The sequence below is a fragment of the Streptomyces sp. NPDC058008 genome (assembly GCF_042886395.1).
Taxonomy (GTDB): Bacteria; Actinomycetota; Actinomycetes; order Streptomycetales; family Streptomycetaceae; genus Streptomyces.
In genome coordinates, this window is the sequence record NZ_JBHVQX010000014.1 from 115,343 (window position 1) to 172,095 (window position 56,753).

General features: G+C 72.7%; 50 protein-coding genes (2 of these 50 running past the window's edge). 21 read left to right on the top strand and 29 right to left on the bottom strand.

What is annotated here, in order from left to right; all coding sequences use genetic code 11:
* From meaB to ACFVS9_RS16340, 5 genes are all read right to left on the bottom strand, one after another.
* Positions 1-343, bottom strand: partial view of a methylmalonyl Co-A mutase-associated GTPase MeaB gene (gene meaB / locus ACFVS9_RS16320; RefSeq protein ID WP_389932803.1) — the beginning only. 647 nt of this gene lie to the left of the window's left edge; 343 of the gene's 990 nt are visible here — the first part of the coding sequence; it begins with the start codon at positions 341-343; the stop codon falls past the left edge of the window.
* An 11-nt stretch (positions 344-354) separates the two neighbouring features.
* Entirely contained in the window at positions 355-2,589 is a 2,235-nt protein-coding gene (gene scpA / locus ACFVS9_RS16325; protein ID WP_389932806.1) for a methylmalonyl-CoA mutase, read from the bottom strand.
* Positions 2,589-4,445: a methylmalonyl-CoA mutase small subunit gene (gene mutA, locus ACFVS9_RS16330; RefSeq protein ID WP_389932809.1), complete on the bottom strand. Its 1,857-nt coding sequence runs from the start codon at positions 4,443-4,445 to the stop codon at positions 2,589-2,591. Before mutA ends, scpA begins: the two co-directional genes overlap by 1 nt.
* 167 nt (positions 4,446-4,612) lie before the next feature.
* Positions 4,613-6,997 (bottom strand): ATP-binding cassette domain-containing protein, encoded by a 2,385-nt coding sequence (locus ACFVS9_RS16335; RefSeq protein ID WP_389932811.1) that lies wholly within the window; start codon positions 6,995-6,997, stop codon positions 4,613-4,615.
* Between the two features lie 99 nt (positions 6,998-7,096).
* A complete protein-coding gene (locus tag ACFVS9_RS16340) occupies positions 7,097-7,510 on the bottom strand; it encodes a VOC family protein (RefSeq protein ID WP_383113039.1) in 414 nt (137 codons plus the stop codon).
* Positions 7,511-8,105: 595 nt separating this feature from the next.
* Between ACFVS9_RS16340 and ACFVS9_RS16345 the strand changes: the two genes are divergently transcribed.
* Positions 8,106-8,600 carry a DUF6325 family protein gene (locus ACFVS9_RS16345; protein ID WP_383113040.1) on the top strand — a complete coding sequence of 165 codons (495 nt, stop codon included), beginning with the start codon at positions 8,106-8,108 and terminating at the stop codon, positions 8,598-8,600.
* A gap of 106 nt (positions 8,601-8,706) precedes the next feature.
* Complete coding sequence (locus ACFVS9_RS16350) at positions 8,707-9,504, top strand: tyrosine-protein phosphatase (protein ID WP_383113041.1); 798 nt, start codon at positions 8,707-8,709, stop codon at positions 9,502-9,504.
* A gap of 75 nt (positions 9,505-9,579) precedes the next feature.
* Here ACFVS9_RS16350 and ACFVS9_RS16355 read toward each other — a convergent pair whose 3' ends face one another.
* Positions 9,580-10,122, bottom strand: coding sequence for a hypothetical protein (locus ACFVS9_RS16355; protein WP_389932816.1), 543 nt, complete (start codon positions 10,120-10,122; stop codon positions 9,580-9,582).
* Positions 10,119-10,694 (bottom strand): hypothetical protein, encoded by a 576-nt coding sequence (locus ACFVS9_RS16360; RefSeq protein ID WP_383113043.1) that lies wholly within the window; start codon positions 10,692-10,694, stop codon positions 10,119-10,121. The genes ACFVS9_RS16355 and ACFVS9_RS16360 overlap by 4 nt, the downstream gene beginning before the upstream one ends.
* A gap of 230 nt (positions 10,695-10,924) precedes the next feature.
* Here ACFVS9_RS16360 and ACFVS9_RS16365 point away from each other — a divergent pair, with 230 nt between their 5' ends.
* Positions 10,925-11,329, top strand: a complete 405-nt coding sequence (locus ACFVS9_RS16365; RefSeq protein WP_383113044.1) for a DUF1992 domain-containing protein — start codon at positions 10,925-10,927, stop codon at positions 11,327-11,329.
* A 69-nt stretch (positions 11,330-11,398) separates the two neighbouring features.
* Positions 11,399-11,881 (top strand): GNAT family N-acetyltransferase, encoded by a 483-nt coding sequence (locus ACFVS9_RS16370; RefSeq protein WP_389932820.1) that lies wholly within the window; start codon positions 11,399-11,401, stop codon positions 11,879-11,881.
* A 63-nt stretch (positions 11,882-11,944) separates the two neighbouring features.
* Here the strand turns inward: ACFVS9_RS16370 and ACFVS9_RS16375 are convergent, their stop codons facing one another.
* Positions 11,945-12,331, bottom strand: coding sequence for a VOC family protein (locus ACFVS9_RS16375; protein ID WP_383113046.1), 387 nt, complete (start codon positions 12,329-12,331; stop codon positions 11,945-11,947).
* A gap of 311 nt (positions 12,332-12,642) precedes the next feature.
* Here ACFVS9_RS16375 and ACFVS9_RS16380 point away from each other — a divergent pair, with 311 nt between their 5' ends.
* Entirely contained in the window at positions 12,643-13,224 is a 582-nt protein-coding gene (locus ACFVS9_RS16380) for a DUF6328 family protein (protein WP_389932824.1), read from the top strand.
* A 5-nt stretch (positions 13,225-13,229) separates the two neighbouring features.
* On the opposite strand, the gene ACFVS9_RS16385 is transcribed toward ACFVS9_RS16380, so the two are convergent.
* Positions 13,230-14,057, bottom strand: coding sequence for a VOC family protein (locus ACFVS9_RS16385; RefSeq protein WP_383113048.1), 828 nt, complete (start codon positions 14,055-14,057; stop codon positions 13,230-13,232).
* Between the two features lie 204 nt (positions 14,058-14,261).
* Complete coding sequence (locus ACFVS9_RS16390; protein ID WP_383113049.1) at positions 14,262-14,594, bottom strand: DUF6479 family protein; 333 nt, start codon at positions 14,592-14,594, stop codon at positions 14,262-14,264.
* An 88-nt stretch (positions 14,595-14,682) separates the two neighbouring features.
* On the opposite strand from ACFVS9_RS16390, the gene ACFVS9_RS16395 reads away from it, so the two are divergent.
* The 8 genes from ACFVS9_RS16395 (at position 14,683) to ACFVS9_RS16430 (ending at position 24,785) form a co-directional block, all read left to right on the top strand.
* A complete protein-coding gene (locus tag ACFVS9_RS16395) occupies positions 14,683-15,648 on the top strand; it encodes an LLM class F420-dependent oxidoreductase (protein WP_389932828.1) in 966 nt (321 codons plus the stop codon).
* A 323-nt stretch (positions 15,649-15,971) separates the two neighbouring features.
* Positions 15,972-16,367, top strand: coding sequence for a hypothetical protein (locus tag ACFVS9_RS16400; protein WP_383113051.1), 396 nt, complete (start codon positions 15,972-15,974; stop codon positions 16,365-16,367).
* 34 nt (positions 16,368-16,401) lie between these two features.
* A complete protein-coding gene (locus tag ACFVS9_RS16405) occupies positions 16,402-16,974 on the top strand; it encodes a 2Fe-2S iron-sulfur cluster-binding protein (RefSeq protein WP_383113052.1) in 573 nt (190 codons plus the stop codon).
* Positions 16,971-17,966, top strand: a complete 996-nt coding sequence (locus ACFVS9_RS16410) for an FAD binding domain-containing protein (RefSeq protein ID WP_383113053.1) — start codon at positions 16,971-16,973, stop codon at positions 17,964-17,966. The genes ACFVS9_RS16405 and ACFVS9_RS16410 overlap by 4 nt, the downstream gene beginning before the upstream one ends.
* A 40-nt stretch (positions 17,967-18,006) precedes the next feature.
* Positions 18,007-20,103, top strand: coding sequence for a xanthine dehydrogenase family protein molybdopterin-binding subunit (locus ACFVS9_RS16415; protein WP_389932832.1), 2,097 nt, complete (start codon positions 18,007-18,009; stop codon positions 20,101-20,103).
* Between the two features lie 154 nt (positions 20,104-20,257).
* A complete protein-coding gene (locus ACFVS9_RS16420; RefSeq protein WP_383113055.1) occupies positions 20,258-20,737 on the top strand; it encodes an ATP-binding protein in 480 nt (159 codons plus the stop codon).
* Between the two features lie 147 nt (positions 20,738-20,884).
* Complete coding sequence (locus tag ACFVS9_RS16425; protein WP_389932835.1) at positions 20,885-22,291, top strand: NADP-dependent succinic semialdehyde dehydrogenase; 1,407 nt, start codon at positions 20,885-20,887, stop codon at positions 22,289-22,291.
* A 106-nt stretch (positions 22,292-22,397) separates the two neighbouring features.
* On the top strand, positions 22,398-24,785 hold the full coding sequence (locus ACFVS9_RS16430) for a phosphoketolase (protein WP_389932838.1): 2,388 nt from the start codon (positions 22,398-22,400) through the stop codon (positions 24,783-24,785).
* Between the two features lie 67 nt (positions 24,786-24,852).
* On the opposite strand, the gene ACFVS9_RS16435 is transcribed toward ACFVS9_RS16430, so the two are convergent.
* Both ACFVS9_RS16435 and ACFVS9_RS16440 read right to left on the bottom strand, forming a co-directional pair.
* Positions 24,853-25,260, bottom strand: coding sequence for a hypothetical protein (locus tag ACFVS9_RS16435; RefSeq protein WP_389932841.1), 408 nt, complete (start codon positions 25,258-25,260; stop codon positions 24,853-24,855).
* Between the two features lie 111 nt (positions 25,261-25,371).
* Positions 25,372-26,487 (bottom strand): chemotaxis protein, encoded by a 1,116-nt coding sequence (locus tag ACFVS9_RS16440; protein ID WP_389932844.1) that lies wholly within the window; start codon positions 26,485-26,487, stop codon positions 25,372-25,374.
* Between the two features lie 135 nt (positions 26,488-26,622).
* Here ACFVS9_RS16440 and ACFVS9_RS16445 point away from each other — a divergent pair, with 135 nt between their 5' ends.
* Together ACFVS9_RS16445 and glsA are read left to right on the top strand one after the other, a co-directional pair.
* Positions 26,623-26,775, top strand: a complete 153-nt coding sequence (locus ACFVS9_RS16445; protein ID WP_383116283.1) for a hypothetical protein — start codon at positions 26,623-26,625, stop codon at positions 26,773-26,775.
* Between the two features lie 64 nt (positions 26,776-26,839).
* Positions 26,840-28,189 carry a glutaminase A gene (glsA, locus tag ACFVS9_RS16450; RefSeq protein WP_389932847.1) on the top strand — a complete coding sequence of 450 codons (1,350 nt, stop codon included), beginning with the start codon at positions 26,840-26,842 and terminating at the stop codon, positions 28,187-28,189.
* A gap of 24 nt (positions 28,190-28,213) precedes the next feature.
* Here glsA and ACFVS9_RS16455 read toward each other — a convergent pair whose 3' ends face one another.
* Positions 28,214-29,047: an endonuclease I family protein gene (locus tag ACFVS9_RS16455; protein ID WP_389932850.1), complete on the bottom strand. Its 834-nt coding sequence runs from the start codon at positions 29,045-29,047 to the stop codon at positions 28,214-28,216.
* A gap of 212 nt (positions 29,048-29,259) precedes the next feature.
* Here ACFVS9_RS16455 and ACFVS9_RS16460 point away from each other — a divergent pair, with 212 nt between their 5' ends.
* Positions 29,260-29,472: a hypothetical protein gene (locus ACFVS9_RS16460; RefSeq protein WP_383116286.1), complete on the top strand. Its 213-nt coding sequence runs from the start codon at positions 29,260-29,262 to the stop codon at positions 29,470-29,472.
* A gap of 70 nt (positions 29,473-29,542) precedes the next feature.
* Positions 29,543-30,700 carry a methyltransferase gene (locus ACFVS9_RS16465; RefSeq protein WP_383116287.1) on the top strand — a complete coding sequence of 386 codons (1,158 nt, stop codon included), beginning with the start codon at positions 29,543-29,545 and terminating at the stop codon, positions 30,698-30,700.
* 6 nt (positions 30,701-30,706) lie between these two features.
* Here ACFVS9_RS16465 and ACFVS9_RS16470 read toward each other — a convergent pair whose 3' ends face one another.
* Positions 30,707-31,141 carry a hypothetical protein gene (locus ACFVS9_RS16470; protein WP_383116288.1) on the bottom strand — a complete coding sequence of 145 codons (435 nt, stop codon included), beginning with the start codon at positions 31,139-31,141 and terminating at the stop codon, positions 30,707-30,709.
* A gap of 136 nt (positions 31,142-31,277) precedes the next feature.
* Here ACFVS9_RS16470 and ACFVS9_RS16475 point away from each other — a divergent pair, with 136 nt between their 5' ends.
* Together ACFVS9_RS16475 and ACFVS9_RS16480 are read left to right on the top strand one after the other, a co-directional pair.
* A complete protein-coding gene (locus ACFVS9_RS16475) occupies positions 31,278-32,165 on the top strand; it encodes an oxygenase MpaB family protein (protein ID WP_389932854.1) in 888 nt (295 codons plus the stop codon).
* Between the two features lie 22 nt (positions 32,166-32,187).
* Positions 32,188-34,434: a tetratricopeptide repeat protein gene (locus ACFVS9_RS16480; RefSeq protein WP_389932856.1), complete on the top strand. Its 2,247-nt coding sequence runs from the start codon at positions 32,188-32,190 to the stop codon at positions 34,432-34,434.
* A gap of 3 nt (positions 34,435-34,437) precedes the next feature.
* Here ACFVS9_RS16480 and ACFVS9_RS16485 read toward each other — a convergent pair whose 3' ends face one another.
* Positions 34,438-35,064, bottom strand: a complete 627-nt coding sequence (locus ACFVS9_RS16485) for a DinB family protein (protein WP_389932859.1) — start codon at positions 35,062-35,064, stop codon at positions 34,438-34,440.
* Positions 35,065-35,216: 152 nt separating this feature from the next.
* On the opposite strand from ACFVS9_RS16485, the gene ACFVS9_RS16490 reads away from it, so the two are divergent.
* Positions 35,217-36,791 carry a phytoene desaturase family protein gene (locus tag ACFVS9_RS16490; RefSeq protein ID WP_389932862.1) on the top strand — a complete coding sequence of 525 codons (1,575 nt, stop codon included), beginning with the start codon at positions 35,217-35,219 and terminating at the stop codon, positions 36,789-36,791.
* Positions 36,792-36,800: 9 nt separating this feature from the next.
* On the opposite strand, the gene ACFVS9_RS16495 is transcribed toward ACFVS9_RS16490, so the two are convergent.
* The 11 genes from ACFVS9_RS16495 to ACFVS9_RS16545 all read right to left on the bottom strand — a co-directional run bounded on the left by ACFVS9_RS16495 (position 36,801) and on the right by ACFVS9_RS16545 (position 50,778).
* Entirely contained in the window at positions 36,801-37,775 is a 975-nt protein-coding gene (locus ACFVS9_RS16495; protein ID WP_383116293.1) for an acetylxylan esterase, read from the bottom strand.
* Positions 37,776-37,779: 4 nt separating this feature from the next.
* Complete coding sequence (locus ACFVS9_RS16500) at positions 37,780-40,182, bottom strand: polysaccharide lyase 8 family protein (RefSeq protein ID WP_389932865.1); 2,403 nt, start codon at positions 40,180-40,182, stop codon at positions 37,780-37,782.
* A 10-nt stretch (positions 40,183-40,192) separates the two neighbouring features.
* Positions 40,193-41,353: an SGNH/GDSL hydrolase family protein gene (locus ACFVS9_RS16505; protein ID WP_389932868.1), complete on the bottom strand. Its 1,161-nt coding sequence runs from the start codon at positions 41,351-41,353 to the stop codon at positions 40,193-40,195.
* A complete protein-coding gene (locus ACFVS9_RS16510) occupies positions 41,350-42,429 on the bottom strand; it encodes a DUF1565 domain-containing protein (RefSeq protein ID WP_389932871.1) in 1,080 nt (359 codons plus the stop codon). The genes ACFVS9_RS16505 and ACFVS9_RS16510 overlap by 4 nt, the downstream gene beginning before the upstream one ends.
* The gene (locus tag ACFVS9_RS16515; RefSeq protein WP_389932874.1) at positions 42,426-43,028 is read right to left on the bottom strand and encodes a hypothetical protein; all 603 of its coding nucleotides are present in this window, start codon (positions 43,026-43,028) and stop codon (positions 42,426-42,428) included. The genes ACFVS9_RS16510 and ACFVS9_RS16515 overlap by 4 nt, the downstream gene beginning before the upstream one ends.
* A gap of 2 nt (positions 43,029-43,030) precedes the next feature.
* Complete coding sequence (locus tag ACFVS9_RS16520; RefSeq protein ID WP_389932877.1) at positions 43,031-45,019, bottom strand: hypothetical protein; 1,989 nt, start codon at positions 45,017-45,019, stop codon at positions 43,031-43,033.
* A gap of 3 nt (positions 45,020-45,022) precedes the next feature.
* Positions 45,023-46,810 carry a heparinase II/III family protein gene (locus ACFVS9_RS16525; protein ID WP_389932880.1) on the bottom strand — a complete coding sequence of 596 codons (1,788 nt, stop codon included), beginning with the start codon at positions 46,808-46,810 and terminating at the stop codon, positions 45,023-45,025.
* Positions 46,798-47,562, bottom strand: a complete 765-nt coding sequence (locus ACFVS9_RS16530; RefSeq protein WP_383116300.1) for an SDR family NAD(P)-dependent oxidoreductase — start codon at positions 47,560-47,562, stop codon at positions 46,798-46,800. The genes ACFVS9_RS16525 and ACFVS9_RS16530 overlap by 13 nt, the downstream gene beginning before the upstream one ends.
* A 45-nt stretch (positions 47,563-47,607) precedes the next feature.
* Positions 47,608-48,546: a carbohydrate ABC transporter permease gene (locus tag ACFVS9_RS16535; RefSeq protein ID WP_383116301.1), complete on the bottom strand. Its 939-nt coding sequence runs from the start codon at positions 48,544-48,546 to the stop codon at positions 47,608-47,610.
* Positions 48,533-49,375 carry a carbohydrate ABC transporter permease gene (locus ACFVS9_RS16540; protein WP_389932884.1) on the bottom strand — a complete coding sequence of 281 codons (843 nt, stop codon included), beginning with the start codon at positions 49,373-49,375 and terminating at the stop codon, positions 48,533-48,535. Before ACFVS9_RS16540 ends, ACFVS9_RS16535 begins: the two co-directional genes overlap by 14 nt.
* A 134-nt stretch (positions 49,376-49,509) precedes the next feature.
* The gene (locus tag ACFVS9_RS16545; RefSeq protein ID WP_389932887.1) at positions 49,510-50,778 is read right to left on the bottom strand and encodes an ABC transporter substrate-binding protein; all 1,269 of its coding nucleotides are present in this window, start codon (positions 50,776-50,778) and stop codon (positions 49,510-49,512) included.
* 223 nt (positions 50,779-51,001) lie between these two features.
* Here ACFVS9_RS16545 and ACFVS9_RS16550 point away from each other — a divergent pair, with 223 nt between their 5' ends.
* Positions 51,002-52,174, top strand: coding sequence for a LacI family DNA-binding transcriptional regulator (locus tag ACFVS9_RS16550; protein ID WP_389932890.1), 1,173 nt, complete (start codon positions 51,002-51,004; stop codon positions 52,172-52,174).
* 168 nt (positions 52,175-52,342) lie between these two features.
* On the opposite strand, the gene ACFVS9_RS16555 is transcribed toward ACFVS9_RS16550, so the two are convergent.
* From ACFVS9_RS16555 to ACFVS9_RS16565, 3 genes are all read right to left on the bottom strand, one after another.
* Positions 52,343-53,725, bottom strand: coding sequence for an endo-1,4-beta-xylanase (locus ACFVS9_RS16555; RefSeq protein WP_389932892.1), 1,383 nt, complete (start codon positions 53,723-53,725; stop codon positions 52,343-52,345).
* A gap of 507 nt (positions 53,726-54,232) precedes the next feature.
* Positions 54,233-54,877, bottom strand: a complete 645-nt coding sequence (locus tag ACFVS9_RS16560) for an SIMPL domain-containing protein (protein ID WP_383116306.1) — start codon at positions 54,875-54,877, stop codon at positions 54,233-54,235.
* Between the two features lie 28 nt (positions 54,878-54,905).
* Positions 54,906-56,753, bottom strand: the 3' portion of a protein-coding gene (locus tag ACFVS9_RS16565) for a serine hydrolase (RefSeq protein ID WP_389932895.1). The gene runs 27 nt beyond the window's last position; the window shows 1,848 of its 1,875 coding nt (coding positions 28-1,875); the start codon falls outside the window, past its right edge — the gene reads right to left on this strand; its stop codon occupies positions 54,906-54,908.

Here is a 56,753-nt window from a genome sequence, read left to right on the forward strand (position 1 = left end):
CGTCCACCGCCAGGCGTTCCATCCGGGTCTTGTCGCCCAGGATCGACCCGCCCGTACGGCTGGACGACGGGTCCACGGCCAGCACCGCGACCCGGTGGCCGAGGCCCGTCAACAGGGTGCCGAGCGCGTCGATGAACGTCGACTTCCCCACGCCCGGTACCCCGCTGACGCCGATGCGCCGGGCCCGCCCCGAGTGGGGCAGCAGCTCGCTCAGCAGCCGCTGCGCCAGCACCCGGTGATCGGGGCGGGCGGACTCGACGAGAGTGACGGCACGGGCCACGAAGGCCCGCTTCCCGTCGAGGACACCCTTGACGTACGCGTCGATGTCGATGTGCGGTGGCATCCGTCAGCGGCTCACAGCTCGTGGCCGAGCACGGCACCGAGCCGCGTGACCAGGTCGTGGGCGGCGTCCGGGATCACGGTGCCGGGCGGGAAGACCGCGGCGGCACCCGCCTCGTGCAGCGCGTCGACGTCCTGCGGCGGGATCACCCCGCCCACCACGATCATGATGTCCTCCCGGCCCTCCGCGGCCAGTTCCGCGCGCAGGGCGGGCACGAGCGTCAGATGCCCGGCGGCGAGCGAGGAGACACCCACGATGTGCACGTCCGCCTCGACCGCCTGCCGCGCGACCTCGCCCGGCGTCTGGAACAGCGGGCCGACATCGACGTCGAAGCCCAGGTCGGCGAAGGCCGTCGCGATCACCTTCTGGCCCCGGTCGTGTCCGTCCTGGCCCATCTTGGCGACCAGGATGCGCGGACGCCGTCCCTCCGCCGTCTCGAAGTCGTCGACCAGTGCGCGGGTGCGGTCCACGGACGCGGACTCTCCTGCCTCTTTGCGGTACACCCCGGAGATGGTACGGATCTGTCCCGCGTGCCTGCCGTACACCTTCTCCAGCGCGTCCGAGATCTCCCCGACCGTGGCCATCGCCCGCGCGGCGTCGACCGCCAGCGCCAGCAGATTGCCCTCCAGGCCGGGCCCGGGGTCCCTTCCCGCCGCGGCGGTCAGGGCCGCCAGCGCGGCCTGGCAGGCCGCCTCGTCGCGTTCCTCGCGCAGTCGGCGCAGCTTCTCGATCTGCTGGGCGCGCACCGACGAGTTGTCGACCTTGAGCACATCGATCTTCTCGTCGGTCTCCACCCGGTACTTGTTCACGCCGATGACCGGCTGGCGTCCGGCGTCGATCCGGGCCTGCGTACGGGCCGCGGCCTCCTCGATGCGGAGCTTCGGGATGCCCGCGTCGATGGCCGCGGCCATCCCGCCGGCCGCCTCGACCTCCTCGATGTGCTGCCAGGCCCGCGCCGCCAGGTCGTGGGTCAGCCGCTCCACGTACGCGCTGCCGCCCCACGGGTCGATGACCCGGCAGGTGCCGGACTCCTGCTGGAGCAGCAGCTGGGTGTTGCGGGCGATCCGCGCCGAGAAGTCCGTCGGGAGCGCGAGCGCCTCGTCGAGCGCGTTGGTGTGCAGCGACTGGGTGTGCCCCTGCGTCGCCGCCATCGCCTCCACACAGGTGCGCGTCACGTTGTTGAACACGTCCTGCGCGGTCAGGGACCAGCCGGACGTCTGCGAATGGGTGCGCAGCGAGAGGGACTTGGGGTTCTCCGGGCCGAACTCCCGCACCAGCTTCGCCCACAGCAGGCGGGCCGCCCGCAGCTTCGCGATCTCCATGAAGAAGTTCATGCCGATCGCCCAGAAGAACGAGAGACGCGGTGCGAACGCGTCCACGTCCAGTCCCGCGGCCTGCCCGGCCCGCAGGTACTCCACCCCGTCGGCCAGCGTGTACGCCAGCTCCAGGTCCGCCGTCGCGCCCGCCTCCTGGATGTGGTAGCCGGAGATCGAGATCGAGTTGTAGCGGGGCATCCTCTGCGACGTGAACGCGAAGATGTCGGAGATGATCCGCATCGAGGGAGCCGGCGGATAGATGTAGGTGTTGCGGACCATGAACTCCTTGAGGATGTCGTTCTGGATGGTCCCGGCCAGCTTCTCGGGCGCGACGCCCTGTTCCTCCGCGGCGACGATGTACAGGGCGAGTACGGGCAGCACCGCGCCGTTCATCGTCATGGACACCGACATCCGGTCCAGCGGGATGCCGTCGAAGAGCTGGCGCATGTCGTAGATCGAGTCGATCGCCACGCCCGCCATGCCCACGTCGCCCGTCACCCGGGGGTGGTCGCTGTCGTACCCGCGGTGCGTGGGCAGGTCGAAGGCGATGGACAGGCCCTTCTGACCGGCCGCCAGGTTGCGCCGGTAGAACGCGTTGGACTCCTCCGCCGTGGAGAACCCGGCGTACTGGCGGATCGTCCAGGGCTGGTTGACGTACATCGTCGGGTACGGACCGCGCAGGTACGGCGCGATGCCGGGGTAGGTCCCGAGGGAGTCGAGCCCCTCCAGATCCCGTCCTGTGTACAGCGGTTTGACCTCGATGCCCTCCGGGGTCTCCCAGAGCAGCTCGTCCTCGGACCGGCCCGACGCCTCCTTCACGGCGCTGCGCCACCGCTCCTCGGGGACCGGTGAGGACGGTTCGCCGGTGGCCGCGATGCCGGAGAAGTCCGGTACGGGGCTCGCGGGGGACGTGGTGGTCCCGGGGTTCTGCATCACGCCACTCCCATGCGGTCGAGTTCGGAGGAGAGGACGGCGACCACGTCGCAGCCCGCGAAGACGTGCACGTCGGCGCCGGCGTACCCGCCCGGCCGCCCGGCCAGGAAGATCCGCTCGGCTCCGGCGGCCCTCAGCGCGGTGGCGACGTCGTCGGCCTGTCCGGCGTAGAGGTCGTCAGACGAGCACAGGCACGCGATGCGCGCTCCGCTCGCGGCGAAGGCCGCGGCGGCGGTCGACGCGTCCACGGAAACCGGGTCGTGGACGGGCTGGATGCCGCCCGACAGGAAGAGGTTCGCCGCGAAGGAGGCCCGAGCCGTGTGCACCGAGGCGGGCCCCAGAGCGGCGACGAACACCTTCGGACGACCGCCGGTGGCCGCGAGGTACGCGTCCGACCTGGCCCGCAGCGCCTCGAACGCCTCGTCGCGCCGGACCTTGGGCAGCCCGCCGTCCGACGGTGCGGCGGGCGCCGGTTCGCGCTCCACCGGCCGCTCGTCGAGAGCGGGGAACTCACTGACACCCGTGACCGGCTCCCTGCGCCGCGCCAGGTCCCGGCTCCGCTGGGCCCAGGTGGCCGCGAGCCGCTCCTGGACCATGCCGGACCGCAGGGCGGCGGCCTGGCCGCCGGCGCGTTCGACCTCCTGGAAGAACGCCCAGGACGCCGCCGCCAGTTCGTCGGTCAGCCGCTCGACGTACCAGGACCCTCCCGCCGGGTCCGTCACCCGGGCCAGGTGCGACTCCTCCACCAGGATCGTCGAGGTGTTGCGGGCGATCCGCCGGGCGAACGGGTCGGGCAGACCCAGTGCGTGATCGAACGGGAGGACGGTGAGCGACTCGGCTCCGCCGACACCCGCGCCCAGACAGGCCAGCGTCGTCCGCAGCATGTTCACCCAGGGGTCACGACGCGTCATCATCACCGACGAGGTCACGGCGTGCTGCCGCTGCGCCCCGGCGTCCGGTGCTCCGCAGACCTCGGCGACACGGGCCCACAGCCGCCGGGCCGCGCGCAGCTTCGCGATCGTCAGGAACTGGTCGGCCGTCGCCGCGTAGCGGAACTCCAGCTGGCCGCAGGCCTCCTCGACGGAGAGCCCGGCGGCCGTCAGGGCCCGCAGGTAGGCGACACCGGTCGCCAGGGACAGCCCCAGCTCCTGCGCGGCCGATCCGCCGGCCTCGTGGTAGGGCAGCGCGTCCACGGCCAGGGAGCGGAGCCCCGGGTAGCTTCCGGAGCACAGCCGCGCCCAGTGGACGGCGCCGGTCAGGTCCGGCTCCCCGCCCGTACGGGCCGCCTGTCCGAGCGGGTCCACCCCGAGGCTGCCGCGTGCGGCCTCCTTCGGGACCCCCCTGGTCTCGTGGAGTCCGAGCAGTTCGCGGACGGCGGGGCCGGGATCGGTCCCCGCGTCCAGCGCGAGGGGCGCCAGGTCGAGGTGGACACCCTCCAGGGCGCGGGCGAGGCCGGAGACCGGTACGCCACCGGGTCCGCCCACGGCGAGCCAGAGCGACGTGACGCCGTTCTCCAGATCGCCGAGCACAGCCTCGTTCAGGGCCACGGGGTCGGCCAGTTCGTGACGCTGGCGCACGTCCCAGCCGTCCGTGGTGCTGCCCGTGGCCCTGCTGCCCCGGGTGAAGGGCGCGAACCCGGGCAGCCCGGGGTCCGGTGAGACATCGGCGGACGTGTACAGAGGGCGGGCGGTGAGCCCGTCCCCGAGCGCGGTGGACAGCGCTTCCTCGGCCGCCGCGCCCGTGACGTCCTTGCCCGACCTGCGCAGTACGCCTTCCACAAGGCTCTGCCACTGGTCGTGGGAAGGGTCGGGGAACTCGGTGGCCGGAGAAAGCCCGTCAGCAGGCAGGACCGTCATGTTCAGATGCTAGGTCAGCACTCTTGAGAGCAGCAGGGCCACCGGCTGTGACCTTGCACTCTCCGGAATGCTCGGGAACCTCCCGGTTGGGCGGCCTTGTCCACGGCGTGTGCGGAGGTGAAGCCCGGCGCGCGGCAGAAGGGTTGGCGCCGGGCTCCGCCGCCCGCTCAGGCCCCGACGTAGGCCGCGAGATGTTCGCCGGTGAGGGTCGGACGTCCGGCGACGAGGTCCGCGGGGGTGCCCTCGAAGACGACACGGCCCCCGTCGTGGCCCGCGCCGGGTCCCAGGTCGATGATCCAGTCGGCGTGCGCCATGACCGCCTGGTGGTGCTCGACGACGATGACCGACTTGCCGGAGTCGACGAGCCGGTCGAGCAGGTCCAGCAACTGGCGCACGTCGGCGAGGTGGAGACCGGCGGTCGGTTCGTCGAGCACGTAGACGCCGCCCTTCTCCGCCATGTGCGTCGCCAGCTTCAGCCGCTGCCGCTCGCCGCCGGACAGGGTGGTGAGCGGCTGGCCGAGAGTCAGATAGCCGAGCCCCACGTCGGCGAGCCGGGCCAGCACGCGCTGCGCGGCCGGCGTACGCGCCTCGCCGGTGCCGAAGAACTCCGCGGCCTCGTCCACCGACATCCCGAGCACCTCACTGATGTCACGGCCGCCGAAACGGTACTCCAGCACCGCCGGCTGGAACCGCTTGCCCTCGCACTCCTCGCACGTCGTGGCCACGCCGGCCATCATCGCCAGATCGGTGTAGACGACACCGGCGCCGTTGCAGGTGGGGCAGGCCCCCTCGGAGTTGGCGCTGAACAGCGCGGGTTTCACCCCGTTGGCCTTCGCGAACGCCTTGCGGATCGGGTCGAGCAGCCCGGTGTACGTCGCCGGGTTGCTGCGCCGTGAGCCGCGGATCGCGCCCTGGTCGACCGAGACGACGTTCTCGCCGGCCGGGATCGACCCGTGCACGAGGGAGCTCTTGCCCGAGCCCGCGACGCCCGTGACGACGGTCAGCACCCCGAGCGGCACGTCGACATCCACGTCGCGCAGGTTGTGCGTCCTCGCGCCCCGGATCTCCAGAACCCCGGTGGGCTCGCGGACCTCCGCCTTGAGGGCGGCGCGGTCGTCGAAATGACGGCCGGTGACGGTGCCGCCCGCCCGCAGCCCCTCGACGGTGCCCTCGAAGCAGACGGTGCCGCCCGCCGTACCCGCGCCGGGGCCGAGGTCGACGACGTGGTCGGCGATCACGATCGTCTCCGGCTTGTGCTCCACGACGAGCACCGTGTTGCCCTTGTCCCTCAGCCGCAGCAGCAGGCCGTTCATCCGCTGGATGTCGTGCGGGTGCAGACCGATGGTCGGCTCGTCGAAGACGTAGGTGACGTCGGTCAGCGAGGAACCGAGGTGGCGGATCATCTTGACGCGCTGCGCCTCGCCGCCGGAGAGCGTGCCCGCCGGACGGTCGAGCGAGAGGTAGCCGAGGCCGATCTCGACGAAGGAGTCGAGGGAGTGGCGCAGCGCCGTGAGCAGCGGTGCCACCGACGGCTCGTCGAGCCCCCGGATCCACGCCGCCAGATCGCTGATCTGCATCGCGCAGGCGTCGGCGATGCTGATCCGCCCGATCCTCGACGACCGGGCGCCCTCGCTGAGCCGGGTGCCGTCGCACTCGGGGCAGGTGGTGAAGGTGACCGCCCGCTCCACGAACGCCCTGATGTGCGGCTGCATCGCCTCCTTGTCCTTGGACAGGAACGACTTCTGGATCTTGGGGATCAGCCCCTCGTAGGTGAGGTTCACGCCCTCGACCTTGACCTTGGTCGGTTCCCGGTGGAGGAAGTCCTGCATCTCCCGCTTCGTGAACCGGTTGATCGGCTTGTCCGGGTCGAGGAACCCGGACTCGGCGTAGACCCGCACGGTCCAGAAGCTGTCCGACTTCCAGCCGGGGATGGTGAACGCGCCCTCGGCGAGGGACTTGGAGTCGTCGTAGAGCTGGGTGAGGTCGATGTCGGAGACCGTGCCCCGGCCCTCGCAGCGCGGGCACATGCCGCCCGTGCGGCTGAAGGTCGCCTTCACCGCCTTCTTGTTGCCGCGCTCCACGGTGATCGCCCCGCTCGCCCGGACCGAGGGCACGTTGAACGCGTACGCGCCGGGCGGGCCGATGTGCGGTTCGCCGAGGCGGGAGAAGAGGATGCGCAGCATCGCGTTGGCGTCGGTGACGGTGCCGACGGTGGACCGCGGGTCGGCGCCCAGCCGCTGCTGGTCGACGATGATCGCCGTCGTCAGTCCTTCGAGCACGTCGACCTCGGGGCGGGCCGGGGTCGGCATGAAGCCCTGGACGAAGGCGCTGTAGGTCTCGTTGATCATCCGCTGCGACTCGGCGGCGATGGTGCTGAACACCAGTGAGCTCTTGCCCGAGCCCGAGACACCCGTGAACACGGTCAGTCGCCGCTTCGGGATCTCGACGCTGACGTCCTTGAGATTGTTGACGCGCGCGCCGTGCACGCGGATCAGGTCGTGACTGTCGGAAGCGGGCGGCTCGGGCGCCCGCGTGTCCGTTCTCGTGGCCATGCCGGTCATGTCTCCATCTGTTGCGCGGCGCCGCCCAAGCGGTCGCCGTCGGCGTCGCCCGGGGGCGGCGCGGCGGGGTCGTCGTCTTTCGGGGCGGAGTCAGCGGAGCGGCCGGCTGAAGCGCAGCATGTTGCCCGACGGGTCGCGGAAGGCGCAGTCGCGGACGCCGTAGGGCTGGTCGACCGGTTCCTGGAGCACCTCGCCGCCCGCCGCCCGGATGTGCTCGAAGGTGGCGTCGCAGTCGTCGGTGCCGAAGACGACACCGCGCAGCAGGCCCTTGGCCAGCAGCTCCGCCATGATCGCCCGGTCGGCGGGGGAGGCCTTCGGGTCCGCGAGCGGCGGTTCGAGGACGATCTCCACACCGGGCTGCGAGGGCGATCCGACGGTCACCCAGCGCATGCCCTCGAACCCGACGTCGTTCAGCACCTCCAGGCCCAGCACGTCCCGGTAGAAGGCGAGCGCCCTGTCGTGGTCGTCGACGGCGATGAAACACTGCGAAAGCCTGATCTCCATACGGACGACGCTACGGGCGGCGGGGGGCTTTCGCTTCTCCATTCCTGACCGGTCGTGTGCGGATCCGCGCGACGCGGTGCGGGGTGGCGGTGCCCGCGTCATGGCGGCGGGTCCGGCGGGCGCTCGGGCTCACCCCCGGGCCCGGCGGACGGAGAGCCGAAAGGCCCGGCGGACGGAGAGCCGAAGGGCCCCGGCGACGGGCGGCCGGCCACGGGGCGGGCCTCCCGTCACCGGGAGGTCACCCCGCCGCGGCAGGGACTGCGCCCGCTCGCCCGCCGCGGCATCGGGCAGCCGTACGGAGTCCCACCGAACGCGCAGGGGAGAGCCCCGCGGAAAACGGTACGGGGACAGGAGGGCCGCCCGCGCGGGGGCCCGGACGCCCGGCGGCTCCGCGTGGTCACGGCCCATCCGGTCGCGGGCCCGGCGCAGCCGGACGAGATCGTCCGGCGTCCCGTGCCGCCGAGCGCCGACGGGAGGGGGCGGCCGTGGGGCGCACGGCCGGTATGACCCGACATGTCAGTCATTTTCCCAGTGCGTCACCGATCGCCCGAAGTTAAGCTGCTGTCGATCCAGAACCGCAGGGGAAGGACGCATCGTGGCCGTGGGACCCGTGGAGTACCTCGTCGTCACCTTTCCCGGCGGACGCTTCGCCGACGTGATCGCGCCGGTACTGGCCGACGCCGTCGCGTCCGAGGCGGTACGCATCCTTGACCTGGCCTTCGCCCGCAAGGCCCCGGGCGGCGTCGTCGAGCGGATCGAGCTGCGCGAGATGGACCCCCAGGGGCTCGTCCCGTTCGAGCCGCCGGGCGACCGCCCTGCCGGGCTGCCGCAGATCACCGACCTCGATGTCCTCGGGAGCCTGCCCGAGGACAGCTCCGCGGCCCTGATCGTCTGGGAGGACCTCTGGTCGGTGCCTCTCACCCGGGCGGTCGAGGCGGCCGGAGGCCGGCTCCTGGCGCACGAGCGCGTGCCGGCGGACGGCGGGGACGACGTCATCACCCTGCTCGAAAGGCTCGCCGAGCTGCGGCAGCGGGGCGATCTCACCGACGAGGAGTTCTCGGCGCAGAAGACCAGGATCCTCGCCGACTGACCCCCGCCGGCCCGCGCTCCGGTACCTCACGTTCCCTTTGTCGATATTCGCACGCCGTGCGACGTTGATTCCGACCTGCAGTCTGTCGGGAAAGAGGCAGTTCATCGTGCAGACCGCCCGGGCCGTCCCCGCATCGACCGTCGTCAACCTGCGCGATCTGGGCGGTATCGCCCTGGGGCGCCACCGCCGCCTGCGCCAGGGAATCCTCCTGCGCTCGGGCCAGCTGAGCGATTTCGACGCGGAACACGACATGGCGGTGGCCGCGCTCGGCATCCGCACCGTCGTCGATCTGCGCACCGCTGACGAACGCCGGTGGGCTCCGGACCGGCTTCCGGCCGGCGCGAGGCTCTTCGTGGCCGACGTCCTCGGCGACAACCCGGGTGTCGCGCCGGCGCGGCTCAAGGCGCTGCTCGGTGACCCGGACGGAGCAGCGGGCCTGCTCGGCGGCGGAAGGGCGGAGGAACTGTTCGCCCAGACCTACCGGAAGATGGTCCTCTCGCCGGGTGCGGCGGCCGCCTACCGGGCGTTCCTCGACACCGTCGCGGATCCACGGGCGAGACCGCTGCTCTTCCACTGCGCGACCGGCAAGGACAGGACCGGCTGGGCCACCGCGCTGCTGCTGATGATGGCGGGCGCCTCGCGTGAGGTCGTACGCGCCGAGTTCCTCGCCGTGAACCTGGCGGTACGCGCCGCCTTCGGCCCCGCGGTACGCCGCTTCCTCGACGCGGGCGGCGACCCGGACATCGCTTCCGCGGTCGTCGAGGCCAGGCCCCGGTACCTCGAGGCGGCGCTGGACGCGATGGACGAGCGCTGGGGCGGGCTCGACGGCTATCTGAGCAAGGCGCTGCGCCTTCCCGCCGCGGTGGCCGAACGGCTGCGCGCCGACCTGGCCGTCCCCGCCTGACACGGGCCCCCGACGCGGGCCGGCCCGGGACCGCGTCGGATGACGGGGTCCCGGGCCGGCGGGCGTCGGCGCCGCTCAGATCCTCAGCAGCTGTTCGCTGAGGTCGCGGTAGCGCTGGAGCGCCACACGGAGCTCCTCCGTCTGGGCCTCGGTGTCCTGCTCCTGCCAGCTCGCGCGCAGGTCGCGCCTGCGGTCCGCGAGGGCCTGGGTCAGGCCCGAGACGATCTCGTCGAAGGTGCTGTCCGCCTCCTCGACGGCCCGGCGGGGGCTCTCGACGAAGTCGGTGACCGCCTGCTGCATGCGCTGCGACAGCTTGTCGTGGTCGTCCCCCGCGATCAGGGACCGGTCGGAGCCGGCGGTCTCGTGGTGACCGCCGGTCCGCTCGGCCCTCGGTGCGTCGGGAGCCGTCCGCGGGGCCGGCGGAACGCCGACGTCGTCGAGGTCCCCGCCCCTTCGCCCGATGCGTCCGCCGTCCCGGGGCGCCGTGGCGGGCGCCGCTTCCCGTGCCCCGTCCGGGACGCCTGCCGGTGCCGTCCCGGGCGGGGTCACCGGGGTGCCGGCGTGCCCGGGCTCCGTGACGGGGATCTGCTCTGTCCTGTGCTCGGTACGGTCGGTCATGCTGCTGCACTGCCTTTCGCCTCGTGCCGGTCCGTCCGGGCCGGCTCGTCCGGTGCGTCCGCGAGAAGTACGTCGAAGAGCGCCCGTGACTCGATCAGGGCCTTCCGCATCTCCTCCGTGCCGCCCTGGCCGCGTACGGCCGTGTGCACCCTGCGGTAGCCGTCGACCTGCTCGGCGTGATGGACCGAGAGGGCCGCCGTCTGCTCCTCGAAGCTGTCGCCGTCCGGGAAGCCCCGGTCACGCGCCAGCTGCGCCAGGAGGGCGTCGGCCTCGACGACCGCGTCCCTGGGGGAGTCGATGAACTGTTCCTGCACCTCGGCCCAGCGGCGGGCGTACGCCTCGCGGGCCTCCGGCCGCAGGGGCCGCTCGGAGAGGGAGCCGTGCAGCTTCACACGCTCGGAGAGCTCGTGCTCGGCCGCCTTGGTGTCCCCGTCGTGACGGGCGACCGTGCGGTCGTACTCGGGTCCGAAGCGGCGCCGCAGCCCGCGTCCGCCGGTGCCCCGGCCCCGGACGAGGAGGAAGGCGAGCGCTGCGACCAGGACGACGGCAACGATGATCACCACGGTCGTCATGGCCGACGCTCCCGTCGGCTCGCGGTCGGTGCGTCGTGCTGTTTCACTCTCGTCAACCCCTTCCGGTTCGGGCCCGGTTCGGTGTATGGGCCGGGCTGTGTGCAACAGGCGTGTTACCCCCTGGGAGCCGTTCATGCCGGAAAGGCTCCCGGTATCGTGGAGGGCACCGACCCGAGAGGTGCCCGGCCGGACGCGGTGGCGCGGGGCACGCGGTGCGAGAGGGGAACGCGGTGACCGAGCGCAAACCAGCGGGGATCAGCTTCGAGACGTGGGTGGACCGGCAGATCCGCGAGGCCGAGGAGCGGGGCGCCTTCGCCGACCTGCCGGGCGCGGGAAAGCCGATTCCCGGACTCGACCGGCCCTACGACGCGATGTGGTGGGTCAAGGCCAAGATGGAGCGCGAGGGCCTGTCGGCGCTGCCGCCCTCGCTGGCGCTGCGGAAGGCGGCCGAGGACGCCAGGGACGAGGCTTCCCGCGCGGGCTCGGAGCGGGAGGTGCGGCGCGTCCTGACCGAGATGAACGACAGGATCCGCGAGGCCCTGGCCAGGCCGCCCGAGGGGCCCCCGCTCAACCTCGGACCGTTCGACGTCGACGCCGCGGTGGCCGAGTGGAAGGCCGCGCGGCCGGCGCGCTGAAGGAGCCCCGAGGACGGTGCCCGGCCTCCCGCGCCCGGAGCACGCCCCGCCGTGCGCGATACTCGGCTCATGGGAGCGAGCGTCACGGACCGTCGCGACGGGATCCGGATCAGGCGGGCCGTCGCACGCGACGCCAGGCGGCTGACCCGCCTGGTCACCCGGTCGCGCGCCTACGAGGGCCCGTACGCGCCCATGGTCGCCGGGTACAAGGTCGGTCCGGACTACATCGAGGCGCACGCCGTCCACGTGGCCGTGGACGGCGACGGCCGGGTGCTCGGCTTCTACGCGTTGATCACCTCCCCGCCGGAGCTCGACCTGATGTTCGTCGCGGACGACGCCCAGGGACGGGGCATCGGCCGCCTCCTCGTCGCCCACCTGCGCGACGAGGCACGCCGCGCCGGCCTCGGGGCCGTACGCGTGGTCGCGCACCCGCCCGCCGAGGGGTTCTACCGCCGTGTGGGCGCCGAACGCACCGGCACCGTCGCCGCCCGTCCGCCCGCCGTCATGTGGGACCGGCCCGAACTGCTGCTCACGGTCGACGGCGGCCCGTGAGCGCGGCCGGCCCGGCCGGATCCCTGATCACGGCCGGGCCGCCTCACCCGTGTCCGGGTGCCGCTACGACCAGCCGCCGTACGGACGGGTGATGATTTCCAGACCGTGACCGCTGGGATCGGGGAAGTACACCCCGCGCCCGCCGTCGTTGTGGTTGATCTCGCCGGGGTGCTTCCGGTGAGGATCGGCGTAGTACGCGATCCCCCGCTCCTTGATCCGGCCGAAAGCCGTGTCGAACTCCGCCTCCGGGACGAGGAACGCGTAGTGCTGCACGGTGATCGACCCGGCGGGAACGGTCGCGAAGTCCAGCGTCACGCCGTTCGCGAGGACGACCGGGATGAACGGGCCCCACTCGGTTCCGACGGTGAGACCCAGGATGTGCGCCAGGAACTCCGCGGACTCGCGGTTGTCCCGGCTGTGAACGATGGTGTGATTCAGCTCGACCGACACGGTGGAATGCCTCCAACAGGCATCTCACGGGCTACCTCCACGCCTCACCCGGACGGTGACCGACGCGCGATGCCGTACGTCGAGCCTAGGCGAGTCGTCGCGGTGCGTCGAGGTGCTGCCCTCGGCCGGCGCCCACCGGAGCACGGACCAGCCGCCCTCCCGGTCGGCCGGAGTGACGCGTTCCGCCGCCGCTGCCACCATGGTGAGCACCGGCGGGCCGCTGTCCCGCGACCGCCCGGACCGAAGGGGCCCCGGATTCGCGAGGGCCCCGCGGGGAACCAGTACCACCTCTGCGAGGTGGGGAGGCATCGATGGGACGGATACCGGCGGGCGGCGGCGGGACCGGGAGGGACGAGCCCGGCACGAACCCGTTCAGCGGACGGCGGGAGACCGAGGAGGAGCGGGCGGACCGGCAGTGGGGCGACCTGCTCCAGGAACTCCGGGTCGCCCAGACCGGTGTCCAGATCCTGTTCGGCTTCCTGCTCGCGGTGGTCTTCCAGCCGCGCTTCGCCGATCTGTCCACCGCCGACCGGAACATCTACGTCGTGACCGTGATGCTGGGGTCGGCGACGGCGGCCGCGCTGATCGGCCCCGTGTCGTACCACCGGCTGCTCACCGGCCGCCGGATGAAACCGCAGACGGTCCTCTGGGCCTCACGCCTGACGAAGCTGGGGCTCGGCCTGCTCTTCTGCACGATGTGCAGCGCCCTGCTGCTCATCCTGAGGGTGGCGCTCCACAATGCCGCGGCACTGTGGCTGGTGGGCGGAATGGCCCTGTGGTTCCTGGTCTGCTGGTTCGTGTTCCCGCTGTGGGCCATCGCCAGGGACGGCGGCCGGCGGCCCGCCGGTGGGGGAGGGGCCCCGGACGCCGAGGACCCGGGACCGCGTCCCTGACCTCGTCAGGCCTCGTCCACGTCGGCCGGACCGCGTACGTCCGTCACGGTGAAGAGCCCGCCGTCCGGGTCCCGCAGCGTCGCCTCGCTGCCGTGCCGCACGTCGCGCCGTTCCATCACGGTCCCGCCGTTGCGCTCCGCGGCGCGGACCGTCGCGTCCACGTCGGGCACCGGGAACTGCACCTGCCAGTGCGGGCGCACCTGGGGGTCGGGTGCGGCCTCCACCGCACCGGAGCTGATCCGTGCCAGGGGGCGCCCGTTGCAGCGTACGAGCACCTCCTCCTTCACGTACGCCACCTCGCAGCCCCCGGGCTCCCCGCTCTCCCAGCCGAGGACCTCGCCGTAGAAGATCGCGGCGTCGAAGGCGTCCCTGGTGCGCAGCCGGAGCCAGGCGTGCGCCCGGTTCCCGGACGGCGCGAGGGTGGCCGCGCGTCCGGTCCACTCCCAGGCGCCGAAGGACGCGCCGTCCCGGTCGGCGGCCAGGACCGCGCGGCCCTGCCCGACGGTCAGCGGCCCCACCGCCACGGTCCCGCTGCGCTCGCGGATCCGGGCGGAGACGATGTCGGCGTCCCGCACCGAGAAGTACGGCATCCAGGCGACGGCCACCTGGTAGGCGGACGCGACCGCCCCGATGCCCGCCACGGGCACCCCGCCGGAACGCGCCATCACGAAGTCCCTGCCCAGCGGCCCCGGGCGGAACGTCCAGCCGAGAACGGCACCGTAGAAGAGCTGCGCGTCCGCCAGGTCGCGGGTCACCAGGTGGACCCAGCACGGGGCGCTCGCACCGCTGAGCACCGCCGGTTCCGGCGCGGTCCGCGGATCACCAGGAGTCATGGTCCACTGCCCTATCGGTTCTGCGGCATGACTTCTTCGGTGCCGCGCGGCCAGCACCAGCCTCATGCGCCGCGGCGACTCCCGCAACACGCGGCGCGGCGGCCGCGCCGGAGCGCGGCCGCCGGGGAGGCCTGTTCACACCGCGTGCCACCGGGCGGGGCCCGGACCCGTGAAGGGTCCCGTCCGGCTCCGGTGGCACGGCCGTCAGTCGCGCGGGCGCTCGGTGTCGGGCGGGATCACCTCGTTGCCGTGGTCGCCGAGCTCGTACGGCGAAAGGGCCCGGCCGTCCTCGGGAAAGCTGTCCGAGCCGTGCTTGTCGCTCTCCAGGATCTCCGTACGGTGATCAGGCCGGTGCGGCTGCTCCTCGGGGCGGGGCGGCGGGGATTCCCTGTCCCGGCGCCGCATGCCCCACCAGAAGGCGCCGATCAGGAGAATCACCACGGCCAGCCCCACGATGCCCAGGAGCACGCCCACCGCGCCCCGGCCGTCGGCGAGGGTGGCGGCGAGCGTGCCGCTTGCTCCGTTCGTTACGTCCATGCATGGCGCATACCCCGGGGAACCGAGCGCAGACAGCCATTGACATGAATTCATGTTTTATGGCGATGTCACGGTAAATGTGTTTCATATGGTTCAAATCGGCTACACGATGATGACCGAGCAAGCGGGTCCCAGGGCCCTCGTCGAGGACGTGGTCGCGGCGGAGGCGGCCGGTTTCGACTTCTCCGTCAGCTCCGACCACTACTTCCCCTGGCTGGCGTCCCAGGGACACGCGCCCTACGCCTGGTCCGTCCTGGGAGCGGCGGCGCAGGCCACGTCCAGCATCCCGCTGATGACCTACGTGACCTGCCCGACGACCCGCTACCACCCGGCGGTCGTCGCACAGAAGGCGGCGACGCTCCAACTGCTCGCCGAGGGCCGCTTCCGGCTCGGCCTGGGATCCGGTGAGAGCCTCAACGAACACGTCGTCGGCGCCGGCTGGCCCTCCCCCCACGTCCGACTGGAGAAGCTCGAGGAGGCCGTCCACATCATCCGCGCGCTCCTGGACGGCGGCCACGTCACCCACCACGGCACCCATTTCGACGTGGAGAACGCCAAGGTGTGGGACCTGCCCGAGCAGCCCGTCCCCCTCGGCATCGCGGTGTCCGGGGAACGGTCCTGCGCACTCGCGGGCAGGCTGGGCGACCTGGTCATCGCGACGGAGCCCAAGGAGGAGCTGCTCGGCGCGTTCGACCGGCACGGCGGGGCGGGGAAGCCCCGGGTGGGCCAGGTGCCCGTCTGCTACGACACCGACCGGGACGCCGCTGTCGCCCGCGCCCACGACCAGTTCCGCTGGTCGTTGGGCGGCTGGAAGGTCAACTCGGAACTGCCGGGACCCGACGCGTTCGACCAGGCGACCCGCTTCGTCCGCGAGGAGGACATCGCCGGATCGATCCCGTGCGGACCGGACGTCGAGGCGTTCGTCGAGGCCGTGCGCCCCTACAGCGAGGCCGGATTCACCGAGGTGGCCCTCGTCCAGATCGGCGGGGCCCACCAGCGGCCCTTCATCGAATGGGCCCGCAGCACGCTCCTGCCGGCGCTGCGCGAGCTGTAGGCGGCGGCCCGCCCCCGGCGGGGGCAGGCCGCACGTTCCCGCCGCCCACCGGGCCGGTGATCCCTCGCGCCCGCCCGTCCGGGCCGTCGCTCGTGTCGCCGACAGGGAGCCGGGGGGTGAGCCTGGAACCAGTACGACGGTGTGCGGAAGCGCGCACGACGGTTGTCGCCGGCCCGGCGGAGCCACCTCGGCACGAGGAGAACCACCTGATCGAGCAGTTCCTCACCGGGCCCGGCCTCGTGCGGCCGGACCGCGTACACACGGTCGGCGCCCGGCGGGGGACCGGCCGGCGTCCACCGTGCTCCCACCGAAAGGAACCCAGGGTGAACAGCACGCAGCAACCAGCGCACGCACACCAGGAGAGCGGCGATGTCGTGGTGGCGGTGACCGGCTGCCCGAAGGAGGACGCGCGCACGGTGTTCGACGTCCTGCGCCGCTCCTTCGACTCCGACCGCCCGGCGAGCGACACCCCCGAGGAGGAGTCGGACGTCCGCCCCACCGTGTGGACGGCGACCGTGGACGTCACCGGGGTGAAGCCCGGTGCGGGCCCCGCGCGGCTCTCCGTGCCCGTGATGGTCGACGCGCAGGGCGGCTACTGGGCCGTCGACCAGCTCCGCAGGCACCTGGCGGACTCGTTCGCCGTCCGGCTCGTCGGAACGGCTGCGGGCGACCAGGAGCAGGAGATCCGGCTGCGCCTGGAGAGCCACCGGCCCGCGTGAGGACCACACCACCGAACCCGGAAGGTACGCGCCCATGAACGCCACCCCGCGCACCGTCGACGCGGAAGCGGCCCGGATGCCGACTCCCGACGACCGTTCCACCTTCACCCTGCACGTCAACGGCACCGCACGGACCCTGACGCTCGACCACCGCACCACCGTGCTGGACGCGCTGAGGGAACACCTGGGACTCACCGGCGCCAAGAAGGGCTGCGACCACGGCCAGTGCGGAGCCTGCACCGTGCTCGTCGAGGGACGGCGGGCCAACAGCTGCCTGCTGCTGGCCGTCGCCCAGGCGGACGCCCACATCACCACCGTCGAAGGACTGGCCGAGGGGGACCGGCTGCACCCGTTGCAGGCGGCCTTCCTGGAGAGGGACGCGCTCCAGTGCGGCTACTGCACCCCCGGGCAGATCTGTTCCGCGGCCGGCATGCTCGCTGAGGCCGCCGACGGCTTCCCCTCGCACGTCACCCCGCCGGCGGCCCTCGCCGCCGAAGGGCCGGCCGCGCTCGGCAGGGAAGAGATCCGTGAGCGGATGAGCGGCAACCTCTGCCGGTGCGGCGCCTACCCGCACATCGTCGACGCGATCGAGGACGTGGCACCGTGAAGCCCTTCGCCTACCTGCGCCCCGCCTCCGTCGCCGAGGCCGTCCGCGCCGGCGCCGGGCACCCCGGCGCACGCTTCCTCGGCGGCGGCACCAACCTCGTCGACCTGATGAAGCTCGGGGTGGAGTCGCCCGGGCTGCTCGTGGACGTCAGCCGGCTGCCGCTGGACCGCACGGCACGGACCGACGACGGCGGTCTGCGGATCGGCGCGACCGTACGCAACAGCGACCTCGCCGCGCACCCCGACGTCCGGGCCGGCTACCCCGCCCTGTCGCAGGCCCTGCTGGCCGGTGCGTCCGGACAGCTCCGCAACACCGCCACCACCGGCGGCAACCTGCTCCAGCGCACCCGGTGCCCGTACTTCCAGGACGTCTCCAAGCCCTGCAACAAGCGGCTTCCCGGTTCCGGCTGCCCGGCCAGGGAGGGGGCGCACCGCGATCTCGCCGTCCTGGGCCACTCGCAGGACTGCGTCGCCACCCACCCCTCGGACATGGCCGTCGCCCTGGCCGCCCTCGACGCCACCGTGACGCTGCACGGACCCGAGGGGACGCGGACCGTGCCCGTGACCGACTTCCACCGGCTGCCCGGCGACAACCCGGACCAGGACACGGTGATCCGCCCCGGCGAGCTGATCACCGAGGTGGTGCTGCCGCCACCCGCCACCGGTGCCTCCTCCCTCTACCGCAAGGCCCGCGACCGCGCCTCGTACGCCTTCGCCCTGGCCTCCGTCGCCGCCGTCCTGAGCGTGCGCGACGGACACGCCGACCGTGTCTCGCTCGCCTTCGGCGGACTCGCGCACCGTCCGTGGCGGGCGAGGGTGGCCGAGGACCTGATGCGCGGCGCTCCCGCGACCGAGGAGACCTTCGCCCGCGCGGTGGACGCCGAACTCCGGGCGGCCAGGCCGCTGCGCGAGAACGGGTTCAAGGTGGAGCTGGCCCGCAGGCTGGCCGTCGGCGCCCTCGCCGAACTCACGCACCGGGCCCAGCCCGCCTGATCCGCCGGCCGCACGTCCCGACGAACCGAGGACTTCCGTCATGAGCGACTCCCCCCAGGTACCGGGCGCGCCCGTACTCCGCCGCGAAGGCCGGGACAAGGTCACCGGCACCGCCCGCTACGCCGCCGAGCACACCGCGCCGGGCTGTCTGTACGGCTGGATCGTGCCCGCCGCCGTCCCGGGCGGGCACGTCACCGCGATCCGCACCGCCGACGCGCTGTCCGTGCCCGGGGTGCACACCGTCCTGACCCATGACAACGCGCCACGGCTGGAGGAACCCGACGACCCGATCCTCGCCGTCCTCCAGAACGGCCGGGTGCCGCACCGGGGCTGGCCGGTCGCCCTCGTCCTGGCCGGGAGTCCGGAGGCCGCCCGGGCCGGCGCGGAGGCCGTGTACGTCGAGTACGCCACCACCGGGCACGACGTCGTCCTCACCGCGGACCACCCGGGCCTCTACACCCCCGAGGAGGCGAACGGCGGCCATCCCGGCCTGCGCGAACGGGGCGACGCCCTGCGCGCCTTCGACGCCGCCCCCGTGCGGATCGACGCCACCTACACACTGGGGGGACTGCACAACCACCCCATGGAACCGCACGCCGCCACCGCCCGGTGGGCCGACGGGCACCTCACCGTCCACGACTCCAGCCAGGGATCGACCGCCGTGCGCGACGGCCTCGCCAAGGTCCTCGGCCTCGACCGGGAACACGTCACCGTCATCTCCGAACACGTCGGCGGCGGCTTCGGCTCCAAGGGCACCCCACGCCCCCAGTGCGTCCTCGCGGCGATGGCCGCACGGCACACCGGCCTCACGGTCCAGCTCGCCCTGCCCCGGCGGTACATGGCGGCGGTCGTCGGCCACCGCGCCCCCACCCTGCAACGGGTGCGGCTGGGGGCCGGCCGCGACGGCGTGCTCACCAGCGTGTCCCACGAGATCGTCACGCAGACCTCGCGGATCAAGGAATTCGTCGAGCAGGCGGCCGTTCCCGCCCGCGTCATGTACGCCTCGCCCCACAGCCGCACCGGGCACCGGGTGGTGGCACTCGACGTGCCCAGCCCGTCCTGGATGCGCGCGCCGGGGGAGGCCTCGGGCATGTACGCCCTGGAGTCCGCCATGGACGAACTGGCCTGCGCCCTGGGGATCGACCCGGTCGAGCTGAGGCTGCGCAACGAGCCGCCCGCCGAACCCGACAGCGGGCGCCCCTTCAGCAGCCGCAACCTCGCGGCCTGCCTCCGCGAGGGCGCCCGGCGCTTCGGCTGGCAGGGCCGGGACCCGCAGCCCGCCACCCGGGAGGAGGGGCCCTGGCTCCTCGGTACCGGCGTGGCCTCGGCGACGTATCCCGTCCTCGTCTCGAAGGCCGTGGCGTCCGCGCACGCCGCCCCGGACGGCTCCTACCGCGTCAGGGTCAACGCCACCGACATCGGGACCGGCGCCCGGACCGTCCTGGCGCAGATCGCCGCCTCGGTCCTGGGCACCGCCCCCGAGAACGTACGGACCGACATCGGCAGCAGCGACCTGCCGCCCGCGCCCGTCGCGGGCGGCTCCTCGGGCACCGCCTCCTGGGGGTCCGCGGTGCACAAGGCCGCCACCGAGCTGGTGCGCCGGCTCGCGGAGCACACCGGTCCGCTCCCGCCCCGGGGCATCACCGTCACCGCCGACACCGGTGAGGAGACGGCGCGGGAATCGCCGTACGCGCGGCACGCCTTCGGCGCCCACTTCGCCGAGGTGGCCGTCGACTCCCTCACGGGCGAGGTGCGGGTGCGCAGACTGCTCGGCGTGTACGCCGCCGGACGCATCCTCAACTCCCGTACGGCGCGGTCGCAGTTCATCGGCGGCATGGTCATGGGGCTCGGTATGGCCCTCACCGAGGGCAGCACCATGGACCCGGTCTTCGGCGACTTCACCGAGAACGACCTGGCCTCCTACCACGTGCCGTCCTGCGCGGACGTCCCCGACATCCAGGCGCACTGGATCGACGAGGACGATCCGCACCTCAACCCCATGGGCAGCAAGGGCATCGGGGAGATCGGCATCGTCGGCACCGCGGCCGCCATCGGGAACGCCGTGCGCCACGCCACCGGCGCCCGGCTGCGCGAACTCCCCCTCACCCCCGACAAGGTGCTGCCCTACCTGCCGTGACACCCGCCGCACGGGCCCCTCGGTTGCGCGACCGGCCCCCGCGGGTCACCCTGATGAGTGACCCAGAAGTGATCAGTGCTCACGCGTCGTGTTCGGGGGTCGTCGATTCGAGCGGGGGTGGAGCACATGAGCCTCGCCGTGAGGAGCCCCAACGATGACCGTTCCACTCGACCGGCACTATCTGGTCGAACTGCAGGTGTCGGCAGAGCGCGTTTCCCAGCTGCGGCGCATCGTGGCCGCGCACCTTCGCCACTGGAGTCTCGAACTGCACGTCCGGCCGGTGTGCCGGGCCGCCGAGGAGCTCCTGGCGAACGTCCGGCGACATCTCGGCGACGGCAGCCGGTGCGTCCTGGAGCTCCGCTGGTCCGGTCGGCACCTGACGGTGTCCGTGGCGGACGACGACCCGCGGATGCCCCGGCTGCTCGACGGCGGTGGCGGCGGCCTGAGCCGCGTGATGGCCCTGAGCGACAGCTGGGGCACGTGCAGGACCACCGACGGCAAGGTCGTGTGGTTCACGCGCTACGCGGAGGCCCCGTGCACCACCGGGCTGCTCCCGCGGACACCGCTCCCCGACGGCCGTACGTTCCTCGGCGCTCCGGTCGCCGACAGCGGCCCGGTCGCCGAACTCGTGTGACCCACAACCCGGTGCCGGCCCGGCCGGCGCGGACGGTGTGCCCGAGGCACACATGATCCGCGCCGGCCGGGTACGCGTGCGTGAGGGGTCCGCGTCGCGCACCGCGGCGCGCGCGACGGTCGAAGGACGACGCAAGGAGACACTGCCATGCCCATCGCCACGGTCAATCCCGCGAACGGCGAGACGCTCAGGACATTCGACGCACTGGACGCGCGGGAGACCGAGCGCAGGATCGACGCCGCGCACCACGCGTTCCGCGCCTACCGGACCACGGCCTTCGCCGAGCGGTCCCGCCTGCTGAACCGGGCCGCCGACCTCCTCGACGAGGACCAGCAGGACATCGCCCGCACCATGACCACCGAGATGGGCAAGCCGGTCAAGGCCGCCCGCGCGGAGGCCGCCAAGTGCGCCAAGGCGATGCGCTGGTACGCGGCCAACGCCGAGCGCCTGCTCGCCGACGAGCACCCCGACGACGCCGACGTCAAGGACTCCGGCGCCTCCCGCGCACGGGTGCACTACCGGCCCCTGGGCGTCGTCCTCGCCGTGATGCCGTGGAACTTCCCGCTCTGGCAGGTCATGCGCTTCGCCGCGCCCGCGCTGATGGCGGGCAACACCGGCCTGCTCAAACACGCCTCGAACGTGCCGCAGACCGCCCTGTACCTGGAGGACCTGTTCACCAGGGCCGGATTCCCCGCAGGCTGCTTCCAGACGCTCCTCATCGGCTCGGGCGCCGTCGAGTCGGTCCTGCGCGATCCACGGGTCGCGGCGGCGACCCTCACCGGCAGCGAACCGGCGGGCCGCGCGGTCGCCTCCGTCGCGGGCGACGAGGTGAAGAAGACCGTGCTGGAGCTCGGCGGCAGCGACCCCTTCGTCGTCCTGCCCTCGGCGGACGTCGGGAAGGCCGCCGCGACGGCGGTCACGGCCCGTGTCCAGAACAACGGCCAGTCCTGCATCGCCGCCAAGCGCTTCATCGTGCACGCGGACGTGTACGACGCGTTCGCCGAGCGGTTCACCGAGGGGATGCGCGCCCTGACGGTCGGGGACCCCCTGGACGAGTCCACCGACGTGGGCCCGCTCTCCAGCGAACAGGGCCGCACCGACCTGGAGGAACTCGTGGAGGACGCCCTCGGCAAGGGTGCGGGGGCGCTGTGCGGGGGCGGGCGGCCCGAGGGCCTGGACCGTGGCTGGTTCTACCGGCCCACCGTCCTCACCGGCATCACCCCGGACATGCGCATCCACCGTGAGGAGACCTTCGGCCCGGTGGCGACGCTCTACCGGGCGGCCGACCTCGACGAGGCGCTGTCCCTCGCCAACGACACCCCCTTCGGGCTCAGTTCCAACGTCTGGACGCGCGATCAGGGCGAGATGGACCGCTGCGTACGCGACCTGGAGGCCGGCGGCGTCTTCTTCAACGGCATGACCGCCTCCCACCCCGCGCTGCCGTTCGGCGGGGTGAAGCGCTCCGGATACGGGCGCGAGCTTGCGGGCCACGGCATCCGCGAGTTCTGCAACGCCACCACCGTCTGGTACGGGCCGGACCAGGACGCCCGTTAGGGTCCCGCGTCCGGACCGGGCCGGACCGGGGCACACGGGCCGGGCGCGGCCCGAACAGGAGGCCCAGGATCCGGACACCCCTCGCCACGCCTCAGGGAGACGCCTCATGACCGACGCCCGAACACCGTCCGGGACCTCCGCCCCGTCCGACACCGAGATCGCCGCACTCGACGCGCACTGGCGCGCCGCCAACTACCTGGCGGTCGGCCAGATCTACCTGATGGCCAACCCCCTCCTGGAGGAGCCGCTGGCCCCCGAGCACATCAAACCGCGGCTGCTCGGCCACTGGGGGACCTCGCCCGGGCTGAACCTGGTCCACACCCATCTCAACCGGATCATCAGGAGGCGGAAGCGGAAGGCGCTCTGCGTCTGGGGGCCGGGCCACGGCGGCCCCGCCGTCCTCGCCAACTCCTGGCTGGAGGGCAGCTACGGCGAGACGTACCCCGACGTCGGCCGCGACCGCGCCGGAATGGCGGCGCTGTTCAAGCAGTTCTCCTTCCCCGGCGGTGTTCCCAGCCACGTGGCCCCGGAGACCCCGGGTTCCATCCACGAGGGCGGCGAACTGGGATACGCGCTCACCCATGCCTACGGCGCCGCCTTCGACCACCCCGACCTCCTGGTCGCCTGCGTCGTCGGGGACGGGGAGGCGGAGACGGGCCCGCTGGCCGCGTCCTGGCACTCCAACAAGTTCCTCGACCCCGTCCACGACGGGGCGGTGCTGCCGATCCTCCACCTCAACGGATACAAGATCGCGAACCCGACGGTCCTCGCCCGGCTGCCCGAGGACGAACTCGACGCGCTCCTGCGGGGCTACGGCCACGATCCCGTGTACGTCGCGGGGGACGAGCCCGCCGTGGTCCACCGCGCCCTGGCCGCCGCGATGGACCTGGCCGTGGACCGCATCGAGGAGTACCAGCGCGCGGCCCGCACCGGGGGTACGGCCGTACGCCCCCGCTGGCCGATGATCGTGCTGCGCACCCCCAAGGGCTGGACCGGGCCCGCGGACGTGGACGGGCTGCCCGTCGAGAACACCTGGCGCGCCCACCAGGTCCCGCTGCCCGGCGTCCGGGAGAACCCCGAACACCTGCGCCTGCTCGAGGAGTGGATGCGCTCCTACCGGCCCGGGGAGCTCTTCGACCCCGAGGGCCGGCCCACCGCCCAGGTCCTGGAGTGCGTCCCCGAAGGACCGGCCCGGCTCGGTGCGACGCCGTACGCCAACGGCGGGCTGCTCCTGCGGGACCTGCCGCTCCCTCCGCTGGAGGACCACGCGGTGCGGGTCGACAGGCCGGGGACCGTCCTGCACGAGCCGACCCGGGTCCTGGGCGGACTGCTCGAAGACGTCATGGCGGCCACCGCCGGCCGCAGGGACTTCCGCGTGGTGGGCCCCGACGAGACCGAGTCCAACCGCCTGGGCGCGCTCTACGGGGCGACCGGCAAGGCCTGGCAGGCGGAGATCCTGCCGACCGACGAACACCTGGCCCGCGACGGCCGGGTGATGGAAGTGCTCTCGGAACACCTCTGCCAGGGATGGCTGGAGGGGTACCTGCTCACCGGGCGCCACGGCCTGTTCTCCTCGTACGAGGCCTTCGCCCACATCGTCGACTCGATGGTCAACCAGCACATCAAGTGGCTGCGCACCTCGCGCAGGCTGCACTGGCGCGCGCCCGTCGCCTCGCTGAACTACCTCCTCACCTCGCACGTCTGGCGGCAGGACCACAACGGCTTCTCGCACCAGGACCCCGGCTTCGTCGACCACATCCTGAACAAGAGCCCCGAGGTCGTCCGGGTCTACCTGCCGCCGGACGCCAACACGCTGCTGTCCACCGCCGACCACGTGCTGCGCAGCCGGGACTACGTCAACGTGATCGTTGCCGGCAAGCAGCCCGGCTTCGACTGGCTCACCCTCGACGAGGCCCGCGCGCACTGTGCCCGGGGGGCCGGGGTGTGGGAGTGGGCCGGGACCGAGGACGGGAGCCGCGAGCCCGACGTCGTACTGGCCTGTGCCGGGGACGTGCCCACCCTGGAGACGATGGCCGCGGCCGGCCTGCTGCGGCGTCACCTCCCGGAGCTCGCCGTGCGGGTGGTCAACGTGGTCGACATGACCCGGCTGCTGCCGCGCGACGAGCACCCGCACGGGATGCCGGACGCGGAGTACGACTCCGTCTTCACCCGGGACAAGCCGGTGATCTTCGCGTACCACGGCTACCCCTGGCTGGTGCACCGTCTCGCCTACCGGCGCGCGGGACACGCCCATCTGCACGTCCGGGGCTACAAGGAGGAGGGGACCACCACCACGCCGTTCGACATGGTGGTCCGCAACGACCTGGACCGCTACCGGCTGGTCATGGACGTCCTCGACCGGGTTCCCGGTCTGGGGATCCGCGCCGTAGCCGTCCGGCAGGCGATGGCGGACGCCCGCACCCGCCACCACGACTGGATCCGGGAACACGGCACCGACCTGCCCGAGGTCGCCGACTGGGTCTGGGAGGGCTGACCCCGGCACGACGCACTCCGGCCGGCCCGCGGGGACGCGGGCCGGCCGGAGTGTGCGGGAAGGGTGCTCAGTTCACGGCCATGCGGACGACCGGTGAGACCGCACCTCCTCCGGCGAGCCGGAGGAGGTTCTCACCCCTGATGCCCAGCTTCACGCGCAGGCTGTACTCGCCGGTGCGGGCGGTCCTGACCGTGGCGGGCAGGGCGACCCAGCGCCCGCCCTGCTTCTGCTGGAGGGTGACCCGGGTGCCGGAGCCGATGTTCCGGGCGGAGCCGTGGATGCGGAACTCCTCCCAGGCCGCCACACCGCGCGCGGTCGCGTGGGCGGAGAGGGCCGGGCGCGTCGCCAGGTCGTGCGCGCGCTCGCCGGACGGCGGTGCGGGGACACCGGAGGACGCCGCCGCCGCGCCCACCGCGCCGCACAGCGTCACCGCCGTCAGCAGGGCCGCCGCCGACGCGCGCCTGAATCGGTCCATGAATGGCTCTCCTTCGTGCACGGCGCGATCGGTGAGACCGGCGCCGAGAGTCCGACTTCGGAGCGCCAAATCTAGACAAACTTCACATAATCCTCACGTAGGGACACGCGGTCAGAAACGCAGGACGGCGGCGATCCTGCCGTGGTCCGCGAGGGAGTCGTCGGCGACGAAGGCGACCTCGCACCCCTTGTCCAGGGCCGCTTCGACGAGCTCGTCGACGATGTCCTCGCGGACCTGGCCGTCCTCGGCCGGTGTGACGTCGGGACCCACCGGTTCCAGGTGCCCGTCGGTGACCCTGACCGTCCGTACGAAGTGCTCCTCGACCGCGACCAGGCCCGCCCGGCCCTCCCGTACGGCGAGCCACACCTCGTCGAGGCCGCCGGCGAAGGACCTGCTGCTGTGGGCGTTGTCGAGCCGCTCCTGGATCCGGGCGGCGGCCTGCTTCCGCCGGTCCTCCAGGGCCGGGCCCAGCTCCTTGAGCAGTTCGGGGGCGGTCGTCTCCGCCGTCGTCCCCTTCGCGACCCTGCCGACGGCCTGCTTCGCGCTCCCGCCCACCTCGTCGAGCAGGGACAGGGCGGGGGCGAGGCCGACCAGGAACAGCGGGCGCGGATCGGCGGCCAGCACGGCGCGCAGCTGCTCGTCCGCCGAGCGCAGGAAGGTGCGGGTGTCCTCGTTCGTGTACGTGCTCGGGGTGTCGCCGATCCGCTCCTCGCGCTGCGGGTTGGGCTCCTCGTGCGGTGCCGTGAGCGGGAACCCGTCCCTCGGCTCCGGGCGCAGGCCTTCCCCGGTGCCCGAGAACAGGGAGGCGTGCTCGGCGGACAGGCTGAGGACCCAGAACGGACGCGCCCCGGCCTTGGCCGCGACCAGGTTGCGGGTGAGGTAGCTGTCGCTCAGGACCACTCGTTCGGGCGCGGTGCGCGGCAGCTGCCAGATCTGGTACTCGTCGGTGTCGGCGAGGATGACGAGGGACTCCAGGGCGCGCCGCTGGTCGACCTCGGCCGCCGCGCGGTCGAGCTGCGCCTTCACCGCGGCCCGGGCCTCCTGGGACACCCGGGGATCGGCGTCCAGCCGGTTGCCGGCCTCGGCCACGAGGTTCCGCAGGCGGACGGCGTCCTGGGTGTTGTCAGGGGCCCGGCGGTGGGTCGGCATCGTCAGGGACAGCGCCGGATAGGGCCTGGTCGCGCGAAGTTCCTGTAGCAGGCCGGGCGTCAGGGCGTCCGTATCCATCGTTCCCTCCCGGGGGTTCGGGGTCCGCGGTGCTGGGGCCGCCCTCTGGTGCGGAGCGGGTCGTTCGACGAGTCAATTCATACCTTTTGATCCTAATATGGGCGAGTTATTCCTCTCGTCTCCGGAGGTGCAGCGATGGCCATGCCCACTGCGGGGGAGCTCCGGACGGCCGGGGGTGCGGAGGGCGTGGAAGCGTCCCCGCGCGCCTTCCGTGAGGAGGCGGTCGTCACGGCCTCCGGCGCGCGTCGCGGGGCCGGGCCGCGCGAGATCTCCGGCGACGAGGCGTGAGGGCGGCGGGGCCGCCCTCCCCGGGGTCCGCGCCCGGGCCCCCGCCGCACCGGGCGGGTGCGCGGTGAGCGCCTCCGAGGCCGTCACGGACGCGCTGCGCGATCTCCACGCGCGGTTCGCCGGTCTGCGTGAAGGCCGACGCGCCGACTACATCCCGGAGTTGACCAGGGCCGACCCCGCGGACTTCGGGCTCGCCCTCGTCAGCATGGACGGGCACGCCTACAGCGCCGGCGCCGCGGACACCCCCTTCACCTTGCAGTCGGTGTCCAAGCCCTTCGTCTACGCCCTCGCGCTCGCCTCCCTCGGCCTCGACGAGGTGGGCCGCTGGGTGGGGGCCGAACCGAGCGGTGAGGCGTTCAACGCCATCAGCCTGGAACCGGGCACCGGGCGGCCCGCCAACGCGATGGTCAACGCCGGCGCCATCGTCACCACCGCCCTGGTCCCCGACAGCCGTGAGGCGCCCGCCTTCGGGCGCATCCTGACCTGTCTGAGCCGTTTCGCCGGGCGCAGGCTGGAGGTCGACGAGGACGTCCACGCCTCCGAGGCCGCGACCGGGGACCGCAACCGCGCGCTCGCCTACCTGATCCGCAGCGCGGGCACCCTGCCGGTGGACCCCGTGGCCGCGGTGGACACCTACTTCCGGCAGTGCGCGGTGCGCGCCACCGCCGTCGATCTCGCCGTGATGGCCGCGACCCTGGCGTACGGCGGCGTCAACCCGGTCACCGGGGAGAAGGTCGTCCCCCCGGAGGTCGCGGCCCAGGTCCTCGCCGTGATGGCGACCTGCGGGATGTACGACTCCTCCGGCGACTGGCTGCTGAGGGTCGGGCTCCCGGCCAAGAGCGGCGTCTCGGGCGGTCTCATCGCCGCGGGGCCCGCCCGCTTCGGCCTGGCCGCCTACAGTCCTCCGCTGGACGCGTCGGGTACCTCGGTGCGCGGCCGCGCCGCGTTCGGCGCGCTCTCGGAGCGCCTCGGGCTCCACCTCATGAAGAACCCGGCACTGCCCGGCTCCACCGTCACCCTGGTCACCACCGCCGACGTGCTTCCCCGGGCGCCCTCCGGCCGCCGTGAGCGCGCCCTGCGCGAGCGGGTGGGTGTCGTCGCCGCCCAGGGCGCCCTCGACTTCACCGCGGCCGAGCGCGTGCTGTACGCCCTGGACGAGGCGGGCCCGGAGGAGGCCGGCGCCGTGGTGCTCGACCTGCGTGACGTGACCGGCGCCGACTCCGACGCGCTCGCGCTGCTGCACGCCGGCCTGTCCCGGCTCGCGCGTGAGGGGCGGCGCGCGGCCGTCGTGGATCCGGGGGACCGGCTGGGCCCCCCGGACCTCGTCCGCGAGCGGACCGGCCAGGACCTGCCGCGCTTCGCCTCCCGCGAGGAAGCCGCGGAACACTGCGTGCGGGAGGCGGCCGGGCCGTGACGTGCCGTTGCCGGACGGCCTCGGCTACCAGATGGCCCCGACCCACTCGGGGTGGTCGATGAACGGGTTCCGGTTGTGCTGGAAGTCCTCGTATATGACGTCGTTGCGCTTCTTCTCGAAGGCGTCCGGCGGGTCCTGCTGGCTCCACTGCTTCAGCACGGAGAGCCGCCCGATGTTCGGGGCCGATCCGTTGCTCACCTTGTCGTTCGGCTCCAGGTCCGCGAAGGCGTCGTCGCCCTCGTAGCGCACCGCCATGTAGAGGATCATCCGGGCGACGTCGCCCTTGACCGCGTCGCGCGGTTCGAAGGAGTCGCTGTCGGTGAAGTTGCCGGGTGCCCCCGAGACGGCGCTGCCGCCGTTGTCGAAGTCCTTGTTGCCCCGGATGGAGTTGACCTGGACGTCCTCCGGGCGCAGGTGGTGGATGTCGGTGCCGGGACCGGTCGAGGTGCCGAAGTCGCCGTGGGACTTCGCCCAGACGTGCTCGCGGTTCCAGTCCCCGACGGCACCGCCGTTCTGGCTCTTGGCCTGCGAGCGGCCGGTGTAGAGGAGGATCACGTTGGAGGAGTTGGCCGGGTCCTCGTCGGTCGCCTTCAGCGCGTCCCAGACCTGGCTGTAGGAGAGCTTGGTCTGGTTCTTGATGATCGTGTGCAGCGAGCTCTTGAGCGCGGTGCCCGTCTTGCCGAGGGCGTCCTTGTAGTAGGTGTCGTCGAGGGCGGCGGCCGTGGACGCCGCAGGGGCGGCGGCGGGGGAGGCCGCGGGAGTGGCGGCGGGTGCGGCGGACGCGACGCCGGTGAGTACGACGATCGAGGCGGCTGTCGCGAGCAGTGGACGCGCGTAGAAACGGCGGCGACCGGACATGTGGGGTGTCCTCTCCGAGGCGGCGGAAGGGTGTCTGAGGGCCGGGCGTTGTCTGTTCGCTCGGGAGCCTTCCACACGCACGGTGCCGGTCGTGTGAACGTTGCGTATTCATCATGTGCAGGTCAAGTGACAAGTCCTCCGGCGCTTCCGGGGCATCGGATGCGGGGACGGCGGCCCGGCGCGAGAATTGCCGCAAGGGACGAGGAGGCGGTATGAGCGAAGAGTCCGAATCCGTATCCGTATCCGTGCCGGAAGTGCGGGGGGTGACCCCCGACCGCCTGCTCCACACCGGCGCCGGCGATCAGCCCACGGCGGAGGATCTGGTGCTCGCCTCCGGGCGGGACCTGACTCCGGAGAACCTGGAGTGGGCACAGCGCAGGCTGTCGCAGGAGGGCCGGTCGGCCATGGAGAAGCGGCTCCCCTAGGGACCCCGGAACCCCTCGGAGCGGGGAGCGTGCGGAGCGCTTCCCGCCCCTCGGCTAGCCTGAACGCAATATGAACCGTTTGACGACGTCACAGGGCGAATTCGAACTCGCCCGCTTTCCCGGGAACCCGCGCGACCCGCTCCGTGCGTGGGACGCCGCCGACGAGTACCTGCTGCGGCGGCTGGAAGGGGCGGAGGGGAGCGACCCGGTCCGCCCCTCCGGGACCGTGGCCGTGGTCGGCGACCGCTGGGGCGCCCTGGCCACCGCGCTGGCAGGCCACGCCCCCGTGCAGATCACCGACTCCTACCTCGCGCGACGCGCCACCGAGGCCAACCTCGCGCGCAACGGCCTCGCCCCGGACTCGGTCCGCGTGCTGTCGGTGCGCGACACCCCGCCCGAGCGCGTGGACCTGCTGCTCGTACGGGTGCCCAAGAGCCTCGCCCTCCTGGAGGAGCAGCTCCACCGGCTCGCGCCCGCCGTGCACGCCGGGACCGTCGTCATCGGCACCGGCATGGTGAAGGAGATCCACACCTCCACCCTCAAACTGTTCGAGCGGATCATCGGGCCCACCCGCACGTCCCTCGCGGTGAAGAAGGCGCGGCTGATCTTCTGCACCCCCGACCCGGACCTGCCCAGGACCCCCAGCCCCTGGCCGTACCGCTACGACCTGCCGGACGACGTGGGAGTGGTCTCCGGCCGTACGGTCGTCAACCACGCCGGGATCTTCTGCGCCGAACGACTGGACATCGGCACCCGGTTCTTCCTGAAGCACCTGCCGCGACGGACCGGGCCCGACCGCGTCGTCGACCTCGGGTGCGGTAACGGCGTACTGGGTACGGCCGCGGCACTCGCCAACCCCGACGCGGTCCTCACCTTCATCGACGAGTCGTACCAGGCCGTCGCGTCCGCCGAGGAGACCTTCCGCGAGAACACCGGGCCGCAGGCCCGGGCCGCCTTCCTGGTCGGCGACGGGATGGCGGACGTGCCCCCCGCGAGCGTGGACCTGGTCCTGAGCAACCCGCCCTTCCACTCGCACCAGGCGGTCACCGACGCCACCGCCCGGACCATGTTCCTCGGTGCCCGCGCCGCGCTGCGCCAGGGCGGGGAGCTGTGGGTCGTCGGCAACCGGCACCTCGGCTACCACACCCAGCTGCGCCGCCTCTTCGGCAACTGCGTGACCGTCGCCGGTGACCCGAAATTCGTGGTGCTGCGGGCCGTCAAACGCTGACCCGCGTCACGGGAGGTCGTCCCTGCCCAGCCACGACGGCACCTCGGGCACCTGCGCGTCCCAGGCGGGCGGGGGGCCGGGGTCCGGCGGGGGCGCGGCAGGCGGCGCCGCCTTCTCCGGCTCGGGCTCCGGGGCGGGCGGTTCGTCCGCCCCGGCCTCGGCGGCCGCGCTGTCGTACACCTGCTCGGCCACCGTGAACCGGCAGTGCCAGGGCTGCCAGACGCCCTCGACGACCAGCAGGAAACCGTCCGGCTCCCGGTACAGCGCCCGGCGCTTCGGGTTGGCCGGATGGACCGGCTCGAAACGTTCGGCCCGGACGCGGAGCACCGCCAGCGCCTCCTCGCGCGTCCCCTCCACATGGTCCAGCACGCCGACCGACCACATCCGTCCCTGCCGGCCGTACCCCAGGTTCTGTTCGACCACCAGCCCCCACCTGGGCACAGTCCCCCCACCCCTCCCCGGAACGCGCGCGGTTGCGGTATGCATGGAACCGTGCCGGGACGTCATCCTACGATTCGCCGTCCCCCGGCACGACGACCCGCCCCGGCCGCACCCGCCGAACGGAAGGCACGAGCCGATGCACGATCCGGATCCGGGACTGTTCGGCCCGCGCTCCGTCACCTGGCAGATGCACGCCGACCCCATGATGTGGGTGGCGGGCGTCCGCGCCCTCTACCTCCAGGCACTCCACCCCCGCGCCGTCCGCGGCGTCATGCAGAACTCCGACTTCCGCAAGGACGCCTGGGGGCGCCTGATGCGTACGGCCGGCTTCGTCGCCACCATCACCTACGGCACCACGCGGGCCGCCGAGAAGTACGGGGCGCGCGTCCGCACGATCCACCGGCTCCTGAGGGCCACCGACCCGGAGACCGGGGAGGTGTACGGCATCGACGAGCCGGACCTGCTGCTCTGGGTGCACTGTGCCGAGGTCGACTCCTACCTCCAGGTCGAGCGCCGCTCCGGCCTCCCGCTCACCGACGCCCAGGCGGACCGCTACGTCGCCGAACAGCGGGAGGCCGCCCGGCTCGTGGGTCTCGACCCGTCGCACGTCCCCGCCACCTGCGCGGACCTCGCGGCCTACTTCGAAGAGGTCCGGCCGCTGCTCGCCGCGGGCCCCGAGGCGTCGGACGTCGACGCGTTCCTGCGCCACCCGCCCGTCCCCGCCCCGCTGGTCCCGGCGCGTGCCCTGCTCTGGCGGCGCGTGGCCGCGCTCGCCTACGACTCCCTGCCCGCCCACGCCCACGAGCTGTACGGCAGGGCCGCCCCGCCGCAGCCGGCGGTCGACCGCCGGCTGCGCACCACGGGAGCCGTCCTGCGCCGCATCCCCGCGCGTCTGCGCTGGCTGCTGCCGCCCCGGCACATCGTGAAGGCCATGGCGAGGCTCGGCCCCGGAAGCCGCCCGTCGCCGTACGAACTCCGCAGACAGGCAGCCATACTGGACGGGCCGGGGAGGGCACAGCGGTAGCGGACGGGGGCGGCAGCGGGCGATGGCGGACACCAGACTGATCCAGGGCCGCTACCGGCTGCTCGATCTGGTCGGGCGCGGAGGCATGGGCGAGGTGTGGCGGGCGCGCGACGAATCGCTCGGCCGGCAGGTCGCGGTCAAGTGCCTCAAACCGATGGGGCCGCAGCACGACGAGGCGTTCACCCGCGTCCTGCGCGAACGCTTCCGCCGCGAGGCCCGGGTGGCCGCGGCCCTCCAGCACCGCGGGGTCACCGTCGTCCACGACTTCGGCGAGTCGGACGGTGTCCTGTACCTCGTCATGGAACTCCTCGAAGGACGCAACCTCAGCCAGCTCCTGGAGGACAACGCGCGGCACCCGCTGCCCGTCGGCGATGTCGTCGACATCGCGGAACAGGTCGCCGACGCCCTCGGCTACACCCACCAGCAGGGCATCGTGCACCGGGACCTCAAACCCGCCAACATCATGCGGCTCCACGACGGCACGGTGAAGATCTGCGACTTCGGCATCGCGCGGCTGGGCCACGACATCGGCTTCACCTCCCGCCTCACCGGCACCGGCGTCGCCATGGGCACCCCGCACTACATGTCGCCCGAGCAGATCAGCGGCGAGGAGGTCGACCACCGCAGCGATCTCTACTCGCTGGGCTGCGTGCTGTACGAGATCGCCACGGGAGTACCGCCGTTCGACATGGACGACGCCTGGTCCGTGATCGTCGGCCACCGCGACACCGCTCCCGAGCCGCCGCGCACCCACCGCGCCGAACTGCCGGGGTTCTTCGAGGAGGTCGTCCTCGACCTGCTGGCCAAGGCGCCGGGCGAGCGGCCCGCCGACGCCGGTGACCTGCGGCAGCGCATCGTGCTCGGGCGCACGGGCGGGCAGCCGCAGGACCGTACCGTGCTGCTCGGCCCGCCCGTCCCGGTCGGGCCCTCCAGCGGCGAGGCCCCCCGGCTGCCCTCCTGGACACGCGACATGACCACCGGTCACAAGGCCGTCGGCACGTCGTACCCGGGGACGGACGCCCTCGACCGGGCGGCCGCGCTGACCGGGCCATGGACCACGGGGGCCGGCCAGGACCTCACCGGCGGCTTCCCGCCCGCGGGGCCGGGCCGCCCGGCACCGTCGCCGGGCCTGCTCGCCACCCTGGCCAGCCGGCACAGCGCCGGACTCAACCTCGGGCGCCTGGGCCACTGGGAGGAGGCGGGCGAGGTGCACCGCGCGGTCGCCGCCGAACGTGAACACGCGCTCGGCCCCGACCACCCCGACACCCTCGTCAGCAGGTACGAGGTCGCGTTCACCCTCAGCCGCACCGGGCGCGCGGCCGACGCCCTGCGCGAGTTCGGCCGGGTCGCCGACGGCCGCGAACGCACCCTGGGACCCGACCACCCCGAGACCCTCGCCGCCCGGCAGGAGACCGCGTACGTCCTCGGCCAGCTCGACCGCCACTTCGAGGCCCACCAGATCTACGCCGCGGTGCTCGCCTCGCGGGAGCGCTCCATGGGGCCGGACCACCCCGACACCCTGCGCTGCCGGCACAACCTCGCCTTCAACCTCAGCAGGCTGGGCCGACTGGAGGACTCCTGCCGCATGGCCCGCGAGGTCGCCGACGCCCGGTCGCGCGTGCTCGGCACGACGCACCCGGACACCCTGGTCACGCTGTACGAAGTGGCGTACGCACTGGGACGGCTGGACCGCTGGACCGAGGCCCTGGAGCTCTACCGCGACGTGGCGCGGGACCGCGCCGACGTCCTCGGCGCCGACCACCCCGACACGCTGGCCGCGCGCTACGAGGCCGGCATCAGCCTCGGCAGGCTCGGCCGCAGCGCCGAGGCACTGGAGCTCTACCGGGCCCTCGTCGAGGACCGCACCCGGCTCGGCGGTCCCGAGGACCCCGAGACGCTGCGCGCCCGGCACGGCCTGGGCGTCAACCTGGGACGGCTGGCGCGCTGGGAGGAGGCGCTCGCCGAGGCACGCGAGGTCTGCTCCGCCCGCGAACGCACCCTGGGACCCGACCACCCCGACACCCTCGTCAGCCGCCGTGAGATGGCCGTCGGGCTGGGCTGGCTCGGCCGCTGGGCCGACTCCCTCACGGAGTACCGCACGGTCGCCGGGACCCGCGAGCGGATCCTCGGCGCGGGCCACCCCGACACCCTCGCGAGCCGCAACGACGAGGCGCTGTGCCTCGAACAGCTCGGCCGCGGCACGGAGGCGGTGGACCTCTACCGGAGGGTCGCCGATCTGCGCCGACAGGGCGGGACGCCGCCCCACTGACCGTCAGGCCAGGACGCCCCGTACGCGGTAGAGGTCGCGCAGCAGCGCGATCTCCGCCCCGTGGTGCAGCACCTCCTGGTTGACCCACCACACGGTCTCCAGGAAGAGGTCCTCCGGGTCGCTGCCGTGCGGGTACGAGCTGTACCCGACCGTGTCGAGCGCCGTGTCGCCGGCGCCGAGCAGCGCGGCACGCCACGCGTCCGCCGAGGCGCCGAAGTCCGCGAGGGCCCCCGCCGCGTCACCCACCGGTCGGTAGTCGTCCCGGGTGAGGCCGTGGCTTCCCGCGGTGTGGTCGGCGCGCAGTGCCAGCAGCTCGCTGAGATGGCTCAGACGCCACGCGAGGGTGGTGAAGGGCGGCGGCGAAGGATGCGGGTGCGGCGCCGTGTCACGTCCCCAGCCGCCCGCACCCGTCAGGGCGGTCGCCCCCGGCCCGGGCCCCGTGTCGCGGCGGCGGACCGACCAGCAGCCCGGCACCGGCTCCCACAGGTACTCCTCGTCGGTCAGCGGGGGAACCTCCACGTCCGTGCCGCTGCCGCTGTCCACGAACGGACCCGCGAGCCGGCCGGTGAGCCGTTCGCGTGCCAGGTCGAACTGGTCGAGCAGCGGGATCAGACGGGCGGGTGCGTTCATCGGTTCTCCATGGCCAGGCGCGGGAAGACGCGGTCCGGGGGAGCACCCTGCCACACGGGCTGCCGGGCCCCCACGGGATTTCCGGCGCCCCGTCCCCGCACCACGAGCCGCGCCCCCTGTCCAGAGACGATCATCCCGTGTTACGAAGAGGCATGCCCGCAGACGAGACGCCCTCACCCGGCACACCCGCGCACGCCGCCTACGACGCGGTGATCGTGGGCGGCGGCCACAACGGCCTGGTCGCCGCCGCCTACCTGGCCCGCGCCGGACAGTCCGTCCTCGTGCTGGAACGTCTCGGCACCACCGGCGGAGCGGCCGTGTCGACCCGCCCCTTCGAGGGGATCGACGCCCGGCTCTCCCGCTACTCCTACCTCGTCTCGCTCCTCCCGCAGAAGATCGTGCGCGAGCTCGGCCTCGACTTCGCCGTACGCAAGCGCACCGTCTCCTCGTACACCCCGGCGGTGCGCGACGGCCGGTCCACCGGGCTGCTCGTCGGCGGCGACGGCACCCGGGACTCCTTCCGCGCACTGACCGGTGACGACCGGGAGTACGAGGCGTGGCAGCGGTTCTACGCGATGACGGGCCGGGTCGCCGAGCGGGTGTTCCCGACCCTCACCGAGCCCCTGCCGTCCCGTGACGGCCTGCGGGCGCGGGTGGACGACGCGGACGCCTGGCGCACGCTGTTCGAGGAGCCCATCGGCGTCGCCGTCGAGGAGGAGTTCACCGACGACCTCGTACGCGGCGTCGTCCTCACCGACGCGCTGATCGGGACCTTCGCCGACGCCCACGATCCGTCCCTGCTCCAGAACCGCTGCTTCCTCTACCACGTGATCGGCAACTCCACGGGGGACTGGGACGTCCCGGTCGGCGGGATGGGCGCGCTCACCGACGCCCTGGCCGGGGCGGCCCGCGCGGCCGGCGCCGAGATCCGCGTCCTGCACGAGGCCGTCCGCGTCGAGACGGACGGCACCCGCGCCGAGGTGACGGTCCGTTCCCCCGACGGCGAGCGCGTCATCGGAGCGCGCCGGGTCCTGGTCAACGCGTCGCCGCAGGCCCTGGCCGCGCTCCTCGGCGAGGAGCCCCCCGCCCCGGCCGAGGGCGCGCAGCTCAAGGTGAACATGCTGCTCACCCGGCTGCCGAGACTCCGTGACCACTCCGTGGACCCGCGCCGGGCGTTCGCCGGAACGTTCCACATCGCCGAGGGGTACGGGCAACTGGCCACCGCCCACCGGCAGGCGGCGGCCGGACACCTGCCCTCAGCCCCGCCCTCGGAGATCTACTGCCACTCGCTGACCGACCCGTCGATCCTCGGCCCCGGCCTCGCGGCCCGCGGCTACCAGACGCTCACCCTGTTCGGCCTGCACACCCCCGCCCGGCTCTTCGCGGCGGACAACGACGCGACCCGCGCGGCCCTCCTGGAAGCCACCCTGGCCGAACTCGACGCCCATCTGGAGGAGCCGGTCACCGCATGCCTGGCGCTGGACGCGGACGGCAGGCCGTGCATCGAGGCGAAGACCCCCCTCGACCTGGAGCGGGACCTGGGGCTTCCCGGCGGCCACATCTTCCACCGCGACCTCTCCTTCCCGTACGCCACCGGGGAGACGGGACGCTGGGGCGTGGAGACCGCCCACGCCAACGTCCTGCTGTGCGGGGCGGGCGCGGTGCGCGGCGGGGGCGTCAGCGGGGTGCCCGGCCACAACGCCGCCATGGCGGCGCTGGGCCGGTGACCGCGGTCCCTACCGGCCGAACACCCCGCGCAGGGCGGCGAGCTTGCGCGGCAGGTCGTACTCCGCGCCGCCCTCGTGGCCGTTGTAGGTGAACACCTCCAGTTCGGCGGGGCCCGCGTACGCGTGGTACGCCGCGAAGACCGTGGACGACGGACAGATCCGGTCCATCAGCCCCACCGACAGCCACGCCGGAGCCGTCGCCCGGGCCGCGAAGTTGACCCCGTCGAAGTAGGACAGGGTCTCCATCGCCTCCTCCGTCCTGAAGCGGTGCCCGGACAGCCAGCGGGCGATCTCCGCGTAGGGGCCCGCATCCGTGATCTGCGAGGCGCGCCGGAAGTGGCAGAGGAACGGCACGTCGGCCACGGCCGCGGCGACGTCGTCCCGCAGCCCGGCGACGGCCAGCGCGAGCCCGCCCCCCTGGCTGCCGCCGAGGACCGCGACGCGCGAGGGGTCCACCGCCTCGTGCGCCTTCACCGCGTCGACCGCGCGCACGGCGTCGGTGATCAGGCGGCGGTAGTAGTGCCGGTAGGGGTCCTCGATGCCGCGGGTCAGGAAGCCGGGCGAGGAGGAGCCGTGCCCGTCGGGGCCGAGATCAGCGGTGTCCGCGGTGTTCTTGCCGCCGCCGCCCTGGCCCCGGTTGTCCATGACCAGATGGGCGTAGCCGAGCGCGCTCCAGGTGAGCCAGGAGTACGGGATGCCGCGCCCGCCGTTGTACCCGATGTACTGCACCACGGCCGGCAACGGGCCCGAGCGGACGCGCGGCAGCATCAGCCACGCCTTCACCGGCTGCCCGCCCCAGCCGTTGAACGTCACGTCGTACACGTCCACGGTCGTGAACCCGGCGTCGTACGGGACGAACACGGCGTCCAGGCCGTGCCGGGCCGTCCCGGACAGGGTCTTGTCCCAGAACGCGTCGAAGTCGGCGGGTTCCTCGGGATCCGGCCGGTACTCGCGCAGCCGCTCCAGGGGCATGTCGAACAGCAAGGCTCTAGCTCCTCTTCAGGGTGAGGTTGAGGGTGGCACCGTGGCGCCCGGTGGTGTCGGCGGTGACGCGGATGCCGCCGCCGGCGGGGACGGCGGTGACTCCCGGGTCCGCGGAGACGACGCTCAGACCCCGCAGCGCCAGGTCCAGTACGACGGAGGACCGCAGCTGGGTGGGGTCGGACAGCGCGACGGTCACCGTCCGTCCCTCCGGCCGCACGAGCACCGAGGCCGGTCCGTCGGCGGTGAGTTCCCGGGCGGTGCCGGCGGACCAGAAGTTCGCCGCGAGCAGACCGTCCGCGCGGCGGCGTACCGCGTGCACGGCGGTGGAGCCGGCGACCCGCTCCACCGGAGGCGCCGCGGACCACTGCCGCGTACGTTCGGCGGACGCGGCCGGGGCCTGGAGCCAGAAGTAGTCCGCGTCCCGCGGCGCGGTGCCGTGGTCCTGCCACAGGGTCAGGTACGGGCGGGTGACGGGGGTGTCCGTGCCGTACTTGAGGTTGATGTCGCGCCACGTCGCCGTCCGGTCCTCGCGCAGTCCGCGCAGGGTGACGGGGTCCGGGAAGACGTAGCCACCGGTTCCTGCGACGTGCAGCCAGCGGACGTCGTCCAGGCGCGCCGACCACCCGGCGTCCGCCGGGGCCGCCGTGCCGTTGACGAGCAGGGCCGCGCCCGGATCGCGGAGCTTGCGGTTCTCCACGACGGTCTCGGCCTCACCCGCGTCGGCCGTGATGCCCGAGCCCACACAGGCGATGACGTCGTCCAGGCAGAACCAGCTCTTCAGGCCGTGCAGCGAACTGCCGTAGGCCCGCAGCTCCATGCCGTACGCGCCGAGCGTCGTCCCCGGCAGCGCGGTGCCGCCCGCCCAGTCCGCGGTGCTGGTGGTGCGCTGGCCCGCCGCGTCGGCGGGACGGCCCGCGAGGACGGTGGTCCCCGGCAGCCGGGTGGGGTCGACGGTCGGCCAGTAGTCCTCGCTGTAGTGGCCGAGGTCGTCCGTGTAGAGCAGCACCATCCCGTCGGAGAGGTGCCAGGCGCGCAGGTTCTCGTTCTGGATCGACTCGTAGTTGTAGATCCGCGAGGAGTACGCGGAGATACCGAGCGCGAACGACGGCCTGTGGTGGGCCGCCTTGTCCATCCGAGGGTGCTGCTTGTGGACGGTCAGCGGCCCGCGCGCGCCCACCGGCGAGGCGATGACCTGCTGGGCCGCGACGAGCGAGGCGAGGTCGGTGACGGCGAGGAAGTCACGGTAGGTGTCCTCCGCGATCCACTGCTTGACCAGGGCGGTGAACCGGTCGGCGGTCTCTCCGGGGAAGCCCGGGATCAGCCGGACCACCGCCTCGATGACCGTCTGCGCCGACACGTGGCCCTGCTTGCTCGGCCGGGCGATCTCACGCCCGCACACCGACGCCATCACGTCGCCGCGCGCGAGCAGCGGATCGAAGCCCTCGTCGACCCAGAGGCGGACGTTGTCGAGGTCGGGATCGGTGACCCGCCACGCCGTGCCCGCGAGGAGGTTCAGCAGCCGGGAGAGACTGTTCAGCAATTCCTTGCCGTAGCCGCCGTTGTACGGGTGCTTGTAGTGCTGGAGGAACGAGCCGTCCGAGTAGAAGCCCTCACCGGTGCCCTCCGCGGCCGCGCTCGCGTCGTTGAAGGCCAGGACGCTGTTCGCGCCCGAACCCTCGACGTCCGAAAGAGCGTCACGCACCCGCGCCAGTCCGGCCCCGTCGTCCCTCAGGACCGCGTTGACCGCCACCACGGTGGAGACCCACACGCGGTTGGCACCGGTGGCGATCTGCCGGTCGGCGCGCCAGAGGTTCGGGTCCGGGGTGTAGTGCCGCACCGCCGAGGTGATCCGCTCCAGCCGGTCCGTGCCGAGTACGTCGTACAGCAGTACGGACGCGTCGTTGAGCGCGAGGGCCGAGCCGATCTCCCAGTCCCAGTCGTTGTCGAAGCGGGTGTGCCCCGGGCCGTAACGGTGCGTCAGCATCCAGTCCAGGCCGGCCAGCAGCAGGTCGCGCAGGGCGGCGTCGCCGTGCTGCGGGGTGCCGGGGACCGCCCATGCGGTCGCGATCGTGGCGAGGCGCTTGAACGAGGTGGTGACGTGGTTGGAGAGCGTCGTGCTGGTCAGATCCGGGAAGAGCCCGTCGGCGCGGGACGGATCGAGGCCTTTCACCGCGGTGGTGGCGGCCCGGCCGGTCCGGGCGACGGCCGCGGCGATCCGCTCGTCGGTGAGGTCGAGGCCGGGGCCTCCCGTCAGCAGGGTGTGCCAGCGGGCGCGCAGCGCTCCGGCCTCGCCCGCCGCGGCGTGCGCGGCCCGGGGGGCGAGGGCGGGGGGCAGGGCGACGGCCGCGCCGAGCGCCGCCGCTCCGGCCAGGACGGTGCGGCGTGTCGTGCCGGTGCCTGGGGTCATGGTTCGTTCCTCACAGCAGGTGTCGGCGGTCGACGGCCCCGGCGAGCGCGGCGTGACCGGAAGGGTTGGGGTGCAGGCCGTCACCGCTGTCGTGGGCGGGCCGCATACGGGAAGGGCGTGCCGGGTCGCGCAGCGCGACGTCGAAATCGGCGACCGCGTCGAACAGCCGGCCGGTGCGGATCGCTCCGTTGATCCGCTGCCGTACCTCGTCGAGCTCCGGCGTCCAGCGCGTCCAGCCCTCGAACGGGGTGATGGTCGAACCGACGGTCCGCAGCCCCGCGTTCCGGGCCCGCAGGACCAGCTGGCGGTATCCGTCCAGGACGAGCGACGGGTCCGTCCGGGACGGCGGCTGCTGGAGGTCGTTGACGCCGAGCTGGACCAGGACGGTGCGCAGACCCGGCAGCGCGAGGACGTCGCGGTCGAACCGCGCCTGACCGCCGGGCCCGAACCGGGCGTCGTCCAGCAGCAGCCGGTTGCCGCTGACCCCGAGGTTGGCGACGGCCGAACCCGGGAGCCGCCGGGCCAACTGGTCCGGCCAGCGCAGATCGGCGTCGTCGGGCGTACCGACGCCCTCCGTGAGCGAGTCGCCCAGCACGGCGACGACCGGCCCGTGGGCGCCGTTCACCTCGACGCCCGTCAGGAGGAACACCGAGGTGGTGCGCACCCCGTCCACGCTGTGCGACGCGTGCGTGTCGCGGTGGAAGGACAACGGTCCGGTGGGGCCCGGCAGCCGGGTCTCCACCGTGAGCGCCGAACCCTCCGGGGCCCGCAGACCGTCGACCGTGTCGCTGGTCAGGGACGCACCCGCGGCCAGCCAGGCCTGCCGCCGTCCGCCGAACGTCACCGCCCTCCCGCCGGCCGTCACCGGACCGATCAGCACGGGTACGGCCCCGAAGGCGTGCCCGTACCTCAGGCGCACCCGGCCACCGGCGGAGAGGCGTACGGCCGCGGTGAACACCGCGTCGGTCAGGCCGGACGCCGCCACGGTGTCCGTCGCGGTCGGCGCGGTCTGGGCCGTCGCCCAGGAGGTGGCCCACGGGCCGGTGCGCCCGGCCCGTACGGATGCGCCGGACCGCGCGGCCCCGGCGGCGGGAGCCGTCGCCGCGACCCCCGCCACTCCCGCGGCGGCGGCCGTCAGCACCCCGCGTCTCGCGGGACCCCGGCCGCTCATCGCGGGCACGACCCGGTCGGGTCGTACCCGGCGCCGTAGGTGCCGACCGCGTCGCCACCCGTGTTGCCGCTCATGGTGTTGGTGCACACCGGGCCCTGCGGGGTGCGCATGAACTTGATGCCGCCGCCCGCGTTGCCGGTGATCGTGTTGCCGTACACGCTCGTCCCGGTGCCGTCGGTCGCGCTGTCACCGCCGAGGCGGACACCCGCGCCCACGTTGTCGTGCACGGTGTTGTAGCGGAATATGTTCCCGCTGCCGCGCGCGTCGAGACCGCCGGATCCGGGGTCCTTCTGGCCGCTGCAGTCGTTGTACTCGACGTAGTTGACGGTCGAGTTCTCCTTCACGTCCACGCACTCGTTGCCCCGGGTGACGATGGTGTTGTGGTGGATGCGGTTGTTCCTGCTGACGTCGGGTGCCGCGTCCGGGGCGCCGTTGGCGCCCTGCTGCTCGGGCGCCGTGCCGAGGTAGATCCCCTCGCCGTTCTTGCCGCCCCCGCCGAACCTGAAGTCGGCGACTCCGCAGTCGGTGATGGTGTTCCCGTCCACCTCCGCGCCCGTGACCAGGTAGCGCAGCCGGAGGCATTCGTCCGCCGCGTTCCTCAGCGTCATCCCGGTGATGTGCAGGGCACCCACCCCGTTGCCGGGAGTCGTGCTCATGACATAGATGAGCTTGAGGCGGTAGCCCGCCACGTCGTCGGCCGAGCCGTGCAGCCCGTCGACGGTGAAGCCGCTCAGCGTCGTCGAGTCGTGCCGCACCTGGACGATCCGGCTGCCGCCCGCGCCCTTCACCACCGCGTCCGAGGGGCCCGTGAGCGTGACGCCGGGGCGGGTGGTGACGATGTCCTGCCGGTACGTGCCCGGGGCGAGGTGGACCACCGCGCCGGTGGGCGCCAGGTCCAGGGCCTTCTGGATGCCGGCCAGCGGCGCCCCCGCCGACGTACCGGCGGCGGAGTCGTTCCCGGACGGCGAGACGTAGTACGCGGTGGCCGCCTCGGCGGCCGGGGACGGCGGGGCGCACAGGAGCGGGGTGGAGACGGCGAGCGCCGCGACGAGGGCGGTGCGCAGGGAACGGCTCATGGGGTGTGCCTCCTGGGATCGGCGAAGGACAGGGCGAGCAGTACGGGAACGCTGGGGCCCAGCAGCAGCGGCCCGAGCGGTACGACGAGGGAGAGCAGCACGGCGGAGATCGCGGCGCCGAGCAGCGCCGTGCCCCGGGCGGGCGACCCGAAGCCGAGCGCGAGCGCGCCGGCCGACCAGCTGCGGACCGAGCCGCCGGGGGTCCGGCCCGCCTCGGCCGCGAGAGCGGTGTGGTGGATGACGAGAGCGGCCGCGACGCCCGCCTGCGCGGCGAGCACGACGAAGGCCCAGGGCTCCGGACGCCCCAGCAGATGGACGATGTTCGCGGTGAGGACGGCCGCCGCCGCCGTGGAGAGCAGCCCGTGCGCCCACAGCGCCCGCCAGTAGCGCGGGAAGGCGGCGAAGGTGTTCAGGAAGACGCGGCTGTCGCCCTCGGTGCGCCAGAGCTGAAGGGCGTGCCCCATCGCGGCCAACGCGGGCAGCCAGGTCACGATCCCCAGGGACAGGACGGAGAAGGCCGCCCCGGCGACGGCCGGGAACGCGACGAACTCCAGGCGGCGCAGCAGCGCCGTCCCGCCGGACGGGAGGATTGCCCGCACGGTCAGCCGACCTTTCCCGTGTACGGCTCGGTCACGTCGAGGAGTACGCGTCCGTCCCGCTCCAGCCGCGTGCAGCGCACCACGTACGGCGCCCCGTCCCCCGGACCGAGCAGGACGGCGGCGGCGTCGGCGTCCACCCCTGCCGTACGGATGCGCCGGCCGGCCGGGGACAGGAGGACGGTCTCCCCGGCCCCCGGGAAGGCGACCCCGTACCCCTCGGCGCACGCGACCCGCTCCCCGCCCTCCGCCCCGCCCGGAGTCAGGGCGCTGAGGAAGTGCTCCCCGGCGGACCGCGGGGACGTCACGCGCAGCGTGTGCAGGGTGCGCGTCAGACGCAGCTCCGGCGTGCTGGACGTCGGATTGGCCTCGACCTCGGTGACCTCGCAGCCGACGGAGGCGCCGGCCGGAGCGAAGCGCTGGAGGAGGGCGGTGGCCGTCCCCGACCTGATCAGCGCGCTTTCGCCGGGCCCGGGTTCCACCGGGCGGTCGGTCTGGAGCAGGAACGTCCACGCACGCGCCGCCTCCGCCTCGGCCAGATCGAGCAGCACCAGCCGCCCCGACGGGGTGAACACCAGGGTCCGGTCCAGCCGCCGTACACCGAGCCCGGGGTCGTACATCGCGGCGATCTCCGCGGTGGCGTGCGCCCAGCCGCTGTCCGCGTCGGCCAGGACGTCGCGCTGCCGGGCCCGGCGCTCGTGGGGGATGCCCTCGTAGACGTGGTAGCGGTCCTCGTCCGCGTACCCCTGGCCGTCCACCAGCAGCAGGTTGTGGTGGGCCGCCCGCTTGCGGTTGCTGTAGCCCTCGTCGACGGCGAGGAAGGCGCCCTGCGAGACCAGCACGAACGAACCGGAGTCCGGATGGTGGTGCCCCTGGTTCAGGGTCTCCCACCCCAGCTCTGCCCGGTGCCGCGCCGAGGCCTCCCACGCCGTGTGACCGCCGCCCGGACTCGCCTTGAACGACACGAGGGTGGCGTCGTCGTCCCAGCTCGTACGGGCCGCGAGCAGGCCGAGGTCCGGGAAGAACGCGTGGGTCTCCGTCGGGCGGGCGGCCCGCACCGACGGGTCGTACCAGAGGTACTCCAGATAGGCCTCCGGCAGGATCCCCGGGCGCACCCCGCTCTCCGAGGCCTCCTGCCACAGCAGTTCGCCCGAGGCGAGGTCGCCCAGCCACTGGGCCTCCGCGATGCCGTACTGCGCGGCGAGCCGGTAGTACAGACCGGCACTGTGGCCGCTGCGCCGGTCGTGGCAGTCACCGTGGTCGACGTTGAACGCGAAGCCGGGCGCCGTCTGGTGGAGCCGGTAGCGGAACGTCGAGGAGAGGAAGCCGCCGCGCCCCCACCAGTCGATGCCCTCGGCCTCCTGGAGCAGGTCCAGGTGGATCGCCAGGAACGGCACGCCGTAGCGCCAGTAGACGACGCCCTCGGCGTGCGAACCGTCCGGCGGCATCAGGTCCAGGACGGTGCCGAGATTGTCCTTCGCGCGCTCGGTCCACTCCTGCTTGCCCAGCACGTAACCGGCCGTCGCCAGACCCGCGTAGCAGATCCAGTTGTGGTTCTGCCAGTACGACGACGACCACCAGCGCCCCTCGCTCGCCACCGCGAACTCGTACATCCGGCGGCCCTGGAGGAGCAGCTTGTACCGGAGCAGCGCCCGTACGCCGTCCGGGAGTTCGTCGCCGATCCACCGGTAGGCGAGTGCGAGGTGGTGCAGCAGCCAGCCGGCGTCCAGGTCGTGGTCCGGCAGGTGGGCGCGGCCCCAGTGCGGGAGGCGGACCGCGGCCTCGATCCAGCGCCGGCTCTCGGCCAGGTGCGCCGGATCACCGGTGGTGCGGTAGGCCAGCGCGGGGTTGGAGGCCGCGGGGCCGAGCCAGGTGATGCTGGCCAGGGGGTGCGTACGGGGCGGGGTGAGGCCGCGGTGACGGGCGGCCTCCTCCCGCAGGCGGAGTTCCCGCGCGGGGCGCGGCCCCGGCGGCGGGGTGGCGGAGAGCAGCACCGGTCAGCCCCCCGTCCTGAAACGCGCGGCCGAACCGTCCGCCAGTTCCACCGTCAGCTCCTCGCCGTCGAGTCGCAGGCCCGTCACCGCCGGACCCGCGGAGGCCGCCTGGTACACCGAGGCGTACGTGATCCGCTCGGCCTCCGCCGTGAAGTCGACCCAGGTGCGGGTGCGCTGCGGATCGTCCGCAGGCCCGGGGCCCGGCCTGGAGAACGGACGGACCTCCACCCCCGGGGTGGAGGTGTGCCAGCCGTGCAGGGTCTCGTCGCCGTACCAGGTGGTGCGCACGGGACCGCCGGCCTGCGCCTGCACGTCCAGAGCCGTCCCCGGGCGCAGCTGGCCGGTGACGCGGTGCGCCTTCCGGCCCGTCACGCTCAGCAGGTCCACCAGACAGCAGTCGGCCGCCATGACCCTGCGCACGGCACGCACCCCTTCGTACGCGGTGGTGACCTCGGCGGTCACCGAGCGGTCGTCCGAGGCCAGGAGCGCGCCCGCGCACTCCGCCTGCTCGGCCCCGTTCACCCGGAAGGCCGGATGCGCCTCGGTCGACGCGTACAGGTCCCTGAACTCCGCGTGGGCGTAGGGCACCTGGCCGGGATCCGGCTGCCACGGGGTCGTGTCGCCGTACAGGTAGAGCGACAGCTTGTCGCGGTGCCCGTGCGAGCCTCCGTGCGGGCCGAAGTCCAGCAGGGCGTGGATGCCGGCCGCGCGCACCACCGCGTATCCGGCCACGGGGAAGACCGTGACCCCGCCGGGCGCCGCACGCCGGGGCAGCGGGGGGCCCGCGAACCAGCCGCCGAGTTCACGGTCCAGCCCGTCGTCGTGGGCGCCGAGCTCCTGCCGGGCCCGGGAGGCCACCGCCTCCAGTCCGGCTGCGGGCACCAACTGCTGCGCCAGTGCGACCAGTTCGAGCCACTCCAGGGCGAGCGGGCGGCGCAGGTAAGGGCCGTCGTGCAGTGCGGGGAGCAGACCGCCCGGAGTCGCGACCGCGGCCAGCACCCCGGTCATCGAGGCCAGTACCCCGGCCACGTCGGACGGGATCGCCGCCGGGTCGGCGGACCGCAGTGCCAGCAGTGCCGCGCGCAGGACGAAGCCGTGGTAATAGGTGCTGCCCTCCCACTCCCAGCCGTCCTCGGCGACGGCCACCCGCAGATGCGCGTACAGCCCGTGCTCGCCCTCCAGCCACTGCTTCGCGCCGTCCCACTCCAGGCCGCGCGCCGCCGAGGCGGCCCGGCTCGCGGAGGCCCCGGCCGCGTTCAGCCAGGCGGTGTAGTTGGACGCCAGCTGCCCCCGGCCGGTCAGGACGCCACGGGCCTCCAGCGCCGCCACCTCCAGGTCGTCCAGCAGCGGCAGGACCGCGGTCAGGTCCTGTGTGCCGTCCTCGGCCAGGGTGATCACGGCGTGCCCGATGTTCACCGCCCAGATGGCGTCGGTCAGCGCCTGGTGGAAGAGGCGCCCGCGCAGCATCCAGCCCTGCGCGTCGCCGTGCCGCTCCGTGGCGAGGGACGCGTACAGGCCGGCGTACTCGACGAGCCGTGCCACCGCTTCCGCGCGCTCGCCGCGGTGGGCGAGCACCCGCAGGTGCCGTGCCCACGCCTGGTGCGACAGGACCGTCCAGGCCCCGCGCACCGCCGGGGAGTCCACCCGGCAGCCGTGGGCGCACCGCGCCCCGCCCGTGGGGAAGACGCCCGCGAGAACGTCACCGTGGTCGAGCTCCACACCGTGCGCCGGGCAGACGTACGCGTGCCACCAGCCGCCCCGCTCCCGGGGGATCCGCTTCAACGCGGCCACACGCCACCGTCGATGTCCACCGTGGTGGCGGTCAGGAACCCCGAGGCGGGCGAGGCCAGATGGACGACCGCGTGGGCGACGTCCTCCGGGGTGCCGGCGCGGCCGACCGGGATACCGGCCTCCATCGCCTCCTGGGCGGGGACGGCGGTGAACGTGTCGTGGAACGCGGTGCCCTTGATGAAGCCCGGGGCGACGGTGTTGACCGTGATGCCCGTGCCCGCGAGCTCCTTCGCGAGCCCCTTGGTGAAGCCCCGCACACCGGCCTTGGCGGCCGCGTAGGCGACCGAGCCGGGTCCGCCGCCGTTGTGCGCGGCCAGCGAGGACATCGTGATGACGCGTCCGGCGGCGGACCGCGTGAGATGCGGCAGAGCGGCCCGCACCGTGCGGAAGGTGGACGTCAGGTTGGTGGAGACGACCCGGTCGAAGTGGTCGTCGGACATCTCGGCTATCTTCTCGCGGCCGATGAGGTGGCCCGCGTTGCAGACGAGGACGTCCAGCCCGCCGAGGAACCCGGTGGCCTCCTCGACGAGCAGGTCCACCTCGGCGGTCACCGTCGCGTCCGCCCTGAACGCCTTGGCCCTGCGGCCCAGCGCCTCGATCGCGGAGACGGTCCGCGCCGCCTCGTCGGCGGAGGAGTGGTAGTGGACGGCGACGTCGGCGCCGGCCTCGGCCAGGGCGACGGCGATGGCACGGCCGATGCCGTGCCCCGCCCCCGTGACGAGGGCGCGGGAGCCGTTGAGATCAGCAGACATGGGTGAAGCCCTTTCGGTGACCGGCCCGCGGTGGGCCGGAACCGGTCACTTGAGACCGGCGGTTGCGAAGCCCTGCACGAAGTAGCGCTGGCCGATGAGGAAGAGGACGACCATGGGCAGGGTGGCGAGCGTGGTGCCCGCCATCAGGAAGTGCCACTGGGTGCCGTTCTCCGTCTTGAAGACGGAGAGGCCCACCTGGATCACCCGCAGGCTGTCCGTGTGGGTGACCAGCAGCGGCCAGAGGAAGTTGTTCCACGACGATTCGAAGGTCAGCAGCGCCACGGTGATGAAGGCGGGCTTGACCTGCGGCGACATGATCCGCGAATAGATCCGGTACTCACCGAGCCCGTCCAGCCGGGCCGCCTCCTCCAGTTCCACCGGAAGGTCCAGGTAGAACTGCCTGAAGAGGAAGACCGCGAACGGGGTGACCGCTCCGGGGACGATGAGCGCCCACCAGCTGTCCAGCCACCCGCTGCCGCCCTGGCCGAGGATGTCGTTGCCGCCGGCCAGCGGCATGAAGCGGACGATCAGGAACTCCGGCAGGACCTTGGTGTACGTCGGGATCATCAGGGCCGCGACGAACAGGTAGAAGATCGTCTCGCTGCCGCGGAACCTGATGCGGGCCAGCGCGTACCCCGCCATCGACGCCACCAGCACGTTGAGCACGGTGTGGCTCACCGCGATCACGAAGCTGTTCCGGGCGTACGTCGCGAACGGCGCCGCCTTCAGGGCGTCGACGTAGTTCCCGAACTCCCAGTGCTCCGGCAGCAGCCCGGCGTCCTGGGAAGCGATCTCCACCGGAGTCTTGAGCGAGGTGATCACCATCCAGACGAACGGCACCACCATCAGCAGGGAGACGGCCGACAGGGTCGCGTAGAGCGCGATCCGGCCGACGGGGACGGACCTGCCCTTGGCCGGGGCCTTCGCCGGAGCCTTCGGCGTCCCGGCCGCGGGAGCCGGTTCCAGCAGCTCAGTTGTGGCCACGACTGCCTCCCATCATCCGCTTGTTGACCAGGGTGAAGCCCATCAGCAGCACGAAGAGCACCAGTGACTGCGCGCTGGCGTAGCCGACGCGGAACTCCCGGAACGCGGACTTGTAGATCTCGTACGTCATCATCGTGGTGCTGTTGGCGGGGCCGCCGTCGGTCAGGATGTAGATCTGGTCGAAGGACTGGAACGCGCTGATCATCGAGGTGATGAGCACGAAGAACGTCGCCGGCTTCAGCAGCGGCAGCGTGATCGAGAAGAACTGCCTGACCCTGGAGGCGCCGTCCACGGACGCGGCCTCGTACAGCTCCTTCGGCAGGGACTGGAGGGCGGCGAGGTAGATGAGCATCTTCATGCCGATGCCCTGCCAGATGCCGACCAGGATCACCGACGGGAGCGCCCAGGTCGTCGAGGACAGCCAGGCCGGGCCGTCGATGCCGAGGAACGAGAGCACCGTGTTGAGCAGGCCGTTGCCCGGGTTGTAGATCCACAGCCAGACCAGCGCGATCGCGACGGTGGCGGTGACCTGGGGGAGGAACACGGCGGTCCGGAAGATGCCGCGCGCCTTGAGACCCGTGTGCAGGGCGAGGGCCACCAGCAGGCCCAGCGCCATCCCGAAGGGCACGGTGAAGAAGGTGTACAGCAGGGTGTTGCCGATGGACTTGACGAAGACCGCGTCGTCCAGCATGTCCCGGAAGTTGGCCAGGCCCACGAACTCCGGCGCGGTCAGCACGTCGTACTTCGTGAAGGCCAGGGCCACCGAGACCACGACCGGGAGGCCGATCCACAAGGAGGCGTGCAGCAGCGCCGGGGCCACCATGAGCATGCCCGCCCGGCGCCTGCGGCGCCCCGGGCCGGTGGGCGCGCGGCGGGTGCGTTGCGCCGCGGGTGCCCCGGGAGGGGAAGGCGGGCGGGCGGGCCGTGCCTTCACTACGGATGTCGTTGACACAGTGTCGGTCCTTACATCCGGCCGATGGCGGCCTCGGCGAGACGGCCGAGCTCCGCGATGGCGTCCTTCGCGGACTGACCGCCCACGATCGCGGGCTCCAGCGTCGGCTTGATCTTCTCGCGGATCTCCATCCAGGCGGCGGTGCCGCCCTCCGAGACCGCGTGCTGCAGATTCCGCAGGGAGAGATCGACGAACTGGTTCTCCTTGACGTAACCCGTCCCGTCGAGGTCACGGAGACCGGGAACCGAGCCGCGCTGCTCCGCCGCGCCCAGGACCGAGTCGGGAGACGCGAGGTACCCGACGAGCGCACGGGCTGCGGCGGGGTGCTTGGAACGCGCCGACGCGGTGACGAGCGTGCCGCCCTGGAGCATCGCCGGCCTGCGGTTGGCCAGGACGAACGCGCCGAGCCTGTCCTCCTCGATCAGTTCCGGGTTCTGCTCCTTGGTCTGGACCCACAGGGCGCTGGTCGTCATCATCATCGACGCCTTGCCCGTCTGTACGTTGGAGGGGGCCCCGGCGTCCGTCTTCTTCGCGTAGTCGGCCGATCCGTCCGCCACCAGGTCCTTGAAGAACTGCAGTGCCCCGACACCGCGCGCGTCGGTGAACAGCACCTTCCTGCCGTCGGCGCTGAACAGCTGGCCGCCGTTGGCGAAGAGGAAGGTCTCCCAGCACTGGCGCAGATCGATGGAGAACGGGTCGAAGCCGACGCGCCCGTCCCGGGTGAGCTGCTTCGCCACGGCACGCAGCTCCGCCCAGTCGGCCGGTGTCTTCTTCACCCCGGCCTCAGCGAAGTGGTCCTTGCGGTACACGACGATCCGGGTGTCCAGGACGACGGGCAGGGCGTAGAGCTTGCCGTCGTAGCGCGACGGCTCCAGCACGCGCTTCTCGTAGTCGTGCGCGGAGGCGAGTTCCTCCGGAAGCTCGGCGAGCGCCTTCTTCGCGGCGAACGGAGGGATCCAGCCGACGCCCATCATCAGCACGTCGGGCAGCAGCCCCCCGGCGAGGCCGGTGGTGATCTTCTCGTTGAGCTGCGCATACGTGGTGTAGTCCACGTTCACCTTGACGTCCGGATACTTCTTCCGGAACCCGCCGAGGATCTTCTGTTCCAGCAGCGTCTTCCCGTCGGCGCCTTCGTAGATCGGTGTGAGCAGCGTGATCTCGCCCTCGGCGGGGCCGTCGGCCGAACCGGCGGTCGACGCGCCGCCGCCACAGCCGCTGAGAGCGGCCGCGGCGGTGCCGGCGCCCATCGCGGCGAGCACGGACCGTCTGTTGAGTTCCATGGGACACCCCTTTTGAGGTGGAGCGGTGGATCGATCCAGCGATGACGTCCCGACATGGCTGGGAAGTGCTGGTAAATCGATGCAGTGATGCTAAGAACGCCTTGAGAGTGGCGTCAACAGCTGATGCACAAGAATTTTCAGGGATGTTAACGGGTGTACCGGTAGAGCCAGTTCAGTAAATCGGTACACTAGGCTCGGCAGTGCGTTCCGAACCGGAGGTGGCATGAGCGGGGTAACGATCCATCAGGTCGCGGAGGCCGCAGGGGTCTCCGCCAGCACGGTCTCCAACGTCCTCAACGGGCGTACCGACCGTATGCAGGCGGCCACCCTGGCTCGCGTGGAGCAGGCGATCGAGCAGCTCAACTACCGCCCCAACCGGGCGGCCCGCATGCTGCGCACCGGCCGGATCAAGGTCATCGGCCTGATCGTGCCGTCCGTCGCCAACCCCTTCTGGGGGGCGCTGGCGAGGGAGCTGGAGGCCATCGCGCTGGCCGAGGGCTACCACGTACTGCTCTGCAACAGCGAGCGTGACCCCGCCCGCGAGCTGAAGTACGGCGAGGAGTTGCTCGCCGACGGGGTGAGCGGCGTCGTGCTCTGCTCCTCGCTCCCCTCGCTCGACCACATGACGCCCCTGCTCAGCAGAGGGCTCAAGATGGTCGCCTTCGACCGGACCGCGCAGTCGGGGGACCCGTCGTCCCTGGCCAGCATCAGTGTCGACAACGCGATGGGGGCCGAGCTCGCCACCCGTCATCTGATCGAACTGGGCCACCGGAAGCTCGCGTTCGTCTCCGGATCCGTCCACAGCGTGAACCGCCGGGAGCGTCTGCGGGGCTTCCGGTCGGCCCTGGAGGCGGCGGGTATCGATCCGGCCGGAGCGATCGTCTGGCCCGGAGCGGACACCACCGAGTTCGGTGACAAGGACGCGGCGGAACTGGGCCGGAACGCCGCCCGGGAGCTCCTCTCCCGCCCGGACCCGCCTACCGGCTTCGTCGCCATCAACGACATGTGCGCGATCGGTATCTGCCGGGGAGCCAGGGACGCGGGGCGCGGCGCCGGACGGGACGTATCGGTCGTCGGATTCGACGACATCCTGCTCGCCGACCTCTTCGAGCCGCCGCTCACCACGGTCCGCCAGCCGCTCCCGGAGATGGCGGCGGAGACCTTCCAGCAGCTACGGGCCCGGATCGACTCCGCCCCGGCGGCAGGGCGGTCCCTGCTGATCAGACCCCGGCTGGTGGTCCGGGAATCGACCGCACCCGCGCCGACGGCCGCCCCGGCGACGGATGCGGCACCCGCCCCGGTGGGCGACGGCGGGGCCACCCGTACGACGGTGCCGGCCCCCTCCGCCGCCCCGGCGCTCGCCGCGACAGGACCGGGCCACCGCCTCACCGGCTGACCGGACCGGAAGCGGCCCGCCCCGCTCCGGAGGCCGAGGAGGCCGGCGGAGCGGGGCGGGACAGTCGGTCCGGAGGGGCGGGGACCCGTGCCGGTGGTCAGGTCCCGCCCCCGGGGAGGGGGCGCGGTCCCCGCCGGACCGACAGGACGGGGAAGCGGCGTGAGCCGCTCAGGAAGCCGTGCAGGCGCCGACGACCGGAGCCGCCGTACCGCCGTTCGTCGTCACGGTGAACCCGAAGCTCGTCGAGGCACCGGCCGCCAGCGTCCCGTTCCAGGTGGGTCCGACCGTCACCACGTCGCCCGACGTGGTGGGCGTGCCGTTCCACAGCGCGGACACCTTCTGCGGCGAGGGCACCGTCACCGGGACCGACCAGCCGGTGATGCCCGAAGCGCCGGCCTTCACGGTCACCTCGCCGTTGTAGCCACCGCTCCACGAGGCGGTCCGGGTGTACGTCGCCGTGCAGGCACCGGTGCCGCCGCCCCCGCCGCCGTCACCGCCCCCGCTCGATCCGCCCAGCGCGGCGAGCACCGCGTCGTAGGCCGGCTTCTTGTTGTAGTCGCCGTCGAAGAGCAGCGGTGTGCCGCTGCTGCGCCACGAGTACTTGTCCGTGACGCCCCAGACGGTGAGCCCCGTGCACCGGGTCACGGCCAGGCAGGCGTTCACCACCTTGGTGTAGTTCGCCGCCTGGGCCGAACCGGAGCCCTCGATGTCCAGCTCGGTGATCTGCACGTCGACACCGAGGTCGGCGAAGCGCTGCAGATTGGCCTGGAAGTCGGACGGGACGGGGGAGTTGCTGTTGAAGTGCGACTGGAAGCCCACGCAGTCGATCGGGACGCCGCGCTGCTTGAAGTCCTTCACCATGTCGTAGACCGCGTTGCTCTTCGCGTTCTGACCGTCGGTGTTGTAGTCGTTGTAGCAGAGCTTGGCGTTCGCATCGACCGTACGAGCGGTGCGGAACGCCTCCTCGATGAAGCCGTTGCCGAGCTTGTCCTGGAACGGCGAGCTGCGCCGCGCCCCGCTGCTGCCGTCCTGGTAGGCCTCGTTCACCACGTCCCACGAGTGGATCTTGCCCTTGTAGTGGGTCATCACCTGGGTGATGTGGTTGTTCATCGCCGAGCGCAGATCGGTGGCCGCCAGACCGCTCACCCAGCCGGGCAGTTGCGAGTGCCAGACGAGGGTGTGGCCCCTGACCTTCATTCCCTTGCCCTGCGCATGGCTGACGATCTGATCCGCCGCCGAGAAGCTGAACGAGTTGCGGGAGCCTTCGACGGCGTCCCACTTCATCTCGTTCTCGGGCGTGACCGAGTCGAACTGGGCGTCGAGCGTGGACGCGTACGCCGCTTCACCGAGGTGGTTCGCGGCCACGGCCGTGCCGAAGTAGCGGCCCTTCGCGGCCGCCGCGTCGCCGAGGGCGCCTACCGCGTGGGCGTTGCCCGCGAGGGCGACGACACCGGCCGCGGCGAGAACGCCCGCCGTGACGAGGGACAGCGCCCTTCTGGCGCGGGCCGGCGGGTGGGTGCGGGCGAGGCCGCCCGGGGAATTCTGGGCCATCACGTTTCCAGCCTCTTCTTCCGGTTGCCGGGCGGTTCGAACAGGGCGCCCGGACAGGGGGATTCGGACCGTTCGAGGTGCGCTGTGCGGCCGTCGGAGGGCGCGAGGAAGGCGGGGTCGCCGACGGGAGGACGAGCCGTGGCACAAGGGGAGCGTGGGAGAGTATGACGCTCGGCGGGAAGCCGCGTCAACGCAGTGTTTCCGAAATATTTCCGAGCCAACTGCCGCTCATTTGAGGGTTGTTGTCGGTTCGGCCTGCTGATTCAGGTTGTCGTGCCGCGGCGTCGGAGTCGACCTCCGGGGAACTTCGTGAGCGGGTCGCGATCCTGTCGAAAGATCATCGCGTCACCGAGCGAAAGTTTCGACGTGTGTTCGGGGCCGGAAAACACCTGGCGGAACCCCGGAGGGCGGTGCGCGGACCCCCTCCGGGGGAGGCCCGCGCCCGCTGCCGCGCCGTGTCTTCAGTCGTGCCGTGCCCTCTGCCGTGTCCTCAGCTGTGCCGTGCCCTCAGCCGCCGATGAGGGAGAGGCCGAGCACGACCCCCGCGGAGACGGTCACCCTCCCGGGTGTGAGATCGCCTTCGTCGCCACCGCTCCGATGACTGCTGTGGCTCCGGTAGCTCTGCATCTGCTCGGCGTCCACGTCCTTGATGTGGATGACGGGGCCGAGCTGCGCCCCGGCCGCCTCCGCGTACAGAGCCGCCTTCTCTCGCGCCGCCGTCACGGCCGCCGTGCGCGCACGGGCGCGCAGCTCCTTCTTCGCGCGCACGTCGAACTCGACGGCCTGGACCTCGTTGGCCCCGGCGTCCACGACGTCGATGAGCACGGTCTCCAGGACGTCCAGCTCACGCAGCTCGATCACGAAGGAGGCCGTGCACTCGTAGCCCAGGAAGGTGCGCTCGTTGCCGTAGCTCCACTGGGACGACAGGTTCAGCCGGGAGGTGGACACGGCCGTCTCGGGGATCTCGTGGCCGCGCAGCACCTCACGGATCCGGTTCACCCCGCTCCGTGTGGCGGCGAACGCCTCGCCCGGCTGGTTCTCGGTCTGCGATATCGCGACGCGGAGGCGTGCCAGGTCGGGTGCGGCTTCCACGCTCGCCGCTCCGAACACCGACACGCCCCACGGGCTCTCGATGGACTGGGTACCGTTCATGCCGGTCATCCAATCAGCGGAACCCCGCTCAGTCGGAGGAAACGGTCCAGCCCGTCGCCTCGATCCGGCCCGCGTCGCCGGACCTGCTGTCGTCGAAGAGGGTGCGCCCGCCGTCCTCGACCCGGATGCCGTCCACGTAGGCGCCGCGTCCGACGTACAGCTGGTCGGTGGTGTAGCGCCAGCGGAGCCGCACCTGGGTGCCCCGCCACCCGCTGAGATCGGCCTCCAGCCGGTGCCAGACGCGACCCGACCAGCCGGACACGGTGCCGTCCGGACGGGACACGGGCTCCCCGGACCCGCCCTGCCGCGTCTCGACCGTGGTGAACGGTACGGGCCGCCATGTCGCCCCCGAGTCCGACGAGGCCTCCAGGCGCAGGATGTCCGAAGCCGGTTCGGTGTCCCACCACAGGCCGCAGCTCAGCGAGGGGCGGGAGGTGACCGGTCGCAGCGCGGGCAGGGCGAGGGTCGCGGTGGCGGCGCTCGCCATGCCGGAGAACCAGGCGGTGCGGCCCCGCACCGGGCGGACGGGTACGGCGCGCGCCATCCTGTTGGCCGCCGCGACCCGTGGAGCGCTGCCCGAACGCCAGGAGCGCACCGGGTGGACGGAGTTGCCCAGGACGATCAGGAACGAGTCGGTCGTCGGGTCGAGGACCAGGCTCGTGCCGGTGAATCCGGTGTGCCCGGCCGTGCGCGGGGTGGCCATGGCCCCCATGTACCAGTGCTGGTACAGCTCGAAGCCCAGGCCGTGCTCGTCGCCGGGGAACGCGGTGTTGAAGTCGGTGAACAGCAGGTCCACGGACTCCTCGGAGAGGATCCGGGACCTCCCGTAGATTCCCCCGTTGAGCAGCGTGCGGGCCAGCACCGCGAGGTCCCAGGCGCACGAGAAGACACCCGCGTGGCCCGCGACGCCGCCCAGGCTGTACGCGTTCTCGTCGTGGACCTCGCCCCAGACCAGCCCCCGCTCCAGCCCCGACCAGGGCAGCCGGGCGTCCTCGGTCGCCGCGATCTTCGGCTTCCAGGAGGCGGGCGGGTTGTACCGGGTGCGGTGCATACCGAGCGGAGCGGTGATCTCCTCACGGAGCAGGGTGTCCTGGGTGCGGCCGGTGATCTTCTCCAGGATCAGCTGCAACGAGATGAGGTTGAGGTCGGAGTAGAGGTACTTCGTGCCGGGAGCCGAGGCCGGGACCTCGTCCCAGAGCAGCCGCAGCTTCCCCTCGCGGGTCGGCTCCTCGTAGAGCGGGATCCAGGCGCGGAAGCCCGAGGTGTGGGTGAGCAGCTGACGGACCGTGATGCCCTGCTTGCCGCCTCCGGCGAAGTCCGGGAGATAGGAGGCCACCGGCGCCTCCAGCTCCAGCGCGCCCCGCTCGATCTGCTGCACGGCGAGGATCGAGGTGAACAGCTTGGACACCGAGGCCAGGTCGAAGACCGTGTCCTCGGCCATGGCGATCTGCTGCTCAGGAGGGAACTCCACCCCCCGGTCGGTCGCCTCGTCGTACGCCGCGTACCGCACGGCGCTCCCGATCGGCCGGTGCAGCGCCACCGTGCCGCCCCGGCCGGCGAGCAGGACCGCACCCGCGTACCAGGGGTGCGCGGGGGAGTCCGTGAGGTACTTCTCCGCGTCGGCGACGAGCAGGTCGAGCTGTTCCGGCAGCAGTCCCGCGCGCGCCGCAGGCCCGCGGCGCAGTGTCGGCGCTCCCCGCCCTGTTCCCATACCCGTCCCGGTTCCCGATGCCGCGCCCTGGGGTCCGCCGTCCCGCGCCCCGGCACCCCGCCCGACGCCTGCCGCCGCTCCCGCGACCCCCGCGAAGGGGATCGGGGCGAGGGCGAACGCTCCGCCCAGGGCCAGTATCCCGCCGGCCGCCTTCCGGCGGCTCAT

Excerpts from the sequence above, each read along its gene's own strand:
- mutA (WP_389932809.1), bottom strand. The coding sequence starts at position 4,445 with ATGACGGTCCTGCCTGCTGACGGGCTTTCTCCGGCCACCGAGTTCCCC.
- scpA (WP_389932806.1), bottom strand. The coding sequence starts at position 2,589 with ATGCAGAACCCCGGGACCACCACGTCCCCCGCGAGCCCCGTACCGGAC.
- ACFVS9_RS16415 (WP_389932832.1), top strand. The coding sequence starts at position 18,007 with ATGAGCGACTCCCCCCAGGTACCGGGCGCGCCCGTACTCCGCCGCGAA.
- ACFVS9_RS16340 (WP_383113039.1), bottom strand. The coding sequence starts at position 7,510 with ATGGAGATCAGGCTTTCGCAGTGTTTCATCGCCGTCGACGACCACGAC.
- ACFVS9_RS16510 (WP_389932871.1), bottom strand. The coding sequence starts at position 42,429 with ATGAGCCGTTCCCTGCGCACCGCCCTCGTCGCGGCGCTCGCCGTCTCC.
- ACFVS9_RS16335 (WP_389932811.1), bottom strand. The coding sequence starts at position 6,997 with ATGGCCACGAGAACGGACACGCGGGCGCCCGAGCCGCCCGCTTCCGAC.
- ACFVS9_RS16475 (WP_389932854.1), top strand. The coding sequence starts at position 31,278 with ATGCACGATCCGGATCCGGGACTGTTCGGCCCGCGCTCCGTCACCTGG.
- ACFVS9_RS16455 (WP_389932850.1), bottom strand. The coding sequence starts at position 29,047 with ATGTCCGGTCGCCGCCGTTTCTACGCGCGTCCACTGCTCGCGACAGCC.
- ACFVS9_RS16405 (WP_383113052.1), top strand. The coding sequence starts at position 16,402 with ATGAACGCCACCCCGCGCACCGTCGACGCGGAAGCGGCCCGGATGCCG.
- ACFVS9_RS16430 (WP_389932838.1), top strand. The coding sequence starts at position 22,398 with ATGACCGACGCCCGAACACCGTCCGGGACCTCCGCCCCGTCCGACACC.
- ACFVS9_RS16545 (WP_389932887.1), bottom strand. The coding sequence starts at position 50,778 with ATGGAACTCAACAGACGGTCCGTGCTCGCCGCGATGGGCGCCGGCACC.
- ACFVS9_RS16380 (WP_389932824.1), top strand. The coding sequence starts at position 12,643 with ATGGGACGGATACCGGCGGGCGGCGGCGGGACCGGGAGGGACGAGCCC.
- ACFVS9_RS16435 (WP_389932841.1), bottom strand. The coding sequence starts at position 25,260 with ATGGACCGATTCAGGCGCGCGTCGGCGGCGGCCCTGCTGACGGCGGTG.
- ACFVS9_RS16485 (WP_389932859.1), bottom strand. The coding sequence starts at position 35,064 with ATGAACGCACCCGCCCGTCTGATCCCGCTGCTCGACCAGTTCGACCTG.
- ACFVS9_RS16530 (WP_383116300.1), bottom strand. The coding sequence starts at position 47,562 with ATGTCTGCTGATCTCAACGGCTCCCGCGCCCTCGTCACGGGGGCGGGG.
- ACFVS9_RS16395 (WP_389932828.1), top strand. The coding sequence starts at position 14,683 with ATGGTTCAAATCGGCTACACGATGATGACCGAGCAAGCGGGTCCCAGG.
- ACFVS9_RS16370 (WP_389932820.1), top strand. The coding sequence starts at position 11,399 with ATGGGAGCGAGCGTCACGGACCGTCGCGACGGGATCCGGATCAGGCGG.
- ACFVS9_RS16440 (WP_389932844.1), bottom strand. The coding sequence starts at position 26,487 with ATGGATACGGACGCCCTGACGCCCGGCCTGCTACAGGAACTTCGCGCG.
- ACFVS9_RS16555 (WP_389932892.1), bottom strand. The coding sequence starts at position 53,725 with ATGGCCCAGAATTCCCCGGGCGGCCTCGCCCGCACCCACCCGCCGGCC.
- ACFVS9_RS16390 (WP_383113049.1), bottom strand. The coding sequence starts at position 14,594 with ATGGACGTAACGAACGGAGCAAGCGGCACGCTCGCCGCCACCCTCGCC.
- ACFVS9_RS16445 (WP_383116283.1), top strand. The coding sequence starts at position 26,623 with ATGGCCATGCCCACTGCGGGGGAGCTCCGGACGGCCGGGGGTGCGGAG.
- ACFVS9_RS16355 (WP_389932816.1), bottom strand. The coding sequence starts at position 10,122 with ATGACCGACCGTACCGAGCACAGGACAGAGCAGATCCCCGTCACGGAG.
- ACFVS9_RS16540 (WP_389932884.1), bottom strand. The coding sequence starts at position 49,375 with ATGCTCATGGTGGCCCCGGCGCTGCTGCACGCCTCCTTGTGGATCGGC.
- ACFVS9_RS16490 (WP_389932862.1), top strand. The coding sequence starts at position 35,217 with ATGCCCGCAGACGAGACGCCCTCACCCGGCACACCCGCGCACGCCGCC.
- ACFVS9_RS16460 (WP_383116286.1), top strand. The coding sequence starts at position 29,260 with ATGAGCGAAGAGTCCGAATCCGTATCCGTATCCGTGCCGGAAGTGCGG.
- ACFVS9_RS16500 (WP_389932865.1), bottom strand. The coding sequence starts at position 40,182 with ATGACCCCAGGCACCGGCACGACACGCCGCACCGTCCTGGCCGGAGCG.
- ACFVS9_RS16360 (WP_383113043.1), bottom strand. The coding sequence starts at position 10,694 with ATGACGACCGTGGTGATCATCGTTGCCGTCGTCCTGGTCGCAGCGCTC.
- ACFVS9_RS16420 (WP_383113055.1), top strand. The coding sequence starts at position 20,258 with ATGACCGTTCCACTCGACCGGCACTATCTGGTCGAACTGCAGGTGTCG.
- ACFVS9_RS16425 (WP_389932835.1), top strand. The coding sequence starts at position 20,885 with ATGCCCATCGCCACGGTCAATCCCGCGAACGGCGAGACGCTCAGGACA.
- ACFVS9_RS16550 (WP_389932890.1), top strand. The coding sequence starts at position 51,002 with ATGAGCGGGGTAACGATCCATCAGGTCGCGGAGGCCGCAGGGGTCTCC.
- ACFVS9_RS16480 (WP_389932856.1), top strand. The coding sequence starts at position 32,188 with ATGGCGGACACCAGACTGATCCAGGGCCGCTACCGGCTGCTCGATCTG.
- ACFVS9_RS16385 (WP_383113048.1), bottom strand. The coding sequence starts at position 14,057 with ATGACTCCTGGTGATCCGCGGACCGCGCCGGAACCGGCGGTGCTCAGC.
- ACFVS9_RS16505 (WP_389932868.1), bottom strand. The coding sequence starts at position 41,353 with ATGAGCGGCCGGGGTCCCGCGAGACGCGGGGTGCTGACGGCCGCCGCC.
- ACFVS9_RS16560 (WP_383116306.1), bottom strand. The coding sequence starts at position 54,877 with ATGAACGGTACCCAGTCCATCGAGAGCCCGTGGGGCGTGTCGGTGTTC.
- ACFVS9_RS16465 (WP_383116287.1), top strand. The coding sequence starts at position 29,543 with ATGAACCGTTTGACGACGTCACAGGGCGAATTCGAACTCGCCCGCTTT.